Origin of the sequence: Halorubrum ezzemoulense DSM 17463 (assembly GCF_002114285.1) — an archaeon.
GTDB lineage: Archaea > Halobacteriota > Halobacteria > Halobacteriales > Haloferacaceae > Halorubrum > Halorubrum ezzemoulense.
The window spans coordinates 1-51,807 of sequence record NZ_NEDJ01000019.1; the positions used below are offsets into that span (position 1 = coordinate 1).

Below are 51,807 nucleotides of genomic sequence, written 5' to 3' on the forward strand. Positions count from 1 at the left end.
CGCGCAGTACAGGTATTGCTGGGCGGTTCGGTGGAGTGCGTCGCGTTGCTCGTCGGAAACGGCGAGTTTCACGACGGCGGTTCGACGCACGCCCATAGTTTCAGAGAGTACCCGACGGTACTTATATGGTCGGGAGTCAGTCGGTCGAGGTGTGGTGGTTGTGTCGTCCCATGTCGGTTTCCTCCCCGACCTACTCGCTCACTCCATTCGCTCCTTGAGGTCGGGGGCTCCACCTCGAAAATGCTGAACGGCATCTCTGTGTCTGTGGGCAACCGGGTCGGCCCCTTCAGAAATAGGTGTCGTCTCTCCCTGGTTCGAAGACGCTTCTTCAATGAGTTGTTCCATCTTGTCGAGAATTTCGTCGGGGCTGTCCTCTGGCTCAACAACTGCTTTCCCGTCTTTTTCGCGGATATCAACCTCTGTTCCCGGAGTAATACCAAGTCGGTCTCGCACTTCTTGCGGGAGGACGATTAGCCCTTTTGAATCCACTTTGGTCATATTCCCACTCAGAGTGGGAAGAAGTATATCGTTTTGATTATTACTATAATCCAACATCATCTCTGAATAAATAAATTGTATTACCAACTACTGGTAAGAGATGCGAACAGCAAACACATTATGTCAGAAAAACGATCATTCGCGAAACCCGAAAACGGCCTGTTAATCTGATGAGAAGTATCTATCTATCTTTATTGTCAATTAGAAGTAATTTATAGCTGGCACCCAGGGAAGCAACAGCGTGTTTTCTTGCGGTGTCCCCAACAGAATGTCAAAGAAAAAACCAGAACGGACGGGTTCCGATAGACAATCTACCGGAACCGGTAGCGGTTTTCGTCCATCGGTCAAACTGTGGCATCGCATACGAAAAGCCTGTATTTTCCTCCAACTCGATATTGTAGGCATGGGGATCGCGGGAACACTTGTCACGATGGTGATCTTGTCGCTCGAGCCATCCCTGGCACCCGTCGTCGTTGGATTGGTCGCTTACGGTGTCTACGTCGGTGACAGAATCAGCGATGTGCGATACGACCCACAAGCGACGTCCGAGCGAAGTGCGTTCATCGGGCGACACAGGCGTCTTCTTTCGATCACGTCTGCTGGAGCATACGGACTTGCAATTACTCTCTCGGCGCTTGGTGGCCCACTTGCGCTTGCGGTCACCCTCATTCCAGGCGTTACTTGGATCTTGTATGTAGCAGATCTGTCTGAACGATCGCTTGTGCCGGTCCAGCGACTGAAGACCATCTTTGTGCTTAATTCTACGCTTGTGGCACTGGCGTGGGCGACAGCAATGGTAGTCCTGCCAATTGTGTTTGCCGATGCCGCAATCACGCCACTTGCCATTGTGTTGGCGGTTTACTTTTTTGCCGATATTTTCGTCAACACTGAAATTCCGAACGTCCGCGACATCGAAGATGATGTCAAAAACAATGTCTCAACGTTCCCGACTGTCGTCGGCGTCAAGCGGACACGGCATCTATTGTACATCATCAACATGCTCTCAGTTCTCGTCGTCATTGGCGCGTTTCTTAGCGGATTCCTCCCAGCACTTTTTGCGTTGGTCCTTCTTGCTGGACGAGTGCTGGCGGTTTTCCTCAATAGTCGAATTGGGCGTAGTAACGACTACCGTCGCCTGGAGTTGCTCGGTGAGATGAACTACGTGTTCGTGGCGTGCGGACTGTTCATCGCTATCATCGGGTAATCCACGGCACTCTCTTTTTTATTGACCGTGGAAAGTTAAATTTCTTAGACATAAAGTTAGTATACATAGATGTCCTTGTAAGACTGTGTCAAATACTATCTTTCTGCTGTCTGTGTTACACATCTCCGTCGTTCTTGGCTCAGCTTCGGCTATTTTAGCGTGGAGAGAGGGGCAATCTCCGGGGGCGAGACCTCTCGTACTGTTGCTGGCCGGGCAGGTGTTCTGGTCGCTTATGCTTATTTTTCGACTCCGAGCACCTGGTGTGGAGGCAAAGCTATTCTGGATGTACCTGATGTGGATAGGCGTCGTTGCAATCCCACTCGGGTGGATGCTGTTTGCGTTATCATACACTGGTCACGATCGTTTTTTGAACTGGAGATATGTATCGGCACTTACGGTCGTCCCGGTGGTGACCGTGATTTTAGCCATTCTCGGGCCGACTCAGGGACTTCTACAGATCAGTATCGCACAAACACCAGATCTCAGCGTCGCCCAGAACGACAGCGGAGGCATCTGGTATTGGATTGTTGCCGCTTATACGTATTTACTGGGTGGCGTGGGTAGTGCCCTGTTAGTCCGGTTGGCCCTGAGCCAGATGGCTGCGTTTCGGAAACAGGCGTATACGCTGATTGGGGCGTTGATCATTCCCTGGGGTATAAACCTATGCTACCTCACAAACGTGCTTAGCACGCCTATTGACCCGACACCAGTCGCATTTTCAGTTTCTGGCGTCATCTACCTGACCGCCATTCGACGGTACAGTTTACTGCGAACGAATCCGGCACCGAACACTACCGCTCGAAGACTCGTATTTGATAGTACCCAAGAGGGGATACTTGTTCTTGATTTGAATGACAACGTGATTAACGTCAATGGTCCAGCACTAGAGATGCTTAATGTACAAAGAGACGAACTGCTCGGATCATCTGCGCCAGAGACGATTCCTAAGTACGAGGCATTTCCAGATTCTGGAGTATTTGAAGACTTCCTTACGACACAAACCCACTCAGGTAAGCGGGACTTCAAGATCAAAACTGTCGAGATTACCACACAGCGAGGGCAGGTCATTGGGAGCATGGTGACGTTACAGGACGTGACTGAGTTCTTGCGCCAAGAACAGCGTCTACAGGTTCTCAATCGCGTGCTTCGCCACAACATCAAGACAGAAACTAACCTGATACTTGGGTATAGCGAGGACCTGCCGACGGAAGCAGCCGAGCGCGTAAAACAAAGCGCACTTCAAATCGATGAGCTAGGACAGAAAGGTCGCGAGGCAATCCGGCTTTTCAGTCGCGCTCGAGAAGAATCCGACGTCAGATCGATAGAGATGATACTTAAAGAGCGGCTGAGAGAGGTTAGATCACGCTTTTCCGACGTTACATTCGAGCTTCAGTGTCCTGACCAGGATGTACCCGTCGATGTGCTTGTTAGTCCAGTGCTTTCGAACGCTATCGAAAACGCTGCTGAACACAATACCAGTGACAGTCCACATGTTGAGATTGTCGCCAGCGTAGGCGAGCAGGTACAGATCGAAATCCGCGATAACGGGCCGGGGATACCCGAGCACGAACTATCCGTACTTTCTGAAGGAACCGAATCTGTGCTTCACCATGGAAGTGGGCTCGGGCTCTGGATCATCAAGTGGGGAACCGATCTCCTCGGCGGTCGTGTCCAGTTTGGCGAAAATGAGGTGACCGGAACTGTCGTCAGCATCTCACTCCCACGGAAGGAGCCGTCAGCGAACTAGAGCGGAAACGTGGGATGAGACTGTTCGTCTGTCCGATCACGAGACGTCTACCTTAGACAGACGTATTCATGACCTCAGCGAGTTCGCGGTCAATCTGTTCGACCTGCTGGGTCAGCCCCGAGACCATCTCTGTCTGATTGTCGTTTTCGTCCGCAATCTCTGTGACTTCTTCGCTCACGAGGGTAGCCCGTTCAGAGACATCGTCGACGGCACTCGATATCCCTTCGGCCACGCTCGCCTGCTCATCTGTTGCGTCTGCGATCTCGGTGATCCCGCTTTCAGTCTGTTCGACCGCAGCAAGGATTTGTTTCTGGTTTTCGAGGAGGCGTTGGATGTCGTTTCTCGCGGACTGGATCTCGGCGTTTCCTGCTCTTACTTCGGTAGTCGCCGTAGCAGCCTTCTCTTTGATCCTTGCGACGATTTCTTCGATCTCGTCAGCTTGATCTTGTGAGCGATTGGCGAGGTTCTTCACCTCGTCGGCGACGACCGCGAAGCCGTCACTGTCGCTGCGTGCCGCTTCGATGTTGGCGTTCAACGCGAGCATGTTTGTCTGCTCGGCGATATCGTTGATCACGCCGACGAGTTCTTCGACTTGTTCGATTTCGTTTTTCAACTCAGCGACGTCGTCTGCGACCGAAGCTGACTTCTCGGCTGTGTCGTCCACTTGGTCGATAACCTCCCCCGCGGTGTCGACGGACTCTTCGGCGAGGGTTCTCGATTCCGCGCTTTGGTTGCTGACTTCCTCGGCACTGGACGCAATCTCTTCGATAGTGGCGCTGAATCCGGAGATCTCGCCTTGGGTACTCTCGAGCTCGGCTGCCTGCTCGTCGACGAGCTGGCTGATTTCATTCGAGCGATTCGCAACTTCGGTTGTCGACTCGCTCAGCTGTTCCATGGACGTCTCGACATTGTCCGAGAGTTCTTCCTGGAGGTCGGCGAGCGTCTCCCGCTGTTCGACGACGGTGGTGACGTCGAAGAGCAACTCGACAGCCCCAACGACCTTGCCAGTGGGTGTCTGTACCGGGGTTCCAATCGCGCGCGCATGTGCTTTCGTGCCGTCCGGTCGTTCTGCGGATCGGAACTGGTCTTCACGGATGGGGGTTCCAGTACGGAGGACTTCTTCGGCAAGGGTCTCATCTTCGCCTTCAGTGCCGAAGACATCGTATGCGTTCATGCCGACGGCTTTGCTTGCGGGAAGGCCGAGGAGGTCGGCTGTTGCGGTGTTCCACTGGGTGATGTCACCATCGGCGTCGACGACGAATGCTGCTTCAGGAAGGTCCTCGATGAACTGCTCGAACGACTGTCGCCAGAAGTCCCTGCCAGATTCGGCGCTACTCTCTTGTAGCTGGTCGTTGTCTGTGGCTGCGGCCATATCGGGAGGCGTCTATCGGGGTTGATATGGGTTTTGACTGTATTACTATATTTGATAGAGATGTGTAACAAATCCGCCTCATACGATGATCATGAGTCTTATATCACCGGCTATTTTACCAGCTGGTAATGTCTGAAACAGACACCGACAGCACAGAAAAACCAGCTCTTCTTGGCCGAGTACTGTTTGGATCTGGCCTTGTAGCGCTTGCCGTACGGAATCTCACGAATCTTGATGGACGGGTTGCATACGCCGATGCAAAAGGGGTGCCTGAGGCAGAGACACTTGTGCCGGCAGGTAGTGGTCTTCTTCTCGGCGGTGGTCTCGGAATTAGCGTGTGGAAGGCTCCAAAACTCTCTGCGAGCGCTGTAGCTGTGTTTTTGATAGGTGTGACGCCACTCATGCACGACTTCTGGGCAGTCGACGAGGAGGAGCGCGGTGGGGAACTTACATCGTTCCTTCAAAACATTACACTCCTTGGCGCAGCACTCGCTTTCTTCGGTCGTGCCAGAGAAGAATGAACTACCCCACTTCACCTGAAGATAGGCGCTAAGGCCCTTTCCTCAGCGAGCGACCGAAGGGAGCGAGCAGGGAGGGGATACAGCGCCGTCATCACCTTGACACCCTCCCCGCGCTGAATTCGGCACGTCTCCGAGAGACCACCACTCAGTAACCGACCCCATCCTACTTCGCTCGCACTGACAAGCTCGCTCGTTGAGGGTGGAGCTTTGATGTGGTCCTCGCCGTCAGTTGACGCGACGGGGCGTTTTGTGCGCCCCGCCCACCGAACGCCCTTCGGGGTCGGTGAACCCACTATTTGGGGCCGGGCTACTGCGGCCAGTACTGCGCGGGACTTGTGCCAGCACAGCACTAGTTGCCAGTACGGTGGGATGTAAATTAACACTTGCTCAGTAGTATGTCGGTTTCCTCTCCGGCCTACTCGCTCCCTCCGGTCGCTCCTTGAGGTCGGAGGCTCCACCTCGAAGTATGCTGAGTATTTCAATAGAATGACAAAAAAGAATGAGCGAAATTAACGCGACCGACTACAGGTAGGACAGCCGCCGTTTCGCAGATACACCGACATCTCGGTGTTGGTCCCGCATGTTTCACAAATACATTCCGTCGTAACCTCTATTTGAGGCTCTGCTCCGTGTACTTGGCTGTGGGATACAGACCGTGAGATAATCCCAGCAGCAATCGTCTCTGTCTTTGTCTCGATCTGTCCTAAACTCGCAACTCGCGAGTGAATATCATCGACCTCACGCTCATACTCGGTATCACGATACTCTGTCAGATACGTATATATCGATTGATATGAAACCATGTCTCCGCCGACTTCGTCGGTGTCTACTCCCCTACTATCGAGATCATATCCTGTCAGCGATTTATCCTTATTTTTGATGATCGCGGCACACTCCTCAACAAGTGATCTATCCCAGATGATACCCGCTTCGCGGAGTGCTGCATCGAGTACACGGATGTTGAAGAATTCCGCGAGTTCACGACAAGAGCGTCGGGTACTCTCGGGCTTTGTCCACTCCGCAACCATTTCGTCGCCAATGCCGTCGAGGTCGTACTTGTCGATTACTCGAATAATCTTCGGTCGTGTACTTGTAGCGTTACGCATCGTTAGTGGACACGGTGAGACACAGGCGCTGATTCCGCTGTTCGACGCTGGGTGTGAGTTTGGAACGGCCCCCTTCACAGAGGGTAACATGGATTTGTACCTCCTCTTTGGTGAGCGAGCGCTCGCAGATGGCGTCGGTTGGACGATCGCTTGCTGAGTGTCTCATTGGGACACACCCCGTGGTAAGAGGAGACGTCGGTGGTTGAGAAGCGATACGGCCGGTGCGTAGTATTGTGGTGTCATGCGTGGTTCATCGGTGATGGTTTTGAGCGTTGCGGCTGGTCGGTGGCTGTGATGAGTTGGTGCGTCGGTGATTGCGGTACAGTCCTCCCGGTGCGGTCCCCACTGGTTCACCGGAAGGGCGGTGTCAAGGGAGGTGACAGTCGGGGCGTGTTGATCCCACGTGGGGATTCGATGTGGGTGTCGCCAGCCGACTCGGAGTGGAACCCACAGGGTGGGGGCGAGAGCGATTGAATGTGTTCGTGAGCGATGCGTCAACAGCGGGAGCCAGGAATGGGGGTGACCGAGGCACGGCGACGGCTGTAGTGATGGGTGACTGGGCTCGTCGGTGGTGACCCAGCGTCGGTGGCCATCTATCTGGACGGCCTGTACTCGGTCAAGCGCTTGGACAGTGCCAATCCGGCGATCATAGCTACTGGCCGCAATGTCGGCCCGCTCGAGTAACGCTGAGCGGCCGAGCGGCTCGTCGGCTCGAAGCAGGGCCGCATACAGCGCCGTCGCCGTTGGCACGAGATCGGGACGGAACCGCGCGACAGAGAGCGTCGCCGCCGCGCGTTCAACCGCAGCCACGGTCGGGGAGTGAGACTCGTTCAGCGCGCGCAGGAGGCTCACCACGACATCGTACGGGCACGCACGCCGCGTGGTGTCCGACAGGCCAAACGAGCGGAGACAGCGCCGCACGAGCCGCTGTCGCTCGTGGGGTGTCCACTGGGCGTCGTGGGTCATCGCGATCTCGTCGATCACCCGCCGGATGGCGGGGTAGGTCGTCCCGTCGACGACCGGGATCGAGAGCGTGGGGGCAGGTTCGGTGCCATCTGCGATCGCCTCTCGCACCGCGGTGAGCTCTGTGGTGAGTGCCTCTTGGATCGCATCGCGGAGGTCGGTGATCGTCGGGCCCGCAAGCACCCACGACATCGTCAGATCCATCGTCGCGTCAGGCTCGACGTCGTAGGGAAGCCGCCGCCGCAGTTTGGGCGGGCGCTCTTCGAACAACATGCGGTAGCCCGAGTGAACTCCGTAGACGGATTGTTTGGGCACCGTCTTCGCGAGGAACGTACAGAGCTGCCGGCGTTGCGTCGAGTTTCTGGTGAGCGCCTCGGTGTCCGGGAGTCTGATTGTGGTCGTCAAATCAACGCCGATCGCGTGATAGAGGTGAGTGGCCGAGGCGACTAACCCGTGGAGGTCTTCGAAGAGTTCGCTTCGGGCGGCACCGTTGGTACTGCTCGTGTGTTTGGCGACACGAGCGAGGAGCGTATCGCGAACAGTCGTGATGCGCTCACGCCACGCCGCATACGTGTGCTCGTCCTCGCTGTACCAGCCAACCTGGTGACCACGACACAGCACTCGTGGGGCGTCTTGTTCGAGATCACCACGGTGGATTGCCTCGAATGCGCGGCCGAACCGCGACGGCGTCAGGACCTTCGAGAGCGCCTTATCGCTGAGTAAGACAGCCGCGAGACGTCCCAGGGTGGCTAAGGGCCCACCCCACTGGAGGACGACCTGCGCCTCGCCGGAAGTGTGGCTCAGATACCCAACCCGGCCGTCATCGAACGGGGTTGGAGTGTCATCGACGAGCGTGACGCTATCGTCCTCGGCGGGGGTTGTGAACCGGTCGTGTAGGTGGGTTTCATCGACAGTGTCGGGTCCCCTGAGCCACTGGACAAACTCTCCGTCGGCGTCGGGGTCACCCGTCGCCGCCAGCCACTCCTCGAGTGAGGGTGAGGTGTCACCTGTGGAGTCCTCCCGGCGGGGCGACACTGTACTTGTGACATCGTGAGTGGTCGCAGTAAGATCGTCAGTCAGTCGGCGTTGTTCGGGATGGACGAGGTCGCCGGCAGCGTCGAGATACCCAGCCACGGCCGTCTGACCGCGTTCAGAGAGTGTGACGCTGTGGTGAGTGCCTCGACGGTCGACGTCGACGAGCCCACGCGTCTCGAGATCAAGGACGTACCGGCTGACCGTCCCTGCTTCAATGTCGATCGCATGATCGTGTTCGAGATCCTGGTAGGTTCGCCCAGTGGTAGCGTCGAGATTGGTGAGGAGGCGTCGTTTCCCCGGTGTGTGTTCGAGCCCATCGAGCGCTTGCCAGGCGGGGTGGCGCTCGTCGGTGGTCGGCTCGTGGGACTGAACGCGGTGGCGATAAGGGTGGGACCGATCCCGACTCTGCGTAAGATCGAGGTGGATTTCACACCATTGGGGGTACCGTCTGGTGAGGTGCCGCTGGAGCGCTGGGGAGACGACAACGCGGACGTCGAACCCGGCTGCGAGCACGGCGATGGCCGCGAGTGCGCGGACGCCAGTTCGACGGTCGGTGAGGTCGGTCCAGGCTGGGCCATCGAGCGCGAGGGTGATCGCTCGGGGAGTCGCGTCGAACTCGCGGTGGAGCGCGACTGGTCCCTTTGCGAGTGCGCCAAGCCCGGCGTTGACCGCGCCGCGGCCGGTGCCGACTGTATGAACTGTGTCGCGTAATTCGTCGTGGCGTTGCGTGTGATATGACGACTCGGTGTCGCCGTCGACGAGCGCCAACTCGGTAGTTGCCTGCGTGTACACGACGGCCTCAGCGGTCGCATCGTCCCACGTGTTCTCGAGGGAGTTCCACTCCGGAAGGGTGGTATCGAGGAGTGCCGAACTCGCCCGCCACGGGTCGCTGTGGGGTGTCTGGGTTCGGACTGTTTCTGTGGTCGCCTCACGAAGCTGGTCGAGGAGTTCGGGTATCCACTCGGTCAGCCGCGGCGAAACGCTTCCACAGTGGCTGCCGGCGGCGTCATACTGAGTGGTTGTGCCCACAAGATGGACGCCACGCTCGTGGCCTTGGCCGGCGGGCTGTGCGTGCCCGCGGCGGGCCTGCTCGTCTGCTGGCATCACTTGGATGGCTCCCAGCAGTTGACCATCGCGACGAGCCGCCGGAGCAGCTCTCGGATGTACTGGCGGACTGTTCGCGAGACAGGATCGACACTACGGGCAATCCGGACTGCGGCCGCGATGTCTGGATGGTGTGTCTCGTCGATAGTCCGCGTCGCTCGGAACAGCGACGCCGTCACGCCGGCCGCGTCACCGGCGGTACTCGCGGTGAGCGCCCGCCGAAGGTGGGCGATCGTCGCGAGGGTGATGTCCAGGTCCGTTGTTGATGGTCGGGTGGACGGACGCGTTCGGTGGTGCTTGGGCCGTCGTTGTTGCGCGGCCTCGGTGCGGGATGGTGACCGCATTAGTCATCCCCCTCCGTCGTTGGTGGGGAACCAACCGTCACCTGCGCCCGGGCCTCACGCCGTCGCTGCCGGTGGGTCGCTGTCGGCGTGACCTCCTCAGCGAGTGGCGTCTCGGGTGGGAGCCAGCGGATCGTCGTCGTCGCTGGCGCGCTCACGCCGAGTGAGACCGGCTCGACGAGAATCGGCCATGTGGATTGGGTCGCGGCGTCTGAGGCGAGTCCGATACGTCCGGCGACCCGCAGTTCGTGGACGCCGAGCGTGAACACCTCCTGCTGGCGGTGTTCGCGGTGCGCGCACACGCAGTGGCCAACTTCGTGGGTTCGCTTCTCGGCCGGCTTGGAGACGTACGCGACGATCTCATCGCCCTCGGTGAACGAGCGCCCGCAGTGTTGACACGCCCCCGACGTGGATGCAAGCGACAGCTGATCGAGGATTGCGATGGTGTCGTCCGTGAGAGGACTTGGTGGTGCGTCGGCGGGCTGCTGATTGTCCCGACTCATGGCCCCCGATTCACGCTCGCGATCGATTGGCCACAGTACCACCCACACCGCGGGCAGACCCACCCGTTGACGAATCGGTTGACGAGTCGGTCGCACTGGCGGCACCGCCAGAGCTTCTTCATCATACGCGGCCCTCAACCGCTTGTTGAACGGTGATGTCACCGAGTTCGCCGGTGAGGGTCTCGCGAGCGTCGAAGCGGATATACGGTGGGCGGGTGCGAATCACGTGGCATCACCCTCCGCCTGCCACGCGCGGCGCGCTTCGAGGGCGCGGCGGGCCGCCTCGGTGAGGCTGTACTCGTTGGTGCGCCGATCGCGTGCCCGCTTGGCAACGAGGTCACACTCGACGAGCGTGTCGAGGTTCTGGTAGAGGCGGCTGTGGTTGATCTCGTCGCTGTAGTAGGCAGCGAGGTCCGCCTTCAGGGCCGTCCCCTTGCGGGCGTTCTCGTGGGAGAGCGCCCAGAGAAGATCGCGCTGGAAGGCGGTGAGGTCGGCGAGCGCGTCGCGGTCCGGGGCGCACTCTGCGCTCATGAACCGTCCTCCGCACAGGCGTAGCAGACGGGTACGCCGCGCTCAGCGTCGAAGCCGTCAGCCGGCGCTGGGCAGCACGCGCAGCCGCCGCGGGTTTCGCTCGATTCTCCGGTCGTCGCGCAGGGCTTAAGCCCCGCAGTTGCCATCGTCAGCATGGTTCTGTGTCACGACACAGAACCCGACCCGGCCGGGTGCGCCAACACCGCGGCCGGGATCCTACATTTCATCGCGAGCCGAGGGTTTGTCACTCGGGCTCCGTGGTTCACGTTAAGAAACGTCGTATCTTAAAGTTAACGGCGTTTCTATTCAGCCCTGATATGTCCGAACGTTGCTTTTGGGTGGAACAAAGTTTCCTCAAAGAAACCTTGTGTCTATGAGGAAGAGTGCTGACTGGATGACTATCTGGGATGACCGAATTCTTGAGATCATCCGTGATGAAGGTCCTACGTCTCCTACACCCCTTTCTGATCACCAGTATATCCATATCGGTAAATCGGGAGTTTCCAAGCGTCTGAACCGGATGAAGGACCACGGGCTGGTTACGGAGCTTGGCAACGGAGTATACTCGATCACCGCCGAGGGCGAACGCTACCTTGATGGGAAACTCAATGCTGAACAGCTCAACGACCAGTCCTCGAACGGTGACGAAAGCGCATAGGTGTAACATGAAAAAATCCGCGAACTGGATGGTCAGCGAGGACGATCGCATCCTTGAGTATCTCGACCGTAAGGGGGCGTCGTCGTGGTGGGAAGTCGCTCACGACCTCCATCTCCAGCAGCGGCTCGTTCGCACCTGGCTCCGCGTCCTCGTGAAGGCTGGCTGGATCACCTCACACGATCGCGGCGATCTCGACGATCACTGGTCGATCACGACGTGGGGCGCGGGGTATCTCGACGGCCACGTGAACGCCGATCTTGTTCGGCCGCTGCCGGCGCTTCGACCGAGCTACGCTACGCGGCCCGAGGAGTGGGCGGGGTTCTGATATGCCGGATGAAATCACTGGAACACACTCGTACCGGGATTTCATCGATCCGAGCGCCCCAATGTACCTCTCTGATCTAGACATCCTCGAAGCCCTCCAAGACAAAACCCACGTCACTCCACACCGGCTGGCACAGGATCGCTTTCGGGAGAACGTACTTCGTCTACAACTCCGTGATCTCGAACGTATCGGTGCTGTCACTCAAATAGGGCTGGAAACCTATCAGGAGAACTCCTATGGCTCAAGACTTCTCCGAGATCCGCCTGAGAAACACATAGAGAACGATATTCTTGATGTTGAGGGGATATCTCCGGACGCATTCCAAGCAGACGACTGGCGGCTTCGTGACTTCGGCTCCGTCAACGCTCAGGTAATCAAACAGCTCAACAAAGAGTTCTACGAGGAACCAGGCTCTACCTACGGAGAGGTACGAGAAAACGAACCGGGGCTGACAAAACAGCGGATTTCTAATGTCATAGACTCAGATATCCGCCGCTTGATCCGGGAGTTTCCCACCACCGCACCGCTTCCCGAAGCATGCGCTCACTGGATTCGAGCAATTGTCGGGCTCCACCTTTTTCCCGACGCAAACCACCGAACTGCGACAAACTCGCTTGAATATCTTGTTGAACAGTTTGACGGTCCGAGTGATCGAATTATCACCCCGTCTATTCCTCGTTTTGTTCTTCATTCAAAATATACTCGAACGTTCCAATCTGACGTTCGATACAACACGTTGTGGGCAAAAGATGAACTGTTCAGCGTCTGGCACCGATACTTTACTCACACACTCTGTCCGGGATTAGAAGAGCGCCGACCACACGATCCGCCTACAGAAACATTAGATCAAGTACTGGAAACAGCACGAGAGGTATTAAACGGAATTGAAAAAGACGCGTCGAACGATAGCGGTAGCTGATTTAATCCTCCGCAGTAGCGTGTCCCGAACCGACTTTCCCCATTTCGGCGTAAATCTCCTTGTTTTCTTTACGGAGCTCACGCATACGCTCCAAGGGGTCTTCTTCCATGCTGCTACATACGAAGTGGACTCGTGATAATGCTTGTGGTACGATGTACCTCTATAGTATTATCCGGAGTTTTCGACGATACGACCGTTGATTCGATACCCGCGTAGGTCTTGAAGAGATTTCTGGATACTGGATATCGGTGTGATACGTTGGTTCACTATTGCGGTACCCTTTCGAACTATGTCGGTGGGCTACGTTGTTGTTCTTACAACACAACTTCAACTGTTCAGATCTCGATCTAATATGGGAGGCAGTCCTTCGGTAGATTTGAATGGCTGTGTTGAATCGCCATACTGCAGCGAGGTAGGCCACTAAATCAAAGGAGCTGAAGCGGGAGACTTCAGTTGCCTATGACGGCTGTGTTGAATCGCCATACGGAGGCGAGGTAGGCCGCTAAATCAAAGGAGTTGAAGCGGGAGAGTTCCGTCGACCATGACGCAAATCTCCCGCTTCATCGGGGAGGTTGTACCGGTTGCCCAAAGAGTTACTGGCGATGGAGGCGAATCCGCCGCCCCGGACGGTGGCGGCGGATTCGCCGACTACGCACTCGTTTCCCTTCACTGTCTGCGGATTTACCTCGATTTGTCGTACCGCATGACGATCGACCTGCTCAAAGAGATGTCACAAATAATCGGGGAAATCGGCCTCAACGCGGCCGATCTCCCTGCGCCGTCCACGTTGTGTAAAGCGTTCGACCGGATCAGCATGAGCGTCTGTCGAGTGCTGCTGCGCCAGTCGGCGCAGCTGCACGATCTCTCTGAACACGCCGCGATCGACGCCACGTTCTACGACCGCTCACCAGCGAGCCGCCACTACTGCCAGCGAATCAGCTACCGCGTTCAGAAGCTCAAAGTCACGAAACTCGCCGATACAGCGTCGCAAGCCGTCATTGACGTTCACTGCTCAACGAATCGGGAAGGAAGTGACACGGACCTCGCAGAGCAGATCGCCCGCCGGAACGCGGGCGGTCTGCGGTCTCTCGCGGCCGATAAAGGCTACGACAAGCAATCGCTCCGCGAAGGATTACGCGATCTCGGGATCAGGCCGCTGATCAAGCACCGCATCTTCGCACCGTACGACCACGCACACACCGCCAGAATCGACGATAATCGCTACAATCAACGCTCTATGACCGAAAACGTGAACTCGGCTGTGAAGCGCTCGCTCGGCTTCGCCGTGCGAGCGCGGTCATGGTTCCGTGAGTTCCGCGAAATCGCGCTGATGTGTGTCGTCTATAACATCAAACGCTTCGTCAAACAGTAAATCTCTCCGCCTTACAGCGATCCAACACAGCCCCTGAAACAGCCGGTCGGTGAATTCTCTGTATTGACCGTGATCGGCCTGGAACATATCTCCTGCTGAAGATCTCAACAGAGCCAGGGACGTGAAATACAGTCCTCGAACAGTAGTTCGATCACCCGTCGTGGTCAATATACCCGGCTTCCCATTCAGTCCGAGCTTCGATTTCTCTAGTGCCCCGGCGAGTAGTGCTGTACTCGTTGGTCCGTCGGTCGCGCTGACTCTTTTCGATGAGTCCCTTCTCAACGAGCGTGTCGAGGTTGGGATAGAGCCGCCCATGATGGATTTCCTTTTCGTAGTAGTCCTCCAGCTCGTCTTTGATCGCGAGTCCGTGGGGGTCATCAAGTCCGGCAACTACGTACAGCAGATCGCGCTGAAAGCCAGTAAGATCGTACATATCGCAATTTTCGTAGTCGAGTTTTGAAATACTATGGATCTGGTGACTGCGTGTTATAGAATATGTTTCACACCCTCTACGTAGTGATTTTGACTGCTTCATCTCACGCTTGAGTCGGAAAAGTACCGTATTTTCGTCTCCATAGTCGGGCTATCGTGGGGCAGATGCTACAGCAGAGACTGGATCTCGGTGGAGAGTGTCTTCGGGTCTGCTGTCGCGAGCTCGTCAGTTGCGATAAGGCGAAGTCGGGGGCGACCGATATCTAGCGGGACTTTTTCAGTCTCGATGAGGCCAGCATCTTCGAGTGCTGATTTGGCCCGTGAGAAGGTCGCTTTCGAAGCGATACCTGTATCCTCTCCCCATTTCGAGACGTCGTAGAGGAGGACCTCGTTGCGGGCTGCGAGGATGAGCATTATCTCGACGATACTGAGGTATTCGTTGCTGTTGGAAATCTCTTCAGCGTGTCCGAGGACTTCGTCGAGTTCGGCTGCGATATCGTCGCCGATCTCTTCTCGGAGCGTCTGTTTCACTACTGAGAGGGCAGGTGTCCGGAGGTGATACTGCTCGGCAGCCTCGAATCTGGAGTCGAACTCACCGTAGACTGATGAGACCAGCTCGGGGTCCGAGCTCGAAATACTGTGCTTGTCCATCACAGGAACTACAGTCTCAGATTCGGTTGTGAAGATGGTATTCTGGACTGGCTCCGTGAGTGTTCGGAGGCTGAGTTGCTCCCGGTGGATGAGTTCGGCAATCTTTGAGGCCGTGAGGAAGCTGTAGAGGGCGTCTTTGATTTCATCTGAGTCTGCGAGCAGCCGGACCTTGGGCTGGTCTTCAACCGTTATTGCTTCCTCTGCGAAGGCTGCGATTTGTTCAGAGCGAGGATTGATATACAATGCTGGCTCCTCTCGTTCGGGAATCATCTGAGTGAAGATGTGTTGTTTGGCCATGTTCTATAATTTTCTGGACATGTACTTAATAGACATGGTATCTGAGAGGTGTTGAGAAAGGATTGGGTCTATCAAACAACGGTCACAGGGAGGTCATTCTAGTCCCGTCTCGCACCGCCTACGCAGGATAGTTCCGTGGTAGTGCCGTAGATGCTGGTTTCGAAATACTACTGACTGGCCCTGTTGGAATTCTCAATATCTGACTGATTCTTACCTAGATTCGTCGGGATCCCGACACTCTGGTCTTGTATAGAGCTAAGGGATTCATCACTCTCCCCGTGGATCACCAACCGGTATTTCACCATATTCTGGACATGAGACCCATCCCTGTCCAAATGCCCCACCCATCCCTTGGTCCGGACTCCATTCGTGTTCATCCCCACAATGTGGACAGTCTACCAGTGGCGGGTCAATCTCCAGTGCCTCTTGCTGGATAAAATGATTTCCTTGGTATGAATCACAGTTCTGACAGACGTTTCCCCAGACTTTCTTGCCGAGAGTATTGCTGTAGACCCGTTCAACAGGAGTTTCGTAATTCGCTAATACATCTCCGAGAGGTGTATCAAGATGGTCTCCTCGTGGCCAGACCACAGGCGTTTGCTCGCCACACTGCCAGCAGTCTGTTTCCCACGTCAGCAATTTCTGGCGATCAACTGGGAGGTCGTCTGGGAGCATGATAGCAAATTCTACTCTGATTGACTATTTGATTCTTTGTCTCTAGTTCCCTGTTGAAATCTTTAACAGTCGATAGGATTTGCGTGAGAGGTATAGGAGTATACTCAGCAAGATCTTGGCCACCACCCCCATATATACAACAATGAGTAGTGCTTCCGCCGGAGGTTGCGTACGATTTTAATATGCTTACACGTGTACTGGACCCATTATAATCGATGGATGACGATACAACCCACCAAGAGAGTAATAACCACAAGCCTGAGTGGTATCGGACGCTCGTTGAGGAGGTAAATGATCTCGCGACAGTCGTCGATACTGACGGGACGATAACCTACGTTAGTCCGGCCATCACACGGATTCTCGGCTACGACCCCGGCGAATTGGTTGGCCACGAGGGATTCGAGTTCGTCCATCCCGAGGATCGGGAGCGAAACGCCGACGCGCTGGAAAGCGTTCTCTCAAACCCTTCCGGATCCGAGACTGTTGAAGTCCGATTCCGCCACGCCAACGGCTCGTGGCGCTGGATTGAGGCCACAATGCGGAATCGAGTTGACGACGACATCATCGATGGGATTCTGCTTAGCAGTCGAGACATTACTGAGCGAAAAGAGTACGAACGCGAAGCGCGAGAGCTTGCCGAAGAGTACGAAGCCGTTTTGAACAGCGTGGAGGACGCCATCTTTCTGCTGAATGTTGAGGAAGATGGGGATGGTGTCCAATTCGAGTTTGAGCGCCTCAGCCCCTCCAATGAGCGCCAGACTGGGATTACTACCGAGGAAGTACAGGGCCAGACACCACAAGCCGTGTTCGGTGAAGAACAGGGCGCTGAGTTAGCGGCGAACTATCACCGGTGTGTCAAGGCTGGCGAACCGATCTCGTATCAGGAGGAACTCCTGGTCAGCGAAGGAGCACGGTTCTGGCAGACAAAACTTGCGCCGGTAGTCTCCGATGGTGAGATAACACGTCTCGTTGGGGTCACTCGGAACGTGACTGAACGCGTCGAACGTGAGCGACAACTACGTCAGCAGAACGAGCGGCTTGGAGAGTTTGCGAGTGTTATCTCCCACGATTTGCGCAGTCCGCTCAACGTCGCACAGGGTCGCGCTGCACTCCTTGCTGAGCAGGGAGAAAGCGAGCATCTTGATCCACTACTACAGGCGCTTGACCGGATGGAGGCGATCGTCGAGGATACGTTGACGCTTGCTCGCCAAGGCGACACAATAAGCGAAACAGAGTCGGTCAGTTTGACTAACCTCGTCGGGAAATGCTGGGCAACAGTAGACACAGGCGAGGCAGCCATCGAAATAGTCGACGAAATGACCCTTCAAGCAGACCCTGACCGGTTACGCCACGTGTTCGAGAACCTGTTCCGAAACGGTGTTGAACATGGTGGATCTGACGTGACCGTTCGTGTCGGCCGCCACAACGAACTGGGGATCTACGTCGAAGACAATGGACCAGGAATTCCAGTCGAAAAGCGTGACGAGGTGTTTGAACCGGGACATTCGTCGGCACAGGGTGGCACTGGTTTCGGGTTGACTATCGTAAAACGAATCGTGGAAGCCCACGGCTGGGAGCTATCTGTAGCCGATGGAACCGATGGTGGAGCACGGTTTGAGTTCGAGATGTCTGAACAGGGAGAGTTCGTGTGAGTGTTTAGACAATGCTCGACCCATGACTGAGAAGTGCGACCTCAACTTTTGAGCGCAGCGTACGGAATAACCGCTCTGTATTCTGTACGTCCTCGACGAATTATCAGCGACCACGGATTTCAACACAGCCGTCCCTGGATGTGTTAGAATCCGGGATTCGACTACTGATAGGTCCGATCTGACTCTCAAACCAATCCCTCAGACACCCATTCCACACGGATTTTAGTAGTGTCACCTCGCAAAGCCTACTATGCGACTTGACGACTACCCCAAACGAGACGGGAAGCGGGTCTGGCTCAGCCAGAGCGACGAGAACGACGAGGTCGCAGCGCTCATCGACGAGGCGAAGTCTCCCGAGCAAGAAATCGCGTTTCGGCTCGGCGTTCAGGCCGGCCTCCGCCGCGAAGAGATCGCCAGCGTCAGCAGCAACGACTTCACGCACGCTCCCGACGGCTTCCTTCGCGTGTGGAACGACTACGCGAAGCGCGGGAAATATCGGGAGACTCCGATCCCGAAAGAACTCGCCAGTTCCGTTCGAACGCTCTCGTACGAGCGTGATCCCGACGAGCCGGTCGTTGGCGTTGAGCCGAACTCGATCTATCGCTGGGTGAAGCGAGCTGGCGAGCGTCGGTACGCCCCGACTGGGGATGAAGGATGGACTTACCTCGACGTTCACGACCTCCGGCGTACCTGGGGCGGTCATCTGCTATGGGACTGCGGTGTTCTTCCTGCCGTCGTGATGAGTTGGGGCGGCTGGGAAGACTGGGAGACGTTCAGAAACCACTATCTCGGAGAGATGAGCCCGGCAGCTGCGGAACGCGAGCGCGAGAAGATCTCGTTCGTCTCGGGGAACGTCAAGTCCGACCCGGGTGCGGATCCGGTTTTTGAGCCGACAGTTCAGTCGCGTTCTTCGTACTGATTTATAGGCCTAATGGTAGGCCAATTTGTAGATGGCTCTTGCCCAACCTGGCGAAACAGCTATTCGATATGTGATATGGGCTGCTACTGACTGCTGAATATAGGGGATGAAGTCAGCACAGTGTGATAACTGTTTACAAACAGTGGATTTAGGTATACACTCTACTTCCTATCTTATGTGAGAATTGCTGACCGAGGTGTATCATCAGTTATTGGCGTCATTCTGATGGTTACAATAGTCGTTATTCTGGCTGCGATTGTCTCGGTAGCTGCATTTGGTTTTGTGGATAACATTAGTGAACCCGCTCCGAATGTTGCAGACACAACCGGTGAATTTGAGGCTGGGGGTGATTTTGATGAGCAGGTTGTACGGATCACACACATAGCCGGGGAGGATGTTGCCCTCAACGATCTAGAGATTGTCGTTCGTGCGGGTGGTGAGAGTATGAGTGATACAGAGGTTCGGTTAGTGAATCTCCCGCCCAGCCTTTCAACGTTTGATACTGATTCTTACGAGGGTAATGATGGCTTAGCTTCAGGACAGGGTGTGACTGATGGGGTCCTATTTGACGGCAGTTCCAGTTGGGGTGCTGGACAGATGATCAAGTTTCGGATACCAGTAGGGGCCGCTGATTTCCGTGATCCACCAGTGGGCAGTAATCCAGATGCTGACGAGCTTGAGGTCACCATTATCCATACTCCGTCAGGCTCGATTATTTCACGGAGCACGTTCACGCCGTAGTACTGCCGAAATAATCGATCGATACAGTCTGAGCCGATGTTTCTTAATGCTACGCGCCCTGTATTCATCACGGAATTTTTTATCAATTTGCGGATAGTAGTGCTTCACTGAGTTCGGGAAGAGCCTTATAGATTTGATTTTACTGTTCAGAAAACCCCCGTATTCTGTACGCTACAAGCTTGAATCTCGTAGCGATATCAACTCTCGTCGCTCCGATAGCGGAAGATAGCTAGAATGAGACTCGTTGGTGGATACATAACAACCGATCTTATTCTGGAGAATAATGGATACGATTTGCTCTGGCGGATATTTTGTATCTCTAAATAAGTTGAGAGCCCAATCTGAGAAATTGCGTGAATCTCAGCATAACCTTCGTCAAACCATGTGATTAGAAGCGGAATTATAAGAATAATTCCTAGAGAGACAGGCACAGTTAGTAAATTTATTACATTCGATCCAGAATCTATAGAAATGGCACGGAACACAAGAGAGGGTAAGGCAATCAGAGAAGCAATCATTAGAGATAAATATGAAAACTGTCCGACTGTAAAGAACCACTGTAGGGGCCAAGACCACTGCTTGTGACCTGCTTCATGTAGGAAGATAAAATCATGAATGAAATCTGGTCTGTCTTCCACCTGTGCTCGATTGATTATAATATGAGAAAATGCGACCCCTTGCCCTGCCGTAGACCATGACTCATCATAGACATAGTAAACAGGGGCGGACGTGTCCTCAACTGTAATATTCTCTCTTTCAACTACACCGCCGTGGAAGTGTGCCATTAGAACCGCTCCGTAGTGGAGGAGATCCATCTGGTTACAGATACTAGGTGTAGACTTTTGAAAAACCGGGGACGTGAGGCTGTATTCTCTTCTTACTTCTCAAACGCAGGCGATCACTTTTCACTGTTGACCATAGCTAGAGTTGAATTCTGTTTATTTGAGGTCTTCATACTTTACTTCAGACCTCTCCTCGTAGGCTTCGTCAAACCCAAAGAACCGTTTCATAGCACCTCGAATAGTTACGTCTCTTACCAACTTGTAGCTGCCTTTGTCAGGTTCCTCACTCCAGAGCTCAAGACGAGTCCGACTCGTCGAGTCGATCTCAACATCAAGTCCGATCTCCTTCCAGATCTTGGTCATCTCATCTGGGTTCTCGTACCTATCTAGGCTGAATATTATTCCCTCAATTTCGTGTGATCCAAGCGAGGTCAGTAAATAATCATACTCGACGTACACCTCTTCAACCCGTTCTGCCACTTTCTTCCTGTTTTCTTCCGATCTCAGTTCGGTCAGTGACCCCTCTGCGTATTTGCTGGTTAGGTCGATTGTGTTCAGGATTTCTCGCCTTCTCTGAGAGTCAGTACGGTATACCCGTAGAATCATACCTAATAGGACCGCTGCTAGACCACCAAAAAATGGTAAAATTGCTTGAAGAACATCAAGAGCATCCGGCCCGATTGAGATTATCAACAGCATGGGTGAGACTGATTCTCTATACCCTCATCACCACTATAGCACCGACAACGAGTACGACGATATGAGTGGCGTTTACGAACCCATCTGCCTCGGTCTGACCGACAATCACTGGCAGAACATCTAGGTATGGCGCCCACGATGGCGCCCCGACGAATGGAGCAAAGAAGTTCCAGGCCGCCAGTATAACAACCGCTACCGCTGCGTATCGGATGGTATTACGAGCGTGGGTCGCGCTCTTGGCACCGGCACTCATATGCTCGACATCTATCCGATCAGACAAAAAAGTTGGATAGACCATTTTTGAGTTTGGGATTCTATTAAGAGACTCTCCAACTCGTCTTGATCGTTGTCACACTCGCAGAAATTCGAGAGTTCCTCCGTTTCAGTCCATGACGGACCGCACCACCAGTATGCCAATTCCGTCGCTCTGAACAGATGTTCGTGAGCGATCGGGGGCGCGAGCAGTTCTTCCCTCACCGTTCTCACTTATCGCGATCACCGCCCTCCAGCGCTGCCCCAATCTCCACGAACTGGTTCCGCGACGCAGCCACCTGCTCGACATCGGTTTGTAGCTCGAGGTCACCGTTCACATCCAAGCTTATAGCATCCTAGTCCGTGTCGAACAGTACTGCGGAGAGTCGCTCGTTGCCCGCGTGCTCTGCCGAATCGTCGATTTACTGTCAGACATCTCTACATGTTATCGATACCGAAGTGTGTTATGACTCGCACGGCTCAACCTTGGTGATGTTTTTGTGTAGGTCTATTTTATTTATACCAGTACGGGTTTACACGGCTTCGCGAGAACCACTACCTTCTCGACGCATTTTGAGACCAGCTAGCGCACACTGAAGAAGATAAAAACGGCAGTATATATTCGGGGGTTGGTAGGTCAGCCAGTGTAAGACTTAGAGGCTGTATCTTGTACGGAGAGTTTGAGGAAGACCGCCTGTTCGGATCAATCAATACAGCTCACCGAAGTATCATCAGAGTATATATTGTATCGATTCTGTATTATTTTAGCCCTCCAAATCTGAGTCAGTCCGTGGAGCCAACCCAACGAACAGGCGACGTGTCTTCGCCGTGGTCGCCAGCAGCGGAATCTCGGGTTTCGCTAACTGTGCCGGCCAACTCAGCTTCCGCTCCGGTTCGATCAGTGACCGCGATCACACGCCTGTGACGGACATGGCAACCGCGTTGCCGACCGGCGGGTTCAACGCCGGACTCTCCGTCGAACCGTCCTGTGCCGTGGCGACGGTTAGCGTTCGCGAACTCACTGTATCCGGCGAAATCAGTCGTAACGAGGGTGCCGTCGTAATCCTGATCGGGTCAAGGTAAAGTGCGAGAGGTCCGATATCGACGCCCCGTCGGTCCGCAAGATCGACCGTAGGGACGTACCCGCCGCGGTTCGAAAGCTTTCCGCGTGAGTCGGTCGGGGCTGTGGAAACCCTTCTCTTGACTGGAACCGTGCCGAATACGAAGCGCCGGTCACTCGCCACCGGCGCTGATGCTGCGGAATTCGAAATCGGTCGAGCAGATGTCGAACCGCGAGAGACAGAACGGCGCTGCTGGGATCGGTGGGTCTTCGCCCATTACATGCGCACGGACGAGCGCGCCGGCGACGGGGGCTGTCATGACGCCTCGGCCGTGAAACCCGGTGGCGACGACGAGCCCGGCGGGGGCGTCGCTCGGCGCGTCGATGATCGGACGCGTGTCCGGCGTGGCACCGTCGATCCCGGCCCATCCGTCCACGACGCGGAGCGCCCCCTCGGTCCCGAGGAATCGGGGCACGAGAGCGGCGACGTGGTCTCGGAAGGCCTCGTCCGCGTCCCGGCTCGCGGCCGCGGGGTCGGATTCGGCGAACGACCAGCCCCCGATGAGAAGGTCCCCATTCTCCTCGCGGCGGAAGTAGACGTGTTCGCCCGGGATCCACCCCATCGGAAACGATGCGCCGAGCGACGACTCGGGCCGCAACACGAGACACTGCGTCCGATAGGGCCGAACGGGAACCCGGAGGTACGGAGCCAGCAGCTGCGGCGTCCGCCAGCCGGCCGCGACGACGACCGCCTCGGCCGCCACCGTCCCGTGGTCCGTCTCGACCCCGCGGACCGATGTCTCCGTCTCGGTCTCCGCTTCCGCGTCCGTGTCGCCCTTCGCGGGTTCTCCCTCCGCGGCCGAATCACGGAGCTCTGCTCCACTCGTTCGCCCCTCCACGACGAGGTCCGTCACGTTGACCCCGGTCTCGAACCGCGCGCCGTGGTCCGCTCCGTCCGCGCGCAGCGTCGTCGCGAGCGTGTACGGGTCGAGGTGACCCGTGTCCGTGAACCGCACTGCGCCGACGAACTCCGAGGCGTCGATCCGGGGCCACCGCTCCTCGACGGCGGCGGCCTCCAGAAACGCCACGTTGACGCCGTCGTCCCGGAGGCGGTCGACGCGCGCTCTCGCGGCTTCCTCCCGGTCGGCCGTGACGAGCTCGACGCTCGGTGTTTCGGTGTACTCGAAGGCTCTGGTTCCGTCGTACGCTCGAAAGAAGTCGTTCGCGTGCGCGGCGATCTCCGGGTGGTCCGTGTAGGAGGGCGTCATCGTCACCTCACCGGCCGCTCGGGCGGTCGCACCGCCGGCGATCTGGTCGCGCTCGAGAACGAGCACGTCGTGGTCCGGGGCCAGCTCGCGCGCGGCGGCACAGCCGATCACGCCGCCGCCGACGACCACGACGCGCGGGCCGTCAGTGTTCGCGCCCTCGCGGAACGCGGGCGGTATCGTTTCCGACCCAGCCTCGCCGTCGGGGCAGTTCCCGGACGACATGGATTACGCGACCGCCTGAAGGCCGGACTCGAGCGCGTCGACCGCCCGTTCGAGTTCGTCTCGCTCGATGGTGAGCGGCGGCTGGAAGCGGAGGACGTTCTTGTGGTAGCCGCCGACGCCGATCAGGACGTTGTGCTCGTCGCGCATGTGTTCGCGGACGGCGGTCGCGGCCTCCTTCGCGGGCGTTCGGTCCGCGTCCGCGACGAGTTCAACGCCGTACATGAGGCCGAGACCGCGCGTCTGACCCACCGAGTCGTAGTGCTCTTCCAGCTCCGTGAGACGCGATTCGAGCCATGAGCCCTGTCTGTTTGCGTTCTCGACGATCCCGTCCTCCAACCGGTCGATGTTGGCGAGCGCGGCCGCGCAGCAGACGGGATTACCGCCAAACGTCGAGAGATGATCGCCTGCCTCGAAGCTATCAGCGATCTCCGCGGGCGCCGTGAACGCGCCGAGCGGGAGTCCGTCCGCGATTCCTTTCGCCTGTGGCATGATATCGGGGACCACTTCGAACTGTTCACTGGCAAACATCGTGCCGGTTCGCCCGTATCCGGTCTGTACCTCGTCGACGATGAGTAGCCCGCCGTTGTCGTGCGTGATCTCTTTCACGCGCCGCAGCCAGCCTTCCGGCGGGACGATGATCCCGCCCTCGCCCATGACGGGCTCGATGATGACGGCGGCCAAATCTCCGGAAGTGTGAGTGCCGATGACGCGCTCGAGCTCGTCCGCGCAGTCGCTTGAACACGTCCCGTCGCAACGGTCACAGCGGTACGCGTACGGCGGGGGCGCGTGAGTGACGTCGTTGATCGTCGGTGCCATCCCCCGCTTGTATGCGCTGTTTCCGGTGAGCGCGAGGCTGCCGAGCGTCCGGCCGTGAAACGCCATCTCTAGAGCGACGACTTCCTTGTTGCCTGTGTGTTTGCGCGCAAGCTTCACCGCGCCCTCGACGGCCTCGGTTCCCGAGTTACAGAAGAAGGTCTTCTGGAGGTCTCCCGGCGTGATCTCGGCGATGCGTTCGGCGAGCTCGCCGACCGGCGCGTTCCTGTGGACGTACGAACAGGTGTGGATGAGCCGGTCGAGTTGATCCTTCGCCGCGTCGACGACCGCGGGGTCGTTGTGTCCGGCGTTCGTCACCGAAATCCCGGCGAACACGTCGAGGTACTCCTCGCCCTCCGGCGTCGTCATCGTCGTGTCCGAGGCCCGGTCGACGGCGAACGAATCGTATCCTTTCGCGATCGGCATCACGTACTCGTCGTACTGCGATCTGACGGTGTCGCTCGACGGACCGTCACCGGCCGACTCGCGCGTCACCGAGGGGTCGGACTGGTTCGACATTGTCACTCGTACTGGTGGTCGACCGCGCGGAAGGCGTCCTCCGCGACCTCCAGCGCGTGATCGATCTGCTCGTCGGTGTGGGTGTATGTGGTGAAGAACCGCTCTCCCTGCAGCGGGTTCCCGAAGAGGACGCCGTCGGCTGCGGCCTCGAGCCACCAGTCGGCGAACTGGTCGGTGTTCGCGTGCCACGTGTCGCGGTACGAGTGGATGTCGTGATCGGTCATGTACACCTGCCCCATCGAGCCGATATGCTCGACGTTAACCGCAAGTCCGGCGTCGTCGGCGACCTCCTGAAGCCCGCTGAACAGCCTGTCGCCGAGGCGGTCGATGTGCTCGTATACGTCGCGCTCGTCGAGGATCTCCAGCGTCTTCAGCCCGGCTGCGGCCGCGACCGGGTGTCCGTTGTACGTCCCGCCGTGGAACGCGGAGGAGTTCCACTTGGAGGCCTCCTTCTTTTTTGGCGGGATGATCTCCTCCATGATGTCCCGCCGCCCGCCGAACCCGGCAACTTGGTAGCCGGCGCCGGCAGCCTTCGCGAAGGTCGTCATGTCCGGCGTGACGCCGAACCGGCCCTGCGCGGACTGCGGGCCCAGCCGGAAGCCGGTCATCACTTCGTCCCAGATGAGGACGATGTCAAGCTCCTCCGTCAGGTCGCGGAGGAACTCGTGGTAGCCGTCGCGGGGCTTGAGGCAGCCGCACGAGAACATCACCGGCTCGATGATCACGGCGGCCATGTCGTCAGCGTGCTTCCGCAGGATCCGCTCGGTCGCCTCCTTGTCGTTGAAGGGGAACGCGACGACCGTCTCGCTCACCGCGTCGGGGATGCCCGTCCCGTACGACACCGTGTTCGGCTCCTCCTCGGGACCGAGCGCCTCCTCGCTGGCATAGACGCTCTGTAGCGCATAGTCGTGTGCGCCCGCGTACCCGCCCTCGGGCTTGGCGATCTTTTCTTTTCCGGTGTACGACCGCGCGACGCGGAGCGCGTGCATCGTCGCCTCCGTGCCGCTGTTCGCCATCCGAACCGACTCGATGGAGGGGACCATCTCGCAGACCTTCTCCATGAACTCGATGGCGACCGGCTGCGGCGTCGCGGTCAGGTCGCTCTTCTCGACCTGTCGTTTGACGGCGTCTTTGACCTCGGGATGACCGTGTCCGAGGATGATCGGACCGAGCGCAAGGAGGAAGTCCAAGTACTCGTTGTCGTCCATGTCATAGATGTACGAGCCGTCCGTCTCTTCGAGATAGAACGGGTACGGGTCGAACGAACGGACGTTCGACTCGACACCGAGCGGCGTTACGTTTGACGCTCGCCGGTGAAACTCCCGGCTCTTCGACGTTTTCTCTTCCAACGGGCGTGCGTGGTCGCGCTCCTTGTCACCGAGGCTCATCGCAATAGATGATGAAGCGGCGGGAAATAAATCTTTGGCAAATACAATTAGAAGCCGAAATAGATACGGCAATTCGAGTTACTCGCCGGTAACAGTTCGGGACAAGGGGAGCACGAGTCCCTTCGGACCGCCGCCGGCCTTCCTGATCTCCCGGAGCGACAGCTCGATGACGTGGAATCCCCGATCCGTGAGCGCGGCGCGGACCCGGTGGTTCCCGGAGGGGAGGAGCACAGTCCCGGGGTCGACGACGATGGTGCTCGTCGCGCGGTTGCGCTGTTCGCGCATCGGGACGGAGACCGTCTCAATACCGCGATCGTGAAGCATGTCGAGGAACTCCGGCGGAACCGCCTCGGAGTAGACGAGCGCGAGATCGGGTGCGACCATGCTGAACACCAAGGCGAGATGCGTCTGTCCGGTGCTCTCCGTGCTGCCGAAGATCGGCACCTCGATCACCTCGACTCCGAACGTCTCCAGGACGGTCCGAACCTGTCGGATCCCGGCCGCGTTGGTGGTCTGCGACCGACCGATCGCCACGGTGTCGCGGTCGATCCACACCATGTTCCCGGCCTCGAAGCCGCCGTCGCCGTGAACGGTATGATAGATCGGCGCCCCCAGTTCGGTCATTCGCTCGGAGAGCCGGCGCTCCTCGCCGTGCCGGGTCTCCTCGACCATCTTGCCGACCACGATTCCGCCGCCGATCGCGAACCCCACGTCCCGGACGAAGAACGACTCGGCGAGGCTCTGCGTCACGCCCTCGAGCGTGAGCACCTCCACGCCGTTCGACTCCAGCTCCTCCACGAGCGACCGGTGCTCCTTCGCGGCCTTCTCCTGACGCGGCAGCCCATCCCAGTTCCACGCGTCCGGATCGACGACCGAGTTGAACTCGTCGCCGGGCTCGTGAACCAGGGCCTGCTCGAGTGAGCCGTACTCCAACCTGGCCGACGGTTCGAGCCCCCAGATGTCGTTCATTCGTCTATCCGCAGCGTGTGTTCCTCCTTCACGCTCCGGAGCGCCATGTCCGTGGCGGTGCTCTCGACGCCCTCGTACTGGCCGATCTCCCTCAGCAGGTCGGTCATCTCCTGCCGGTCGGCGATGCGGACTTTCAACAGCAGATCCGCGTCGCCGGTGACCTCGTGTATCTCTTGGATCGGCGTCACCTCGACGAGGCGTTCTGCGACCTCCGACGACCGGCCGGCCATCGTCTCGACACGGATGAAGCCGACCTCGTTGCGTCCGAGGAGTTCCGGGTCGAGTACGGCGCGGTAATCCCGGATGTACCCCTCCTCCTCCAGTGCCTTCGTCCGCTCGTGGATCGTCGCCGTCCCCATGTCGAGCCGGCGTGCGATCTCGGAGAGGGCCGCCCTCCCGTCAACCTGAAGTATGGCGAGGATCTTCCGGTCGACCTCGTCGATGTCCATGAGCGTGGATTCAGTGGCCGGATGCCTATGTGTTTTGTTTGGCTGCACGCCTCTATTCGCTGTTAGGGGGTCGAATAACATAATATTTCCTTAGTCCCGTCTCTCTTCGTATGTTTATCTGTAAGTATCGGGTTTGCCCAAACATATTTCATGTGGGGTGTGGTACGCCAACGAGAGAATGGGACGTGATAGCAACAATCAGGCGTCGGGCATCGACGCGCAACTGGTTCAGAGGGTCCGTCGGAACCAGTGGACCGGTGCGATCGTCAATCTCTCACCGAGCGCGTTCTGGCTCGGCGTGTTCTTCCTCGCACCGCTCGCCGTGATGTTCTTCTTCAGCTTCGGGGAACGGGGGGCGTTCGGCGAAGTCCTCCTCGCCGCGGAGAACCTCGGACTACAGCAGTACCGTCGGTTCTTCATCCCGGAAGACACCTCGATCCTCGTCGCGCTCTGGGCGACGGTCGCGTGGCTGATCGAGACGGTAGTCCCCGGAATCGAGACGCTCTCGGCGACGCAGCCGACGCCGTACGTCAGGCTGTTGTTCAAAAGCATCGGCTACGGGTCCCTCGCGACGGTGGTCTCCTTCGCCGTCGGCTACCCGATGGCCTACTATATCGGTCACATTGCCCCCGAAAGATACCAGAACCTCTTGATCGTGCTCGTCATCCTTCCGTTCTGGGCCTCGTTTCTCGTCCGGATCTACGCCATTCAGCTGCTGTTGTCGGCCAACAGCGTGCTAATGAGCGCGCTTGCGGTCCTCCCGTTCGTTGAACAGGGAGCCTCGCTGATGTACTCGCAGTTTGCGGTCCTCTTGGGACTCGTCTACATCTGGATCCCCTTTATGATCCTCCCGGTGTATTCGAGTATCGAGGAGATCGATTTCACGCTCCAAGAAGCCGCGATGGACCTCGGAGCGGACCGTTTCGAAGCGTTCTATCACGTCATCTTCCCGCAGTCGAAACCGGGCGTCATGGCGGGGAGCGTCCTTGTGTTCATCCCGAGCGCGGGCGCATCCGTCATCCCGGAACTGCTCGGCGGCACCGACAGTCAGATGATCGGGAACTTCATTGCGTCTCAATTCGGCTCCGCCGGCAACTGGCCGCTTGGAGCCGCGGGCGCGTTCGTTCTCATGGGGGTCATGCTACTCAGCATCGCCGCGTACCAGCGCGGCGGGGGTGAGCTCGGATGATGGGCGCGTTCCGTCGAGCGCGCGCAGCCCTGTTCGAGCGGGGGGCCGGGCTCTTGGTAGCCCAGACGGCGTTCGTCTATCTGTTCCTCTACCTGCCGATCGCGGTGTTGATCACGCTCTCGTTCAACGACTCGCGGTACGCGGTCGTCTGGCAGGGGTTCACGACGAAGTGGTATACCGCGCTGTTACAGGGCGAGACAGTCGCTCGAGTCGATCCGACCGCGGCGTGGAACGCGCTCCTCAATTCGGTCGAGATCGCCGTGGCGATGGTCGTTATCAGTACTGTGTTCGGTACGATGCTGGCGTTCGCCCTCGACCGGTACGACTTCCCCGGCAAGCGGCTGTTCACCGGCGTCGTGTTCATGCCGATCATCATCCCGAGCATCGTGATGGGGATCTCGCTGCTGTTGTTCTTCAACATCGCCGGGATACAACTGGGGACCGGAACAGCAATAATCGGCCACGTCGCTTTCGGCATCAGCTTCGTCGCGGTCGTCGTCGCGGCGCGATTACAGACCTTCGATCAGACGATGGAAGAGGCGGCCATGGACCTCGGTGCCAACGAACTCGAGACGCTCCGGTTCGTGACGCTCCCGATGATCAAGCCGGGGATCTTCGCGGGCGCGCTACTCGCGTTCGCCATGAGCTTCGACGACTACGTGGTCACCTTCTTCATCATCGGACAGGAGAACACGCTCCCGATCTTCTTCTTCGGGATGGTCCGGCAGGGAATCTCTCCCGGAGTCAACGTCGTCGCGGCGCTGATCATCGTCGTCACGATGGCTCTGGTCGCCGTCGCTCAATGGTTTCAGGGCCCGACGTGGTGAGTTCTGTGAAATATATCCGACTGGACGTATGATCTCCCGAAATATTTATGGTCTGTTGTGGAAGTTGGAGAAAAAGAGACATTGACAACCCATGTCACAACAGCAATCCACAAGTGATCGGCGTACATTCCTGCGGACCACCGGTGCCGTCTCAACGGCCGGACTCGTCGGACTCGCGGGATGTAGCGGCAACTCCGGGAGTGACGGCAACTCCGGGAGTGACGGTAGCGACGGTGGGAGCGGAGACGACGGCGGCGGTGGGAGCGGCGGTAACGGAGAGATCGAAGACGAGCTTCGCGTCTTCCAGTGGGGCGACTACTGGCCCGACGGTTTCATCAGCGGTTTCGAGGAGGAGTACGACGTATCCGTTTCCGTCTCGCTGTACTCCTCGAACGAGGAGATGTTCAACGCGCTGAACGCCGGCGGAACCGGTCAGTACGACCTAATCTTCCCGAGCGACTACATGGTCAACGTCCTGAACGAGCAGGGCATGATCCAGCCGCTCAACCTCGACGCCCTGCCGAACTTCGAGAACCTCTCCGAGAAATTCCGGGAGGCGCCGTACGATCCGGGCGAGGACCGCTTCTCCGTTCCCTACCAGTGGGGAACGTCCGGGATCGCGTACAACGAGGAGATGGTCGGCGACATCGAGGTCAACTCGTGGGAGACCATGTGGAACGAGGATTTCTCGGGGCAGATGTCGATGCTCGACGACGTCCGCGAGGCGATGGGCGCGGCGTTGAAATACCTCGGCTACTCCCTCAATACGACGGAGGAGTCCGAGGTCGAGGAGGCGAAGGAGTTACTGATGGAGCAGAAGGACCTCCTCTCGACGTACGACTCGTCGGACTTCCCGACGAACCTGATCAACGAACAGCTCAGCCCGGTCCACGCATGGTCCGGCGGCGCGTTCCAAGCGTACTGGGAGACGTTCGAGGACGGCAGCTCCCCCGTCAACTACGTCATTCCGGAGGAAGGCGGGGTCGTGTGGGTCGACACCGCAGCGATAACCACAGAGGCAGAGAACGTCAACGCGGCGCACGCGTTCATCAACCACTTCCTAGACGCCGAAGTCGGGGCCGAGATCACGAACTACACGTACTACGGGAGCCCCAACGAGGCCGCCGAAGAGTACATCCTCGACGAGATTCTCAACAACGAGTCTATCTACCCTGACGACGAGACGATGAGCAACCTCGAATACATCCAGAACATCGGTCAGGCGACGACCATGTACAGCAACGCCTGGCAAGAGATCAAGAGCGCCTGAGGAATGACGGATTACGACGTCCGGCTGGAGGGCGTGACGAAGCGGTTCGACGACGTGGTCGCCGTTAATGATGTCGATCTGCGGGTCGAGTCTGGGAAGTTCCTCACCCTGCTCGGACCGAGCGGGTGCGGGAAGACGACGCTGCTCCGCTGTATCGACGGCTTCGAGACGCCGACAGAAGGCGCAGTGTACATCAAAGACGAGGACGTGACGAACGTTCCGCCCTTCGAACGTAACACCAGCATGGTGTTTCAGTCGTATGCGCTGTTCCCGCACATGACCGTCGGCGAGAACGTTGCGTTCGGTCTTCAGATGCAAGGGGTCGACGGCAGCGGCGAGACCGGACGCGGCGGGGTCGGCCAGGCGGTCAAGCGCCTCGTTCGGAGGGGTTCCAACGAGGAGATCGAGTCTCGCGTCGAGGAGATGCTCGAACTCGTGGAGCTGCCCGGGACCAAGGACCGGCAGATCAGCGAGCTCTCCGGCGGCCAACAGCAGCGCATCGCGCTAGCGCGGGCGCTGATCACGGAGCCGGCCGTGCTCCTGCTCGACGAGCCGCTCGGGGCGCTCGATCTGAAGCTCCGGCAGAACATGCAGGTCGAGCTGAAAAACCTGCAGGAAGAGCTGAACACGACGTTCATCTACGTCACCCACGATCAGGAGGAGGCGCTCACGATGAGCGACCAGATCGCGGTGATGAACGACGGACACGTCGAGCAGCTCGGCACTGCCACCGAGATCTACGAGGAGCCCGCGACGGAGTTCGTCGCGGACTTCATTGGTGAAACGAATCTCGTCCGCGGTGATTACTCCGACACTGCCGACGGAGCGGCCATCGACCGAAACGGCCGCACGTATGTCGTTCCGTCGAATCCGGAGGCCGACGCGACAGCTGGGTTCGCGGTCCGGCCCGAGAAGATCCGGATCGGCGATGAGGCCGCCGGGCTCGACAACAGCTTCCGGGCGACGATCATCGACGAGATCTACAAGGGGAACCTCGGCAAGTTCGTCGTTGAACTGGACGACGGCGGACGGTTCACCGTCGACATGCAGATACGGGACCAGGGGTCGTACCTCCAGACGGGAGAGACGGTTCAGATCGGCTGGGCGGCGGAGAACAGCGTGGTACTCACCGAGTAGACGAGAGTCCGAGAGACACCGATCTCGCGTTCGCGCTGACCGACGATCGTGCGAATGTCCAGCGAGACGACTCCGGCGAACGGACCGGGACGATACGAACGACAACCGAAGCACAATCATGAATTTCACAGGCACGATTCGAGACCGACACGAACAGGCGCACGAAGAGATCGCGACCCTTGATTTCGGCGCGTACATCGATGGGAAGACCCGACCGGCGAGCGACGGAGAGACGTTCGAACCGACGGATCCCTCGATCGACGAGCCGATCACGACGGTCGCGCAGTGCGGCACCGCGGACGTCGAGGACGCCGTCGCGGCAGCCGACACGGCGTACGAGGACGGCTGGGGAGCGATGGACGCGGGTGACCGGGCCGAGCTGATTCGGACGTGGGTCGACGAACTGCGGGACAACGTCGACGAGCTCGCGCTGCTACAGACGTTGGAGGTCGGGAAGCCACTCGCGTACGCGAAGGCGGACATAGAGAACGGTCTCGACTTCTTCGAGTACTACGCGAACGTCTCGGTCGCCCAAGAGGGCGAATACGTTCCTACGGGGGCGGATTCCCACGCGTATGTCCGCCAAGAGCCGTACGGCGTGACGGGACAGATCCTCCCGTGGAACTACCCGATTCTCCTGATGGGGTGGAAAGTCGGGGCGGCGCTCGCGGCCGGTAACACGACGGTCGTCAAACCGCCGAGTCCGGCGCCGCTGTCCGTGATCCGCGCTGCGCAGCTGGCGGACGACGTCCTGCCCGAAGGCGTGTTGAACGTCGTCCCGGGCTCCGGAGGCGACGTGGGCGAACCGATCATCGACCATCCCAATGTGGGAAAGGTGTCGTTCACGGGGTCAGTCCCGGTCGGGCAGTCGATCATGCGGACCGCGGCGGACTCCGTGACGCCCGTCACGCTCGAGCTCGGGGGTAAGAACCCCTTCATCGTCTTCCCCGACGCCGACATCGACGAGGCGGCCGCGAACGCCGCGACCGGCGGGATGTACAACGCCGGGCAGTCCTGCGACTCGGCGACGCGGATCCTCGTCCACGAGGACGTGAAAGACGAGTTCGTCGACGCGTATCTGGAGGAGCTCTCCGGTTGGGAACCCGGCGACCCCCTCGAAGAAGGAACAACGATGGGACCGTTGGCCTACGAGGGCCACCGGCAGAGCGTCGACGACTACGTGGACGTGGGCTGCGAGGAGGGGGCAAGCGTTCTCCGCGGCGGCGAGGCCCCGGACGGTGACGAGTACGCCGACGGCGCCTTCTACCAGCCGACCGTCTTCGACGACGTCGAGCCGGGTATGCGAATCGGTCAGGAGGAGGTGTTCGGACCGGTTCAGTTCCTCATGACGTTCTCGGACTACGAGGAGGCGATCGAGATCGCGAACGACGTCGACTACGGACTCACCGCGGGGATCGCGACCGAGAACCCGTCTGTGGCCCATCGGGCGGCCGCGGACGTGGAGGCGGGAAGCGTCTGGGTCAACCAGTACTTCGGGACGGTCCCGGGGACGCCCTTCGGCGGGTTCAAGCAGTCTGGATTCGGCCGGGAGTGCGCCCAGCAGGCGCTCGAAGAGCACACCCGATCGAAGTCAGTCAACGTCGCGCTCGACGATCCGCCGTACTGACCCCGTCGAAAGCGGCTGACTACATCCGGTGAGAACCGATTACCCGTTGGTATTCCTCCTTAGCTCGGGTTTGGCCGAATATACTTCGGCTACATGGCGGTTATCGAGAAAGATTTTTTATGGGGGTTGTTGTATGGCCACCGAGGACACGACACATGCGCCAACTGTACATCGATGGAGAGTGGGTCGGCTCCCAGTCGTCGGCCGAGATCGATGTCGTCTCTCCCGTCTCGGGGGAGATCATCGACACGGTCCCGCAAGCAAACGGGCGGGACGTGGCGTCCGCGGTCGACGCCGCCCGTCGGGCCCAGACGGAGCTCGAGGAAATGACCGCCTTCGAGCGCGCGGAGGTACTCGACGAGGTGACGGACTACTTCGAGGAGCACGAAGACGAGATCGCGGAGGGGATCACCGAAGAGGAGGGGAAGCCCCTCCACGAGTCCTACGAGGAGACCGAGTATGTCATCGAGTCCAGCGAGGACTACGCGCACGACGCCATCCGGCTGTTCGGCGACGTCGTCCCCTCCGAGTGGCGTGACAAGTTCGCGTACACGCAGCGCGAGCCGTATGGGCCGTGTGCCGTTATCTCCCCGTGGAACTTCCCGCTGGAGATTCCGGGCGGAAGCATTTACTCCGCCATCGCGACGGCCAACCCGGTCGTGTTCAAGCCGCCGGAGGAGACGCCGCTGACGGCGTACCACATCGCGGAGGCGTTCGCGCAGTCCAGTCTCCCTGACGGCGCGTTCAACCTCGTCACCGGTGACGGCGAGACCGGCGCTTCGCTCGTCGCCAACGACGACATCCGCCTGATCGCGTTCACCGGCAGCAGTGCGGTCGGACAGGAGATCGCGAAGACCGCGGCCGAGCGCAACGCCCAGTGCCTGCTGGAGCTCGGCGGGAAGGACCCGATCGTCGTTCTCGACGACGCGGACGTGGAGCACGCGGCCAATAGCATCGTCTCGGGCAGCAACTGGAACGCGGGACAGGTCTGCTGCGCGACGGAGCGCGTCATCGCGACCGAGGGCGTCCACGACGAGCTCGTCGACGCCATAGTGGAGCGGACAGAGGACCTCGTGCTCGGGGATCCCTTTGAGGACGGAGTCGATGTCGGACCGATGATCTCCGAGCGGATCCAGTCGAAGGCGCGTGCGCACTTCGACGACGCCGTAGAACGCGGTGCGACGGTCAGGACCGGGGGCGAGACAGACGGGCTGTTCTTCGCACCGGCCGTCCTCGACGACGTGACCGAGGAGATGGCAGTCGCCACCGAGGAGACGTTCGGCCCGGTGACGCCGGTCATCACTGCGTCCTCGTACGAGGAGGCGATCGAGATAGCGAACCGTTCGCCGTACGGGCTTCAGGCGGCGGTTTTCACCGATTCGCTGGAACGCGCCCACGACGCTGCGAACCGCATCAAGGCGGGGGGCGTGTTCATCAACGAGACGAACAACTACTGGGAACGACTGCTCCCGTTCGGCGGCTACGGCGAGAGCGGTTCCGGCGGGCGGTACGGCAGTAAGTGGCACTTAGAAGCTATGACACAAGTGAAATCTGTAATGATGAACTACGGAGGAGCGGAATGAAAGTCGTCGCGCTGGGCGGTTGCGGCGCGATGGGTCGAGCAACGTCGTGGGAACTCGCCGAAAACGAGGCGATCGACGACCTCCTCATCGCGGACGCGGACATCGACTCCGCGGACGAGTTCGCCGCCGAACTACCGGGCGACGTCGAGACGGCGCGTGTCGACGTGACCGACCACGAGAGCGTGGTCGAAACGATCGCCGACGCCGACGTGGTCGCCAACGCCCTCCCGTACGCGTTTAACGTCGCGGTGATGGAGGCGTGTCTCGACGCGGACTGTCACTACCTCGACCTCGGCGGGCTGTACCACAAGACGCAGGACCAGTTGGAATACGACGATCAGTTCGCCGAGGCCGGACTGACCGCCGTCCTCGGAATGGGTGCGAGCCCGGGGCTGACGAACGTCGCGACCGCGATGGGCGCGAGTCACCTCGACGAGGTCGAATCGATCCACATCCGCACCGGCGCGCGCGGCGGCGGCGAGGGGTTCGCCTACTCCGCGAAGACGATCCTCGACGAGCTGACGATGGACCCCGTCGTCTATGAAGACGGCGAGTATCGGACGCTCGATCCGCTCTCCGGCCGCGAGACGTACACCATGCCGGCCCCGGTCGGCGAGGTGGAGGGGTTCCACAGCATCCACTCGGAGCTGGCAACGATGCCGACCACCTTCCCCGGCGTCGAGGACGTCGACTTCCGCGTCGCGTTCTCCCCGGACCTCGTCAACATCTGTGACGTGCTCATCGGGCTGAACCTCACCAGCGAAGAGCCCGTGGAGTACAGGGGCGTCGAGACCTCGCCCCGCGAGTTCCTCGACTGGCACCTCGATCGGCAGCCGAAGCCCGGTCCGGCGGAGGAGTGGAAATCGTTCCGCGTGGACGTCGCCGGGACGGAGGACGGCGAACACGCCCAGTACCGGTACTCGACCGTGGTCGAGTCGCGACTCGACGACTGGGGTCTGAAGGCGACCGCGGTCTGGACGGGCGTCCCGATGGGCATCGCGGCGGTGCTCGTCGGGCAGGGCGACGTGACCGGAGCGGGCGCGAAGCCGCCCGAGGAGCTGTTCGATCCAGAGCAGTTCATCGACGAGCTCGCGGAGCGCGAGATCGTGATCGAGGGGGAGCAGATCGAATGAGCGTCGACGGAACCAGCGAGCGGGAAGCCACCGACCTGTACGACCTCCTCGACCGGCCGATCGCGAACTACGTCGACGGCGAGTGGACGCGCCCAAGCGGCGGCCTCGCCGAGACGGTCGTCGATCCGGCGACCGGTGAGGCGCTTGGTGACACTCCGATCAGCACCGAGTCCGACGTCGACGCCGCGGTGAAACGGGCGGGCGAGGCGTTCGAGGAATGGCGGCAGACGCCGGTCGAAGAGCGCATTCAGCCGCTGTTCCGGTTCAAGTCGCTACTGGAGGAGCACCAAACGGAGATCGCGGAGCTGCTCGTCCGCGAGCACGGGAAAACGAAGGGGGAGGCCGAAGGCGAGCTCCGCCGCGGAATCGAGAACGTCGAGGTCGCCTGCGGCGCGCCAACGCTGCTGCAGGGCGGGCACCTCCAGCACGCCGCGCCGGGGATAGACGAGACGGCGGTCCGCCATCCCCTCGGGGTGTTCACGGCGATCACGCCGTTCAACTTCCCCGGCATGATCCCGCTGTGGTTCCTCCCGTACGCGGTCGCGTGCGGGAACGCGTTCGTGCTCAAGCCGAGCGAGCGAACGCCGTACACCGCGATCGCGCTGTTCGAACTGCTCGAACGCGCCGGCTTCCCGGACGGCGTCGTCTCACTGGTTCACGGCGGCCCGGACACGGTGAACGGGCTGTTGGCGCACGACGACGTGGTCGGGGCCTCGTTCGTCGGGAGCACGGGCGTCGCGAAGCACGTCTACGAGACGGCGGCCGCGAACGGTAAGCGCGTGCAGGCGCAGGGCGGCGCGAAGAACCACGTCATCGTGAGCGACGCGGCGGACCTGTCGTACGCCGCCAAGAAGACCGTGAGTTCGGCGTTCGCCAACACCGGACAGCGCTGTCTGGCGAACCCGGTCGCGGTCGTCCACGACGACGTGTACGACGAGTTCGCGGAGCTCGTCGTCGACCGGGCCGCGGCACAGACCGTCGGCAACGGCCTCGACGAGGGCGTCGACATCGGGCCGGGCGTCTCCAACGAGGCGAAAGCCCGGATCGAGTCCGCCATCGAGACCGGCGTCGAGGAGGGCGCGGAACTGTTGCTCGACGGGCGCGAGCAGGCCGCCTCCGACGAGGGGTGCTTCCTCGCACCCTCGGTCTTCGGTGAGGTGACGCCGGAGATGACAATCGCGACCGAGGAGCTGTTCGGACCGGTGCTGGCGCTGATTCGGGCCGGCGATCTGGACGAGGCGATCGACATCGCCAACCGGAGCCGCTACGGCAACGCCGCCTCCGTCTTCACGAACCGCGGCGACGAGGCGGCGACATGCCGCCACGAGCTCGAGGCGGGGAACGTCGGTATCAACGTCGGCACCGCGGCGCCGATGGCCTTCTTCCACTTCGGGGGGCAGAAGGACTCCTTCTTCGGCGACCTGCATGCGCAGGCCGAGGACGTCGTCCGGTTCTACACCGACGAGACCGTGTACATCGAGCGCTGGCCGGACGGCGAGGAGTAGTCCCGTGACCGAGCTCCTCCTGCGCGGCGGCGCCGTGCACACGTTCGACGACGACCGGACGGTGGCCGAGGCGGTCCTGTTCCGCGACGGGCATGTCGCCACGGTCGGTGATACGGAGACCGTTGAGGCGGCCGCGACCGACCCGCGGATCGTCGACCTGGACGGTCGGGTCGTCCTCCCGGGGTTCAATGACGCGCACACACACTTGCTGTCGGTCGGGATCGATCGGCTCGAGACCGACCTCGCCGGCGCGGACGACCGCGCGGAGGCGCTCTCGATGCTCCGGGAGAACGCGACGGCGACGGAGCCCGGCGAGTGGGTGCTCGGCTACAACTTCGACGAGACGACGTGGCCCGACGACGACGGACACCTCACCCGAACCGATCTGGACGCGGTGAGCGAGGAACACCCCGTCGCGGCGATGCGCGTCGACGGACACGCCGCGGCCGTCAACGGTCCCGCGGTCGACCGAGTTGACCTCGACGGCGTGGAACGCGATGTGAAGCGTGACGACAGCGGGGAGCCGACGGGCGTGCTCGTGGAGGACGCCGCCGGTCGCGTGAAGCAGGCGACGTACCCGCGCGGCGAGAAGGCCCGCCGCGCGCTCGCGGCGGCGACGGAGCGAGCGCACGAGCTCGGCGTCACGTCGGTCCAGAACATGTCAGGACTTACCGCGCCACAGGAGTTCGGGAGCCCGATCCATGCGGCGTTCTTCGGCGCGTGGCGAGACGACGAGCTAGGGCTTCGGGTGACGTTTTACGTCCACTCCGGGAAGGCGGAGTCGCTGTCTGACCTCGAGATCGCGTCCGGGTTCGGCGACGATTGGCTCCGGATCGGCGGGCTCAAGACGTTCTCCGACGGCTCGCTCGGCGCGCGAACGGGGAAGATCTCCGGGACGTACGTCGACGACCCCGACAACGACGGGACGATGGTGACGACCGAGTCCGAGCTCTCCGAGCTGTTCCGGACCGCGGCGCGAGCCGACCAGCAGATCGCCACGCACGCGCTCGGCGACGTGGCGATCGACACTGTACTCGACTGTTACGAGGCGGTGCTCGACGACTACCGCGTACCGGATCCGAGACTCCGGATCGAACACGTGGAACTGGCCACCGACGCGGCGATAGACCGGATGGCGGAGCTCGGGATCGTCGCGAGCATGCAGCCGAACTTCCTCCAGTGGGCCGGCAAGGACGGGATCTACGAGACCGTCATCGGGAGCGAGGCCCGCGGCGGCAACAACCGTTTCCGTAGCGTGCGGGACGCCGGCGTCCCCCTCGCGTTCGGCAGCGACACGATGCCGATCGGACCGCTCCACGGCATCCACCACGCGGTCAACGCGCCACACGACACGCAGCGCCTCTCCGTCGACGAGGCGATCGCGGCGTATACGCGGGACGCGGCGTACGCGGAGTTCACCGAAGCGGAGAAGGGAACACTCGAGCCCGGTAAGCTCGCTGACGCGGTCGTGCTCGGCGCGGACCCGTTCGCCGAGCCGGAGTCGATTGCGGACATTGACGTGGATCTCACGGTCGTTGACGGCGAAATTGTACACGAAGACCCGGGGTAGCCGAGGCAGGGTCGGTTTTCCGGCCGGAAGTCAGTACGAACGCCGTTCCAGGCGTGGAACGCGCCGACAGCACTCGGTTGCGTGACTCAGTATAGACGGTACTCGTCGAGAAGCTCGTTGACGATCCACACGGTGGATCTCTCAGTTCGGTTTCGGTCGGCAGAACCCCTGTCCGCCGGGGACTATTGGGTTGCCTCGAGGTTCTTCACAACTGTGGCGGGATTCCCCTGTACGACGACATCGTCGGGCACATCTTCCGTCACGACAGCCCCGGATGCAACTACGACGTTGTCACCGACCGTTACGCCGGGATTGAGAACCGCCTGCCCACCGATCCAGACGTTATCACTGATCGTGACGGGCTTGGCATACTCTTGACCCGTGATCCGCTCGTCCGCGTCGAGCGGATGAGTCGCGGTGTAGATGTGCGCGCCCGGGCCGATCAGACAGTTCCGTCCGATATCCACCCGACACTCGTCTAATATCACGCAGTCGAAGTTCGCGTAGAAGTCTTCGTCCACGTGGATGTTGTATCCGTAGTCACAGCGGAACGGCGGCTCGACGTAACACTCCTCACCGAGCGACCCAAACAACTCCTCTAACAGATCCCGTTGTTCCTCGGCGTCGTCCGCCGTCGTTCGGTTATATCGTCTCGTGAGCTTGCGGGCGCGCTCCCGTTCGGACAGGAGTTCGGGTGTGTCGGCGTCGTACAGGTCTCCGTTCAGCATCTTCTCTTTCTCGCTGTCCATAACGGCGAGTGGTTACCAACTCAGATAGGTATTCTGGCCCTCGTTCCGGAACTCCGACGAGGAGTGACACAGCCCCTGCGATCACGACTCGAAGTCGCTTTATTTGCCACGTATCCAAGCGTTAATCACACAGAGGTACAAGACAGAAGCCCGTGATTTCAGTCGTGGGTCACTGACGACCACCTCGAGACTGAGAGTCAGCGATCGCAGCCTGACGCGACCACAAGACCGCCGCGCTCGTGGGACTCACCGACGAGTTCGACGTTCGTGTCGTCGCTACGCCGCGGCTCACTCCGTCGCCGCATCGGGGAAGGTAACCGAACCAGGAGTAGCACAGAACTTGTCTGTGCGGTTTTTGGGGTACTGAATCCCGATAAGCGCTCTTTTAGCCCACCTAATTTCAAATATCCTATCAGAACTACGGTGGGCAAATGAGCGATAGGCCGTAGTACCACGTTTCGGGCTTGCGGCCCCTATCTCGACATGTAGTCCGCCCAAACACGTGACTGCCCACAATCTGTAGAGTCGCTATCTCATATCGAGACGATGTGTGTCACGCTCCGTCGTTTTCGCTACTGGCGTTCGAGCACTTCAAGCGCCTTGCTGAGTCGCGAGATGTACTCGTCAGGTGGGAACCGCCACCAGACCTGCCCACTCATGTGAGCCAGCGGGAGTATGTGGGTATTGACCGGTTCGGAGGTACGGTGGAGTATCCCGTGGATGGCCATGATACTCTCTGGGTCGGCGTCCGTCTCCATGACGGGTTCCGGCGTGGTTGAGCGTCGGAGTGCCGGCCACGCGTTTCCACCGAAGGTGATCACAAGCTCCGGATTCAACGCTCGGAGTTCCCGTTCGAGGAGGGTTTGAGGCGGACAGGGATGCGAATGCGTCGTACAACGTTCTTTCTCGTGGTCTTCAGGAGTTAGGTCTGGGACAGGCCGAAGTGACGCCCGTGGAGACTGCGACCGCTGTGGAAACCGATGGAGGCTCTTCTTCGTCGGTTCCTGCAAGTCGCGTCATTGAAACGGGAAGCCTCGGGGCTTGACCCCGAGGCGGTTCACCTAATTCCCCGTCGGCCCTACCATGCCAACTCGTTCCCGACGACCGACCGGCGACCTCCCGGACCTCGCGCCGGGCGTCACGCTCGTCGACGTCGACGACGAACTCGGAGTCACGCCCGTCCAAGCACTCCTGCTCGACCGCGTCCTCGGCGCCGACAGCCCCGCGTTCTGGGCCGACGGCGCGAACCGAGCGAACACGAGCCGGCTCCGCTCGCTGTCGACGAGGCCCGTTGCTCATCGGTCAGCCCCCCCGAACCAGATGATCCCGCACGGTTCGTTGGCACTTCTGACACGTTTCATCGAGCGTCGCCACCGTCGCCAGCACCGGATGGTCGACTGGGAAATCCTGATAGAGGTACGGCATGAGGCTTCGGTGGCGGACGCCGACGTCAACACCGTTGTTCGTCGTTGCCTCGAGGAATGCCTGCCGGTCGTAAGCCATCTCCTCACAGCGGTCGCGATGATCGGTAAGCGTTTCGTGGCGCTGTTGTAGCGCATCGAAGCCGAGGTCGGTCAACGGCGTCTGGTTCGCGTTGACGATCCAGGCGATGATGTCGTCGACCACCACACCCGCCTCGTCGAGATGTGCTTCCTCGCGTTCGAGCGCTTTCCGTAACGCGGTGGCTTCCGCCCGCCGAGCTTGTGCTTCGGTGAGGACCATCCGTTTCAGGTCGGGAGTGAACGAGGCCTCTGTCGTCGGGGCGAGTGCTACTGCGATTGCGTCAGTGAACTCCTCGCGAATCGTTTCCAGCAAGGACTCGGTCTCGTCGAGATCGGCGACGCTGTGGGGGCGAATCGTCTCGGCGAAGGCCTTTCGGACAGGCCGACAGCCATCAGTACTGGAGGAGTCTGCGGAGAGGTGAGTGACTCCCCCGGCTGTTGTGAGGCCAGCAGCCGATGATGGTGTCTGCTCGGGCTGTTGTTTCTGTACCCGACGGATGAATGCCTCGTAAGCGTCCCGCATCTCAGCAATAGCATCCTGCTCGGATCGAGCGCACGTTCGCGCTTGCTCGATGTAGGTGTCGACGACCATCTCACACCTCCCCGTCGATCGGCGCACTTACGATGCCGTTCTGGTCTCCCGTGTCCGCGAGGCCGAACATGAGCTGCCAGCCGCCGTCTCCGGTGGTCACCTGAATAGATTGTGGGGGATGGTCCGTGTGATGGCGGCAGAGTTCGAGCGTGACCGGCAGTACGGGAAGTCGGTCGTTCTGTGCCGAGAGCGCGTAGCCGGAGATCTGCACGACAACGGCTTCCGCGCCAGTGTCGAGATCGACCGAGTCCGGCGAGCCCGTGTAGCTCTCGATAACGCCTCGCTGCTCGAGTGTGTCCAGCGTCGCGTCGAGAGGATTGGTTTCGTCGGTGGGTGGTTTGAGTCGCGCTGCGGCATCGGTAATGACTTCAGCCTGGTCAGCAGGAGACAGCCGCTCGTGGAGTTCAGCAGTTATGCTTTTGAGCAGGCAGAGACAGAGTTCGTCGGGTCCACCGACGTTCTCGGCGAGCTCGAAGTAGGCGTCCATAACAGCAGTCTCGATGTCGTCGTACCCCGATTCAGAAAGCGTCTCGAAGACGGCGCCGGCGACGCGGTGACAGAACTCGACGAGATCGCCGTGTCCGGGAGTGGGAGTCTTGGTGATCACGGGCTCGGAAAGCGTGTACTCGTCTCGTTCGGTCATCGAATCGTGGCGGTGTCCTTTCGTCGAACCCAGTGGTGGCTCCTCACAGACGATCAGGTCGTAGTAAGGGACCTGCGGGTCGTATCGTCGCAGCGCCGAGCGGTACTGTTCGGTGGCCCGAGCGGCGGCCCGTGCGGTGGCCCGGTCCGGGAACCGAGTGCCGGCCGCCGGGACCGGTCGGTCGCCCGTGCGGCCACAGCGGACGTAGTACTGGCCGCCTTTGATCCCGAGGCCGTCGATGTGTTCCCTGATGTCAATAAGTGTCGGGCCGACCATACTTACTCTGAAACCCCATTTGATGGCCTTTTTGAACCGGAATCGGGACTGTTTGAGGGTCCGACAGACCACTCATAGTCAGTCCCGTAGCATTGTTTGTCGACTGGGACGCTGCGCATATCGAGTGTCGTTTTCGGGACCGGCAAATGCGCACCCCACTCGGGAAAGCGTCGATTCCCTGGTCTCTCTCGGAGAGGCGTCAGCCGGTCTCCCCTCGCAGGGGGCCCCTCATCGGCGGCCCCTCGCTTAGATGCTTGTTCGCGACGATACCACGTGGAATACGACGGTACCATCGCTTATTCGACAATGACGGAACCGACCATCCCTGCAGCCTCATGAGGAACACAGAAATACTCGTGTGTCCCGGTCGCTTCGAACGTGTGGACGTACGATTTGCCGGACTGAACGGCACCCTCACCATCTTCCCAGCCCTCGCGGGCGGCCTCCTCGCTTTCGAACCCACCGGAGGCCCAGTGCTCCGCGTCCTCTGGAATTTCACCCTCATATGCAACGACGTTGTGTGGTTCCCCTGCAGCGTGCTTCCACGCGACTGTATCGCCCTGCTGGATCGTCAGTTCCTCCGGCTCGAAGGCGACAGCCTGCATATTGACCACGTGGTCGGCGTCGTCCGGCACCCCATCCTGAATGTTGGGGCCGCCCTGAAGATCCGTTTCCTCACTCCCGCCGCCCGACTCGCCGCCGCTACCCTCGCCGACGGGGGCTTCGTCGACGGCCCCGACGACGGCGAACTGCGCACGAATCGAAGCGTCGGCGTACGCCGACGCTGCGCTCCTGACGCCCGACCCTGACTCGATCGCGCCGATATAGTCGTTCAGCGCGGACTCGTCTCCTTCGTAGGCGCTCTCGTCGGCCTCCTCGAGCATCTCGTGGACTTCTGCCTCCTCGAAAGCAGCGAAGGTGTCTTGTATAATCGATGTCGCTGCCCCGCCGAACGACCCGCCACCGGATTCAACGACCGCGTAAATCGCCCCGACCGCCTCGTCATTGAACGCACGGGACTGTTCACCGGCGTCTCCGCCTTCTTGTGCAGCGCTCGATGCGTCGCTGAGGGCGGCCTCAAAGGACTCATAGCGGTCGTGGTCGGCCCCTTCGAGTGCCTCGTGGAACCCGCCGGCACCCGCCTCAAAGTGCTGGAAGGCCGCCTGAACCAGCGACCCGGCGCGCTCGTTTTCTCCGAGAACGTCGAGAACGCCTGCGTCGAAGACCCGAGCGGCCATATAGCCGCTCTCGACGGCGCTCACCTGCGCGGTCGATCCAGCGGCCGTCTCGAAGGACAGCAACGTTTCGCGGATGCCGCTCACGTGTTCGTCGACGGCCGCGTCGTTGCCCTCCTCGAATGCCGTCATCAATCCGTTGAGGTGTTCTTCTTCGAAGGTCTCGTACAGCGATTCGTCGGTCTCTTCGAGCGTCTCGTGGAAGTCGGCCTCGTTGGTCTCGAATGTCTCGAATAGCCCACGGACTGTCTCGGCAGCGGCCGACTCTTCGCCGAGACGGTACCGTTCGTGAGCGTCCTCGATTCGGGCTTTGAAGTAGCCCGCCTCAAGCAACGCCGGCTCGGCGCCACTTCCCAGCGCCTCAATGCCCTCGACCAGCGAGCCGTTGATTGTCTCGACCGCTGACGCGACGCCCTCAGCGTCGTCGTTCTCGATGGCCGCCGAGAGCGCACTCAAGCCGCCGTCCTCGAAGCGGGTATAGGCGTCCTCGCTGGCCTCTTCCAGAGCCTCGTGAGCACGGGCGCCTTCGAAGTGAGCGAAGACGTTCTTGACGCGCTGTCGCGCCGCCTCGGCGTGCCCACGCTCGTAGAGCCGGGCCGCGTCGTGGACTCGCGCCCGGTAGATCGTCAGGGCCGCCGCGTGGACAAACTCCGTCGAGGGGCCGCTCATCGACGCGAGCGCCGCGGCGTCCCAGCCCTGACCCTGATAGGACGCGATTTGCCCCGCGCCCGCGAGTTCCTCGTTCGTAGCGACGGCATACGCTCCAGTAGCCGACGCGTTCAACGCCGTACTTGTTGCACTGCGGAGCGACTCCATGTCACCGGATTGGGCGGCTGAGATCGCGTCTTCCATCCCACCTTCGAGCGACTCGTAGGCCTCACTATCGGCGCTTTCGACCGCATCATGAGCGGGCGAGGTTTCCCACCAGCCCAGCACCTCTTGGCCGACCGACGCCGCGCCCTCGGTGTCGCCGGCGGCGGCGAGCAGTTCGATGTTGTTGACCGCCGTGCCGAACCGGAGGACTTCCAGCGCGTTCGCTCCGGTCTCGCCGACGCGTGTGACGGTCGCCTCGCGGAGGTTCGTGTGTGCCGCCTCCCAGCCGCCGCGGGCGGCCTCGACATCACCCGCGCTCAGCCCCTCGTTCATGACGACCAGACCGTCCTCCTCGAAGCCCTCGTAGTTGTCCTCGCTCGTCGTTTCGAGGAACTCATGGGCACCGTACTCGCCGTTTGCGCCCTCGAAACGTGCGAAAACGTTCTGACCGACGCTCGCCCCCGCCCCGGCGTGGCCGGCAATGCTGAAGGTAAACGCGTCGTCAAGCCGCATCCGCATCGTGTTCCATTCCGCGGCGACTGCGGCGTGCGTCGGATCCGATTGGAGCGCTTCCTCATCGTCCGAAGCGCCGTCTGTTGACTGTCCTTCATTAGCACCGGGCGTCGACTCTTCATCGCCGGACATCCCGTTACAACCTCCGAGGGCAACGCCAGCTATTGCTGCGCCTGTTCCCTTTAGCCAGGTTCGTCGTGTCTCTTGCACATATTTTAGGCCAGCCTAAAAGAACTTAAAGACGTTGATTTTTTGGCCGGCCTAAAATGGAAAATGCCCCTGTTTTTCACAGAGAGGCAGTCGTTGGTCGGTCAGTGAATGGATCTTCGTCATACGTGGACCAGTCTCCGTCTCCACTATTCGTGACGCCTGTCGGATCGAACTCGCCGCGCTGGATACCCGCTCTGACTGGCTCGTGTTCGGCGTCGCTTGGCGGTGGTGCCGTCACGAGTAATACTTCGAGCCTGTATTTCATACCACTCGTATTCTCCCGACTTACGTCCTGCCCAAGACCCATTGTGACTGGATAGCGAATCGGTGGCCTGATGTTGACGACGAGCTCGGCAGGCGACCACTCGTGTCGACATCAAACGGACGTGCGCATCGATCGACGCTTCGAGGGGATTGTTACAGATACACAAGCCCCTACGTTTCCACTGGAGAGTGTCCGCATGACCGTGATCCAGATGAATGCGGCGTAATGGAGTATACCGCCGCATTTGACTGCCCCTCGAGCGTGAGTCCGCACGCTTTCCGGCGTGGTGGGATCACTCACCATTTGAACAGTGATGTTCCGAAAGAGGTTGTCGGTGACCGCGCGAACGTGACGGCGGGTGTTTTCGACGAACACTACGACCGGTTGAGTCAGTACGAAAAGATGTGCTCTGTTGAATCCGCAGAAGGCGTCGGAATCGGATCACTCTGAGTTGACTCAAGAGCGCTGTCGAGAGAATTTAGAGATATAGTAGACGTTAGAAATAGTTGCTCACTTTTGGGATAGAGATTTGGTCAAGAGCACTGTCGATCGCTGTTGTCAGCTCGTCGAGTGAGTCGAAGAACCGGTTGCTGAGCGCTGCTTGAAGTTGTCTCCAGCATTCCTCAACTGGGTTCAGCTCCGGTGAATACGATGGGACCGTCACAAACGCGAGGTCGTCACGGGACGCTAGGTCCGTGACGGCCGATGCCTGAAAATACGGCGCGCCATCGAGGACGACAGTTAGATCGTCTTCAAATTCTTTACATAGTGCTAAAATGAAATGTTTTGCGTGATCGGCGGTGATATACTCTGTAAACCGAGAGAAAAAGCGATCGCCGTCCTCGGTGATCGCGCCTAACAAGCACGTCCAGTCCCGTTGACCGGATAATTCGACCGAGGGCCGCGTGCCGCGCGGAAACCACGCGGCACGCGGCTCGACTTGGACGGATTTCTTAGTTTGATCGATACAGACTACTGTGGCGTCCATCTCTCGCCGCTTTTTTTGATCTCGTCGTGAAACGCTTCTTGGTCGTCTTCGTCGGATTCAGCGGCTGAACGGCGTGGTTTTTGATAACTCAATCCCGCTTCTTTCAACAACCGCCGGCAGCTTGGGATTGAGTAGTCGACGCCGTACATTTCTTCAAGATATTCTTGTGCGAGCGCCGGCGTCCACGCCGGCGCGTCAACGCCGATCTCTTCGGGTGATTCGTGGACTGTTTGTTCAAACTCTTTTTGCTGTTTTCTGAGATTTTTCGTTTTCGACCAGATCGGTGAGCATCTGTAACAGCTTGTTCAAGCGGTTCGTCGGTATCGAATCGGTTGAGCCAGTTATAAATCGTTTTTCGCTCTGTGTCGTACCACTCGGCAAGTTCGGTTTGCGTGACGCCGTTTTTGTACGCGATCGCAGCTAACAGCCGTTGAGTCGGCTTGTTTCCATCAACATTGTCAAGCGCCTCTTGGAGTTCTTCGACGGAGATCTCGTTGAGCTGATCTATTACAGGCAACATACCTTTCTGAGTAAAAATTTCTACCGACTACTATATTAACCGCACACTGAAGGAGGATAGTACTCTCGCCTACACTTATAATCATAGTGATGAAAAATCGTGGGGAGAACTATTGGAATCTCTCTGTGAAAACGACTTTGAGGTGACAGCGACTTATCCAGTATCTTCAGATGTTCAAAAATTCACCGATGAGAAGCTGTTGCTCTTGACATTGTCATCGTAGCCCGTCCAACTGACGAGCACAAGCCTATTTCTTGGAATTCGCTGCGGCGCCATATCGTACGGGCAGCTGTAAGGACTCGTGAAACTCTCGAAGAAAATCCGTGACTAAGCCAACTTTAGTGCTTTACAAAGTAGATTTTATTTTGTATTGTCGGGGTTTTTCATCGTAATGGTAAGCTTTGCCAAGCAACTGTTATGACGCAGAAGTCAGTATGATTAAGCAGATGGCTAGCAATAGTTCAAACGAGACGTTTACTGGAAAGTCGAATCAGGACTGGTGGCCTGAACGACTGAGCTTAGACATACTCGATCAGAATAGCCAGAAATCCGACCCACTCGATGAGAACTTCGACTACGGAGAGGCGTTTCAGGAACTCGATCTTGAGGAGGTCAAGGCGGACATCGAAGACGTACTGACGGACCCACAAGACTGGTGGCCGGCCGACTACGACCACTACGGTCCGCTTATGATCCGAATGGCGTGGCACAGTGCTGGTACGTACCGCGCTTACGACGGACGCGGCGGAGCGGCCGGTGCCCGGCAGCGGTTTGCGCCACTTAATAGTTGGCCGGACAACGCCAACCTTGATAAGGCCCGGCGCCTGCTTTGGCCTGTCAAGCAGAAGTACGGCCGTAACCTGTCGTGGTCGGACCTGATCGTCCTCGCTGGGAACGTCGCTGTCGAGTCGATGGGGTTCCAGACGTACGGCTTCGCTGGCGGTCGCGAAGACGACTTCGACACTGACAAAGCAGTTAACTGGGGCCCGGAAGACGAGCTGGAAACCCAGGGCCGCTTCGAGCAGCCCGGTGAGATTAAGAAGGGGCTCGGCGCGTCGGTGATGGGGCTTATTTACGTTAATCCTGAAGGGCCGGATGGACAGCCCGACCCCGAGGCGTCGGCAAAGAATATTCGCCAGACGTTCTCCCGGATGGCAATGAACGACAAGCAGACGGCCGCACTCATTGCTGGTGGCCACACCTTCGGGAAAGTTCACGGCAAAGACGACCCCGAAGAGGTACTCGGGCCCGAGCTGGAGGCGGCTCCCATGGAGAACATGGGGCTCGGCTGGCAGAATGACGCCGCCGTTGAGGACGGCGAAGTCACCACGAGCGGGATTGAGGGGCCGTGGACCCAGTCTCCGACAAACTGGGACATGGGATACGTCAATAACCTCCTCGATTACGAGTGGGAGCCCGAGAAGGGGCCGGGTGGTGCCTGGCAGTGGACGCCGAAGAGCGACGAGCTTGAGGACGCCGCGCCGGACGCCCTCAACGACAGTGAGCAGGTCACGCCGATGATGCTCACGACGGATGTCGCGCTCAAGAAAGATCCGGACTACCGAGAGATCATGGAGACGTTCCAGGAGAACCCAATGGAGTTCGGAATAGCGTTCGCCAAGGCCTGGTACAAACTGACCCACCGTGACATGGGTCCGCCAGAACGGTTCCTCGGTCCCGAGGTCCCCGACGAAACGATGGTCTGGCAGGATCCGCTCCCCGATGCAGAGTACGAACTTGTGGGTGCCGAAGAGATCGCCCATCTCAAGGAAGCGATTCTTGAGACGGACCTCTCACAGGCGCAGTTAATCAAGACCGCGTGGGCCTCTGCGTCGACGTACCGAGACAGCGACAAGCGTGGTGGTGCAAACGGAGCTCGCATTCGCCTGGAACCACAGCGCGGTTGGGATGTTAACGAGCCGGAGAAGCTGAAAACAGTCCTGGAAACGTACGAACGCATCCAGGCAAAGTTTAACGACTCGCGCGGCGAGGTGCAGGTGTCGTTGGCTGACCTCATTGTGCTCGGTGGGAACGTGGCCGTTGAGGAGGCCGCAGCCGAGGCCGGCTACGACATCGACGTGCCATTCGAGCCCGGTCGGACCGACGCGACTGCCGGACAGACTGATGCAGACTCGTTTGAAGCGCTCAAGCCGCAGGTCGATGGGTTCCGCAACTACGTTCCAGACGGTGTCGATCAGCCGGCTGAGGAACTGTTGGTCGACAAGGCCGACCTGCTGAACCTGACGCCTGACGATATGACTGCGTTAGTCGGCGGTATGCGGACGCTCGGCGCTACGTACGGCGACAGGGAGTACGGCGTGCTTACCGACCAGCCGGAGGCGCTGACGAATGACTTCTTCGTGAACCTCCTGAGCATGGAAACGAACTGGGAACCGTCCATTGAGGAGCAGGTGTTCGAGGGCTACGACCGCGACACCGGCGACCTCAAGTGGAAGGCGACCCGTACAGACCTGATCTTCGGGTCACACTCCCGGCTCCGTTCGATTGCCGAGGTGTATGCAGCAGAAGACGGCGAGGAGAAGCTCGTCGAAGACTTCGTTAACGCCTGGAGTAAAGTGATGCGGGCAGACCGCTTCGACCTAGCGTAATCGAGGAAGCACTCCGAAGACTTTCTTGACCACACGCTTTCCGTGGTTTACTGGATAACCAGTGGCGTCGAGAGCAGCGATTTATCCTGTCGCCACTGGCCCAAAACGCTGACTCCTAACCTAACTTTCAAATCAGTTCGGCGTCCCCGCAACTCATCTCTTCTACTCTCAACTTTCTTTAGTCTCTGGTTCCTACTCAAAATGTGTTATACTATCCAGTCAGTCCTGAAGTTGAGTGAGTTGGCTTATTTTTTCTCCCGCTCAGCCTGTAGGTCATCAATCTCTGCCTCAATATCCCCTCGCTTGTCCCGGTATCGCGTTAGCTCTCCCTGCGCTTGCGCTTCCTCTTGGCTCAGTTCTAACTCGCCAATCCTTTCGTCAATAGCAGTAACAACTTGTGAGACTCTTATTCTGCTCTATTGAAAATGTAAGACGGGAAGGCGATTAGAGCGTTTTAGCGAGTTTCTTGATGTTGTTGAGAGCGAAGAGAAGAACGATTTCACGGAACTGTCGGTACCAGAACCGCGAACGCAGGGCAGCGGCCTGCGTTCGCTTGACCGAGGAGTACGTTGTTTCAGCTATCCAGCGTTGCGTGTAGCCCTTTGCTCGGATGAGTGCGTTATTGGCAGTTGCCACTATCGAAGATCCGCGGTAGTGAACAAGATACTCGACATTGAGCGCAGCAACTTGGTATTCGCTGTTCCAATCTTGGAACCCATTGTCGGCGGCGACAGACCGCAGGGTCGTCCGCCGGAACGCGGACGACCCAAGGCCCAGCCCTCGTGTCGTGTTCACGCTCGATACAGCAATGTACGTCCAGCACTGCTAACTACTCCGTATCGGTCAGCGTTGTCGCCTTGATCATTTTTACGCGCCGGCCACAACGTTGGAGGTAGTGTTGAGAAGCTTGCTGTCGTTCGATGAATGTGCTGTCCAAGAGCCTGTCATAGAAACCATCTCATAGCTTGAGCTTCTCGCGGCCAGGGTCGTCTCCCCGCTCGAAGTTGGTGATTACAACGACGAGACGGAGACACAGCGCAAGGAACACTTGTGTTCGTGCGTGG

General features: G+C 59.4%; 43 protein-coding genes and 6 pseudogenes. 22 read left to right on the plus strand and 27 right to left on the minus strand.

What is annotated here, in order from left to right; all coding sequences use genetic code 11:
- Window positions 1-198 precede the first annotated feature (198 nt).
- Entirely contained in the window at window positions 199-498 is a 300-nt protein-coding gene (locus B9H04_RS07280; RefSeq protein WP_080508775.1) for an AbrB/MazE/SpoVT family DNA-binding domain-containing protein, read from the minus strand.
- Window positions 499-766: 268 nt separating this feature from the next.
- On the opposite strand from B9H04_RS07280, the gene B9H04_RS07285 reads away from it, so the two are divergent.
- Complete coding sequence (locus tag B9H04_RS07285) at window positions 767-1,702, plus strand: UbiA family prenyltransferase (RefSeq protein ID WP_049933543.1); 936 nt, start codon at window positions 767-769, stop codon at window positions 1,700-1,702.
- Window positions 1,703-1,814: 112 nt separating this feature from the next.
- Complete coding sequence (locus tag B9H04_RS07290) at window positions 1,815-3,449, plus strand: histidine kinase N-terminal 7TM domain-containing protein (protein WP_080508776.1); 1,635 nt, start codon at window positions 1,815-1,817, stop codon at window positions 3,447-3,449.
- Between the two features lie 52 nt (window positions 3,450-3,501).
- On the opposite strand, the gene B9H04_RS07295 is transcribed toward B9H04_RS07290, so the two are convergent.
- Window positions 3,502-4,821: a methyl-accepting chemotaxis protein gene (locus tag B9H04_RS07295; RefSeq protein WP_085682572.1), complete on the minus strand. Its 1,320-nt coding sequence runs from the start codon at window positions 4,819-4,821 to the stop codon at window positions 3,502-3,504.
- A 128-nt stretch (window positions 4,822-4,949) separates the two neighbouring features.
- Between B9H04_RS07295 and B9H04_RS07300 the strand changes: the two genes are divergently transcribed.
- The gene (locus B9H04_RS07300) at window positions 4,950-5,342 is read left to right on the plus strand and encodes a DoxX family membrane protein (RefSeq protein WP_080508730.1); all 393 of its coding nucleotides are present in this window, start codon (window positions 4,950-4,952) and stop codon (window positions 5,340-5,342) included.
- Between the two features lie 509 nt (window positions 5,343-5,851).
- On the opposite strand, the gene rdfA is transcribed toward B9H04_RS07300, so the two are convergent.
- The 5 genes from rdfA to B9H04_RS07325 all read right to left on the minus strand — a co-directional run bounded on the left by rdfA (window position 5,852) and on the right by B9H04_RS07325 (window position 10,925).
- Window positions 5,852-6,448: a rod-determining factor RdfA gene (gene rdfA / locus B9H04_RS18000; RefSeq protein ID WP_139835050.1), complete on the minus strand. Its 597-nt coding sequence runs from the start codon at window positions 6,446-6,448 to the stop codon at window positions 5,852-5,854.
- A gap of 162 nt (window positions 6,449-6,610) precedes the next feature.
- The gene (locus B9H04_RS19145; protein ID WP_248648715.1) at window positions 6,611-9,550 is read right to left on the minus strand and encodes a plasmid replication protein RepH; all 2,940 of its coding nucleotides are present in this window, start codon (window positions 9,548-9,550) and stop codon (window positions 6,611-6,613) included.
- Window positions 9,550-9,894: a hypothetical protein gene (locus B9H04_RS18005; RefSeq protein ID WP_139835051.1), complete on the minus strand. Its 345-nt coding sequence runs from the start codon at window positions 9,892-9,894 to the stop codon at window positions 9,550-9,552. Before B9H04_RS18005 ends, B9H04_RS19145 begins: the two co-directional genes overlap by 1 nt.
- Window positions 9,894-10,394 carry a hypothetical protein gene (locus B9H04_RS07320; RefSeq protein ID WP_085682578.1) on the minus strand — a complete coding sequence of 167 codons (501 nt, stop codon included), beginning with the start codon at window positions 10,392-10,394 and terminating at the stop codon, window positions 9,894-9,896. The genes B9H04_RS18005 and B9H04_RS07320 overlap by 1 nt, the downstream gene beginning before the upstream one ends.
- 222 nt (window positions 10,395-10,616) lie before the next feature.
- Window positions 10,617-10,925, minus strand: coding sequence for a helix-turn-helix transcriptional regulator (locus B9H04_RS07325; RefSeq protein ID WP_049933363.1), 309 nt, complete (start codon window positions 10,923-10,925; stop codon window positions 10,617-10,619).
- Between the two features lie 394 nt (window positions 10,926-11,319).
- Between B9H04_RS07325 and B9H04_RS07330 the strand changes: the two genes are divergently transcribed.
- The 4 genes from B9H04_RS07330 to B9H04_RS07340 all read left to right on the plus strand — a co-directional run bounded on the left by B9H04_RS07330 (window position 11,320) and on the right by B9H04_RS07340 (window position 14,199).
- Window positions 11,320-11,583: a MarR family transcriptional regulator gene (locus tag B9H04_RS07330; RefSeq protein WP_248648714.1), complete on the plus strand. Its 264-nt coding sequence runs from the start codon at window positions 11,320-11,322 to the stop codon at window positions 11,581-11,583.
- Window positions 11,584-11,590: 7 nt separating this feature from the next.
- On the plus strand, window positions 11,591-11,908 hold the full coding sequence (locus B9H04_RS07335; protein WP_249025095.1) for a winged helix-turn-helix domain-containing protein: 318 nt from the start codon (window positions 11,591-11,593) through the stop codon (window positions 11,906-11,908).
- Between the two features lies 1 nt (window position 11,909).
- On the plus strand, window positions 11,910-12,827 hold the full coding sequence (locus tag B9H04_RS18010) for a hypothetical protein (protein ID WP_139835052.1): 918 nt from the start codon (window positions 11,910-11,912) through the stop codon (window positions 12,825-12,827).
- 541 nt (window positions 12,828-13,368) lie between these two features.
- Complete coding sequence (locus B9H04_RS07340; RefSeq protein WP_049933361.1) at window positions 13,369-14,199, plus strand: IS5 family transposase; 831 nt, start codon at window positions 13,369-13,371, stop codon at window positions 14,197-14,199.
- A 151-nt stretch (window positions 14,200-14,350) separates the two neighbouring features.
- Here the strand turns inward: B9H04_RS07340 and B9H04_RS07345 are convergent, their stop codons facing one another.
- The 3 genes from B9H04_RS07345 to B9H04_RS07355 all read right to left on the minus strand — a co-directional run bounded on the left by B9H04_RS07345 (window position 14,351) and on the right by B9H04_RS07355 (window position 16,254).
- Entirely contained in the window at window positions 14,351-14,632 is a 282-nt protein-coding gene (locus B9H04_RS07345) for a helix-turn-helix transcriptional regulator (protein WP_004599500.1), read from the minus strand.
- A 167-nt stretch (window positions 14,633-14,799) separates the two neighbouring features.
- Complete coding sequence (locus B9H04_RS07350; RefSeq protein WP_049933551.1) at window positions 14,800-15,579, minus strand: transcriptional regulator TbsP domain-containing protein; 780 nt, start codon at window positions 15,577-15,579, stop codon at window positions 14,800-14,802.
- 267 nt (window positions 15,580-15,846) lie between these two features.
- On the minus strand, window positions 15,847-16,254 hold the full coding sequence (locus B9H04_RS07355) for a hypothetical protein (RefSeq protein ID WP_080508779.1): 408 nt from the start codon (window positions 16,252-16,254) through the stop codon (window positions 15,847-15,849).
- Window positions 16,255-16,469: 215 nt separating this feature from the next.
- On the opposite strand from B9H04_RS07355, the gene B9H04_RS07360 reads away from it, so the two are divergent.
- From B9H04_RS07360 to B9H04_RS07370, 3 genes are all read left to right on the plus strand, one after another.
- Window positions 16,470-17,906: a PAS domain S-box protein gene (locus B9H04_RS07360; protein WP_085682573.1), complete on the plus strand. Its 1,437-nt coding sequence runs from the start codon at window positions 16,470-16,472 to the stop codon at window positions 17,904-17,906.
- 250 nt (window positions 17,907-18,156) lie between these two features.
- Window positions 18,157-18,825: a site-specific integrase gene (locus B9H04_RS07365; RefSeq protein ID WP_085682574.1), complete on the plus strand. Its 669-nt coding sequence runs from the start codon at window positions 18,157-18,159 to the stop codon at window positions 18,823-18,825.
- A gap of 177 nt (window positions 18,826-19,002) precedes the next feature.
- Complete coding sequence (locus B9H04_RS07370; protein WP_211216879.1) at window positions 19,003-19,566, plus strand: type IV pilin; 564 nt, start codon at window positions 19,003-19,005, stop codon at window positions 19,564-19,566.
- Between the two features lie 197 nt (window positions 19,567-19,763).
- Here the strand turns inward: B9H04_RS07370 and B9H04_RS18015 are convergent, their stop codons facing one another.
- The 8 genes from B9H04_RS18015 to B9H04_RS07400 all read right to left on the minus strand — a co-directional run bounded on the left by B9H04_RS18015 (window position 19,764) and on the right by B9H04_RS07400 (window position 27,987).
- The gene (locus B9H04_RS18015) at window positions 19,764-20,381 is read right to left on the minus strand and encodes a hypothetical protein (RefSeq protein ID WP_139835053.1); all 618 of its coding nucleotides are present in this window, start codon (window positions 20,379-20,381) and stop codon (window positions 19,764-19,766) included.
- A 123-nt stretch (window positions 20,382-20,504) separates the two neighbouring features.
- On the minus strand, window positions 20,505-21,047 hold the full coding sequence (locus tag B9H04_RS07375) for a hypothetical protein (RefSeq protein WP_139835054.1): 543 nt from the start codon (window positions 21,045-21,047) through the stop codon (window positions 20,505-20,507).
- Window positions 21,048-21,063: 16 nt separating this feature from the next.
- Complete coding sequence (locus B9H04_RS18020; RefSeq protein WP_089308963.1) at window positions 21,064-21,300, minus strand: hypothetical protein; 237 nt, start codon at window positions 21,298-21,300, stop codon at window positions 21,064-21,066.
- 1,232 nt (window positions 21,301-22,532) lie between these two features.
- Window positions 22,533-23,849, minus strand: coding sequence for an NAD(P)/FAD-dependent oxidoreductase (locus B9H04_RS07380; protein WP_199237870.1), 1,317 nt, complete (start codon window positions 23,847-23,849; stop codon window positions 22,533-22,535).
- Window positions 23,850-23,852: 3 nt separating this feature from the next.
- Complete coding sequence (locus B9H04_RS07385; protein WP_049933020.1) at window positions 23,853-25,181, minus strand: aspartate aminotransferase family protein; 1,329 nt, start codon at window positions 25,179-25,181, stop codon at window positions 23,853-23,855.
- 2 nt (window positions 25,182-25,183) lie between these two features.
- Window positions 25,184-26,569, minus strand: coding sequence for an aspartate aminotransferase family protein (locus B9H04_RS07390; protein WP_049933019.1), 1,386 nt, complete (start codon window positions 26,567-26,569; stop codon window positions 25,184-25,186).
- A gap of 78 nt (window positions 26,570-26,647) precedes the next feature.
- Window positions 26,648-27,538 carry a dimethylarginine dimethylaminohydrolase family protein gene (locus tag B9H04_RS07395; protein WP_049933018.1) on the minus strand — a complete coding sequence of 297 codons (891 nt, stop codon included), beginning with the start codon at window positions 27,536-27,538 and terminating at the stop codon, window positions 26,648-26,650.
- Complete coding sequence (locus B9H04_RS07400; protein WP_008443091.1) at window positions 27,535-27,987, minus strand: Lrp/AsnC family transcriptional regulator; 453 nt, start codon at window positions 27,985-27,987, stop codon at window positions 27,535-27,537. The genes B9H04_RS07395 and B9H04_RS07400 overlap by 4 nt, the downstream gene beginning before the upstream one ends.
- A gap of 178 nt (window positions 27,988-28,165) precedes the next feature.
- Between B9H04_RS07400 and B9H04_RS07405 the strand changes: the two genes are divergently transcribed.
- The 9 genes from B9H04_RS07405 (at window position 28,166) to B9H04_RS07445 (ending at window position 39,828) form a co-directional block, all read left to right on the plus strand.
- Entirely contained in the window at window positions 28,166-29,176 is a 1,011-nt protein-coding gene (locus tag B9H04_RS07405) for an ABC transporter permease (RefSeq protein ID WP_085682575.1), read from the plus strand.
- Window positions 29,173-30,003, plus strand: coding sequence for an ABC transporter permease (locus B9H04_RS07410; RefSeq protein WP_248648668.1), 831 nt, complete (start codon window positions 29,173-29,175; stop codon window positions 30,001-30,003). Before B9H04_RS07405 ends, B9H04_RS07410 begins: the two co-directional genes overlap by 4 nt.
- 91 nt (window positions 30,004-30,094) lie before the next feature.
- On the plus strand, window positions 30,095-31,273 hold the full coding sequence (locus tag B9H04_RS07415) for a polyamine ABC transporter substrate-binding protein (RefSeq protein WP_049933015.1): 1,179 nt from the start codon (window positions 30,095-30,097) through the stop codon (window positions 31,271-31,273).
- A 3-nt stretch (window positions 31,274-31,276) separates the two neighbouring features.
- On the plus strand, window positions 31,277-32,410 hold the full coding sequence (locus tag B9H04_RS07420; protein WP_049933014.1) for an ABC transporter ATP-binding protein: 1,134 nt from the start codon (window positions 31,277-31,279) through the stop codon (window positions 32,408-32,410).
- Between the two features lie 118 nt (window positions 32,411-32,528).
- Window positions 32,529-34,037: an aldehyde dehydrogenase family protein gene (locus B9H04_RS07425; RefSeq protein ID WP_049933013.1), complete on the plus strand. Its 1,509-nt coding sequence runs from the start codon at window positions 32,529-32,531 to the stop codon at window positions 34,035-34,037.
- 155 nt (window positions 34,038-34,192) lie between these two features.
- Window positions 34,193-35,620: an aldehyde dehydrogenase family protein gene (locus B9H04_RS07430; RefSeq protein WP_049933012.1), complete on the plus strand. Its 1,428-nt coding sequence runs from the start codon at window positions 34,193-34,195 to the stop codon at window positions 35,618-35,620.
- Window positions 35,617-36,753: a saccharopine dehydrogenase family protein gene (locus B9H04_RS07435; RefSeq protein WP_085682576.1), complete on the plus strand. Its 1,137-nt coding sequence runs from the start codon at window positions 35,617-35,619 to the stop codon at window positions 36,751-36,753. The genes B9H04_RS07430 and B9H04_RS07435 overlap by 4 nt, the downstream gene beginning before the upstream one ends.
- The gene (locus B9H04_RS07440; protein ID WP_249025096.1) at window positions 36,750-38,258 is read left to right on the plus strand and encodes a CoA-acylating methylmalonate-semialdehyde dehydrogenase; all 1,509 of its coding nucleotides are present in this window, start codon (window positions 36,750-36,752) and stop codon (window positions 38,256-38,258) included. The genes B9H04_RS07435 and B9H04_RS07440 overlap by 4 nt, the downstream gene beginning before the upstream one ends.
- Window positions 38,259-38,262: 4 nt before the next feature.
- Window positions 38,263-39,828 (plus strand): amidohydrolase, encoded by a 1,566-nt coding sequence (locus tag B9H04_RS07445; protein ID WP_049933010.1) that lies wholly within the window; start codon window positions 38,263-38,265, stop codon window positions 39,826-39,828.
- A gap of 182 nt (window positions 39,829-40,010) precedes the next feature.
- Here the strand turns inward: B9H04_RS07445 and B9H04_RS07450 are convergent, their stop codons facing one another.
- Together B9H04_RS07450 and B9H04_RS07455 are read right to left on the minus strand one after the other, a co-directional pair.
- Window positions 40,011-40,577 (minus strand): sugar O-acetyltransferase, encoded by a 567-nt coding sequence (locus B9H04_RS07450; protein WP_008445915.1) that lies wholly within the window; start codon window positions 40,575-40,577, stop codon window positions 40,011-40,013.
- A gap of 572 nt (window positions 40,578-41,149) precedes the next feature.
- On the minus strand, window positions 41,150-41,335 hold the full coding sequence (locus tag B9H04_RS07455) for a hypothetical protein (protein ID WP_241897857.1): 186 nt from the start codon (window positions 41,333-41,335) through the stop codon (window positions 41,150-41,152).
- 101 nt (window positions 41,336-41,436) lie between these two features.
- Between B9H04_RS07455 and B9H04_RS19150 the strand changes: the two are divergent.
- A pseudogene (locus tag B9H04_RS19150) lies at window positions 41,437-41,622 on the plus strand (RNA-guided endonuclease TnpB family protein); the annotation flags it as partial.
- Between the two features lie 257 nt (window positions 41,623-41,879).
- Here the strand turns inward: B9H04_RS19150 and B9H04_RS07470 are convergent.
- The 5 genes and pseudogenes from B9H04_RS07470 to B9H04_RS07495 all read right to left on the minus strand — a co-directional run bounded on the left by B9H04_RS07470 (window position 41,880) and on the right by B9H04_RS07495 (window position 48,122).
- On the minus strand, window positions 41,880-42,671 hold the full coding sequence (locus tag B9H04_RS07470; protein WP_049933009.1) for a DUF7260 family protein: 792 nt from the start codon (window positions 42,669-42,671) through the stop codon (window positions 41,880-41,882).
- A gap of 1 nt (window position 42,672) precedes the next feature.
- Window positions 42,673-43,662, minus strand: a complete 990-nt coding sequence (locus B9H04_RS07475; protein ID WP_248648667.1) for a DUF7551 domain-containing protein — start codon at window positions 43,660-43,662, stop codon at window positions 42,673-42,675.
- Between the two features lie 224 nt (window positions 43,663-43,886).
- On the minus strand, window positions 43,887-46,283 hold the full coding sequence (locus B9H04_RS07480) for a DUF5059 domain-containing protein (protein ID WP_249025097.1): 2,397 nt from the start codon (window positions 46,281-46,283) through the stop codon (window positions 43,887-43,889).
- A gap of 154 nt (window positions 46,284-46,437) precedes the next feature.
- Window positions 46,438-46,620: pseudogene (locus B9H04_RS19155) on the minus strand (hypothetical protein); the annotation flags it as partial.
- A 502-nt stretch (window positions 46,621-47,122) separates the two neighbouring features.
- Window positions 47,123-48,122 (minus strand): annotated as a pseudogene (locus B9H04_RS07495) (IS630 family transposase).
- A 46-nt stretch (window positions 48,123-48,168) separates the two neighbouring features.
- On the opposite strand from B9H04_RS07495, the pseudogene B9H04_RS19610 reads away from it, so the two are divergent.
- Both B9H04_RS19610 and katG read left to right on the plus strand, forming a co-directional pair.
- A pseudogene (locus B9H04_RS19610) lies at window positions 48,169-48,455 on the plus strand (DNA methyltransferase); the annotation flags it as partial.
- 125 nt (window positions 48,456-48,580) lie between these two features.
- A complete protein-coding gene (gene katG / locus B9H04_RS07500; RefSeq protein WP_049933554.1) occupies window positions 48,581-50,743 on the plus strand; it encodes a catalase/peroxidase HPI in 2,163 nt (720 codons plus the stop codon).
- 444 nt (window positions 50,744-51,187) lie between these two features.
- Here katG and B9H04_RS19160 read toward each other — a convergent pair.
- Window positions 51,188-51,680: pseudogene (locus B9H04_RS19160) on the minus strand (transposase); the annotation flags it as partial.
- 21 nt (window positions 51,681-51,701) lie between these two features.
- Window positions 51,702-51,807 (minus strand): annotated as a pseudogene (locus B9H04_RS18030) (IS5/IS1182 family transposase); the annotation flags it as partial.

Coding starts and splice junctions, on each gene's coding strand:
- B9H04_RS07450 (WP_008445915.1), bottom strand. CDS start 40,577: ATGGACAGCGAGAAAGAGAAGATGCTGAACGGAGACCTGTACGACGCC.
- B9H04_RS07365 (WP_085682574.1), top strand. CDS start 18,157: ATGCGACTTGACGACTACCCCAAACGAGACGGGAAGCGGGTCTGGCTC.
- B9H04_RS07360 (WP_085682573.1), top strand. CDS start 16,470: ATGGATGACGATACAACCCACCAAGAGAGTAATAACCACAAGCCTGAG.
- B9H04_RS07435 (WP_085682576.1), top strand. CDS start 35,617: ATGAAAGTCGTCGCGCTGGGCGGTTGCGGCGCGATGGGTCGAGCAACG.
- B9H04_RS07375 (WP_139835054.1), bottom strand. CDS start 21,047: ATGCTGTTGATAATCTCAATCGGGCCGGATGCTCTTGATGTTCTTCAA.
- B9H04_RS07325 (WP_049933363.1), bottom strand. CDS start 10,925: ATGAGCGCAGAGTGCGCCCCGGACCGCGACGCGCTCGCCGACCTCACC.
- B9H04_RS07390 (WP_049933019.1), bottom strand. CDS start 26,569: ATGAGCCTCGGTGACAAGGAGCGCGACCACGCACGCCCGTTGGAAGAG.
- B9H04_RS07470 (WP_049933009.1), bottom strand. CDS start 42,671: ATGGTCGTCGACACCTACATCGAGCAAGCGCGAACGTGCGCTCGATCC.
- B9H04_RS07405 (WP_085682575.1), top strand. CDS start 28,166: ATGGGACGTGATAGCAACAATCAGGCGTCGGGCATCGACGCGCAACTG.
- B9H04_RS18020 (WP_089308963.1), bottom strand. CDS start 21,300: ATGAGTGCCGGTGCCAAGAGCGCGACCCACGCTCGTAATACCATCCGA.
- B9H04_RS07280 (WP_080508775.1), bottom strand. CDS start 498: ATGACCAAAGTGGATTCAAAAGGGCTAATCGTCCTCCCGCAAGAAGTG.
- B9H04_RS07355 (WP_080508779.1), bottom strand. CDS start 16,254: ATGCTCCCAGACGACCTCCCAGTTGATCGCCAGAAATTGCTGACGTGG.
- B9H04_RS19145 (WP_248648715.1), bottom strand. CDS start 9,550: ATGCCAGCAGACGAGCAGGCCCGCCGCGGGCACGCACAGCCCGCCGGC.
- B9H04_RS07340 (WP_049933361.1), top strand. CDS start 13,369: ATGACGCAAATCTCCCGCTTCATCGGGGAGGTTGTACCGGTTGCCCAA.
- B9H04_RS07425 (WP_049933013.1), top strand. CDS start 32,529: ATGAATTTCACAGGCACGATTCGAGACCGACACGAACAGGCGCACGAA.
- B9H04_RS07330 (WP_248648714.1), top strand. CDS start 11,320: ATGACTATCTGGGATGACCGAATTCTTGAGATCATCCGTGATGAAGGT.
- B9H04_RS07385 (WP_049933020.1), bottom strand. CDS start 25,181: ATGTCGAACCAGTCCGACCCCTCGGTGACGCGCGAGTCGGCCGGTGAC.
- B9H04_RS07320 (WP_085682578.1), bottom strand. CDS start 10,394: ATGAGTCGGGACAATCAGCAGCCCGCCGACGCACCACCAAGTCCTCTC.
- B9H04_RS07380 (WP_199237870.1), bottom strand. CDS start 23,849: ATGTCGTCCGGGAACTGCCCCGACGGCGAGGCTGGGTCGGAAACGATA.
- B9H04_RS07430 (WP_049933012.1), top strand. CDS start 34,193: ATGCGCCAACTGTACATCGATGGAGAGTGGGTCGGCTCCCAGTCGTCG.
- B9H04_RS07420 (WP_049933014.1), top strand. CDS start 31,277: ATGACGGATTACGACGTCCGGCTGGAGGGCGTGACGAAGCGGTTCGAC.
- B9H04_RS07350 (WP_049933551.1), bottom strand. CDS start 15,579: ATGGCCAAACAACACATCTTCACTCAGATGATTCCCGAACGAGAGGAG.
- B9H04_RS07295 (WP_085682572.1), bottom strand. CDS start 4,821: ATGGCCGCAGCCACAGACAACGACCAGCTACAAGAGAGTAGCGCCGAA.
- B9H04_RS07480 (WP_249025097.1), bottom strand. CDS start 46,283: ATGTCCGGCGATGAAGAGTCGACGCCCGGTGCTAATGAAGGACAGTCA.
- B9H04_RS18005 (WP_139835051.1), bottom strand. CDS start 9,894: ATGCGGTCACCATCCCGCACCGAGGCCGCGCAACAACGACGGCCCAAG.
- B9H04_RS07415 (WP_049933015.1), top strand. CDS start 30,095: ATGTCACAACAGCAATCCACAAGTGATCGGCGTACATTCCTGCGGACC.
- B9H04_RS07335 (WP_249025095.1), top strand. CDS start 11,591: ATGAAAAAATCCGCGAACTGGATGGTCAGCGAGGACGATCGCATCCTT.
- B9H04_RS07440 (WP_249025096.1), top strand. CDS start 36,750: ATGAGCGTCGACGGAACCAGCGAGCGGGAAGCCACCGACCTGTACGAC.
- B9H04_RS07345 (WP_004599500.1), bottom strand. CDS start 14,632: ATGTACGATCTTACTGGCTTTCAGCGCGATCTGCTGTACGTAGTTGCC.
- B9H04_RS07400 (WP_008443091.1), bottom strand. CDS start 27,987: ATGGACATCGACGAGGTCGACCGGAAGATCCTCGCCATACTTCAGGTT.
- B9H04_RS18015 (WP_139835053.1), bottom strand. CDS start 20,381: ATGGATCTCCTCCACTACGGAGCGGTTCTAATGGCACACTTCCACGGC.
- B9H04_RS07455 (WP_241897857.1), bottom strand. CDS start 41,335: ATGGAGACGGACGCCGACCCAGAGAGTATCATGGCCATCCACGGGATA.
- B9H04_RS18010 (WP_139835052.1), top strand. CDS start 11,910: ATGCCGGATGAAATCACTGGAACACACTCGTACCGGGATTTCATCGAT.
- katG (WP_049933554.1), top strand. CDS start 48,581: ATGGCTAGCAATAGTTCAAACGAGACGTTTACTGGAAAGTCGAATCAG.
- rdfA (WP_139835050.1), bottom strand. CDS start 6,448: ATGCGTAACGCTACAAGTACACGACCGAAGATTATTCGAGTAATCGAC.
- B9H04_RS07300 (WP_080508730.1), top strand. CDS start 4,950: ATGTCTGAAACAGACACCGACAGCACAGAAAAACCAGCTCTTCTTGGC.
- B9H04_RS07285 (WP_049933543.1), top strand. CDS start 767: ATGTCAAAGAAAAAACCAGAACGGACGGGTTCCGATAGACAATCTACC.
- B9H04_RS07410 (WP_248648668.1), top strand. CDS start 29,173: ATGATGGGCGCGTTCCGTCGAGCGCGCGCAGCCCTGTTCGAGCGGGGG.
- B9H04_RS07395 (WP_049933018.1), bottom strand. CDS start 27,538: ATGAACGACATCTGGGGGCTCGAACCGTCGGCCAGGTTGGAGTACGGC.